We start from the raw sequence: 57,211 nt of genomic DNA on the forward strand, positions 1-57,211 counted from the left end.
CAAATAGCCATTCTTGAGCGGGATATTTCAAAGAAAATCAATGAGCTCTTAAATCCGCTAGGCCTAAATTCCAATAATTACTTCTATATAATTAAACTCGATGACAATCCCAACATCAGCCAAAAGGATTTCACTCCCCTAGTGAAATTAAACCAAAGTTCTGTTACACGCAGTATTAATAGCTTGGTCGAACAAGGCCTAGTCAAAAAAGATATCAGTATAGATAAAAGAAGTCAGCTGCTATCGTTAACCGAAGAAGGGAAGAGTATTGCAGCTGAGGTCAAAGGGAAAATCGATCAGCTGAATCAACAGCTACTCCTTGCAGCAGAAAAAGATTCCGCCTATGAGATTGTCAAAAAAATGCAAAACCTATTAGCATCCAACTGAAGCAGCAATTTTCAAAAGCCTAGTAAAGTGCTAGTTTGATTGAAAAACAATCTGAGCGTTTGGAAAATTAACTTGAAGTGCATGTTTGTATGCCTTGGCTCTTTTTGTGAGGACAATCAACACCCTCTCCAAGTTTTGAACAGTGGCAAATAGTTGATTAATAGTTACAGAAGACCACTTAAACATAGGGTGTTTCTGCTGAATAGTTTGATATTCCTCAGCAAAATTTTCTTTTCCTAGATAAGCATGGACTAGGGCTGAGCCCTGATAATCCAGCCGGTCCATCTTAGCGACAAAATATGCTTCTGTCACCTTGTCTGAAGAAATTAAGTTCATTTTTTCCGCTAATTCCATCGCAATCCACTCCTTACATACTTAAAAAATTTTCTCCTGATGAGCTGAATACAAGTTGGTCCGCTTAAATTTAGGCTCCGCCAATAATTTTTCAACAATCAGCGGGACAACTTTCTTAAAAATCCTTACCGCACACCCAATATATTTTTAAAAAGTAACTCATAGCCCAAGAAACCGTTGACCAACCCAGGATTCAACCTTAAAACTTCTAAGTAGAGCTGTTGAGTTGGCTTGCTAACAGCTCTTTTGAGAACTAGCGGATAAGCTGTTCTGGCAAAATTCAAACTCGCCCGTTCATAATAGAGCTTCTTATTCAGTAAATCGTTTTTGAAGTTTATCAGCAACTCGTGTTCTTCTACGCTGATTGCAGAATCGTTGGTGGACAAGACAGCCTCGACTTCACTTAATAAATGACGGACCACCTTTCTTGGAAAATATCTGCTAAATGGTGTATTGAAGGTTTCTTTTTTCATGATTTTTCCTCTTTTCAATTGGTGCCAGAAGGTTTCAACATAGCAATTATCAGTTTAGTAGAACAGGTTTATCTCCTTGGACATATAGAAAATTTGGTTGCAGATTCGCTTGAAACCCAACTGCAGATTGTGTGAATGAAAATTTACAGAATATTTTTTTGCGATTTTTGTTCAGAAGAAAATTCTTGTATGTTCTGCTAGACCAGTTTTTTTATCAGTTAACTTGATACGATCATTCTAGCACCGTTTTGCCAAGAAAAATCTAACATTGCAGTAAGCTTAGTCACATTGGCTAGGTTAAATATAGTGAGGTGAGACAAGTATGGTTGGCTGCTAGGGGATGTAGACCATTTCAAAATAACAGAAAAATATTACGCAGGAAACTGAAATACTTTTTAAAATTTAGGGGACATTGGCTGAGTGTTCGGTGCTTTTTATTTGGCGAGGGGAGTGAAATAAGGGAAATCTTCTGCTTTTTACAAGCTGAAAAGCCCTTAGAATTTTGATTTTTCTAAGAGCTAATGGTCGTATTGTTATGTTTGTGTTTGATAGGTTTACTTTGCGGAGATATATTTCTAATTGGGGGATTGCTTTACAACGTATCGTCGTTAAATGTCGAGAGCAGATTTTTGCTTCTTTTCAAAATTCGCTGTACCAATTGGATTAGCTAATAGTCAGCAGCTCAGCGGGTGAACTCAAAGAAAAATCAGCTTCTTTGGATAGCTTTTTGTTAAGTGTTCCCCACTCCGCCAAGGCAAATTTTGTGCCGGCAGCTTGTGCACAGGCGATATCCTGTGGCGAATCTCCAACAAAAAGGGTTTGTTCACTTTTTGAATTCAGCAGGTCCAGTGCTTTTAAAATTGGCTCCGGATGAGGCTTGTGGAAAGTTGTGTCTGTCGCAGTAATTACACAATCAAAATAAGCTGATAGTCCAAATTGATCAAACTCAGTAGCGATTCCTGCCCGCGTCTTTGAGGTGACAATCCCCAATTTAACGCCCTTATTATGCAATGCCTTGACGGCCTCAGTAATGCCTGGAAAAACAGTGATTTCCGTGAGATAATTTAAAACATTTTTACTCCATTTTTCATGTAAAGCAACTATTTCCTGCGGGTTCGTCGTAAAATTTTCTAAAGCCTGACGCCCGGGAATCCCTAAAATATACTGCAAATCCTCAAGAGAAACCTCCAGCTGCTTTTCTTTTTTCAAAATTTCTTGCAGAGACTTTCGCATCACATTAGAGGTGTCAATCAAAGTACCATCCACATCAAAAAGAATTGTTGTAATCATTTACTGTCTCCTTTGTCAGGTTTGAATTTATTTTATGCCCAATAATCAGGAATAAGCTCAGTCAAAGTAATAGTTTTCAGTGGGTTTAAACTAGTCAACACTTCCATTTGGCGATTTTGTCCGCCTAATTGCATCATAAATTCACGGCAAACACCACAGGGCATAATCACCTCAGTCCCTTTAACAGCGACTATTTTTGTGATTGTCGTTTCTCCATCAGTCAACATTGTGCCAATTGCGTTGCGTTCAGCGCAGTAGCCAATCGAGCAAGCCGTATCAATCGAAATCCCTGTATAAATTTTTCCTGCATCTGTCAGGACTGCAGCCCCAACACTACCCGCATACATAAATTCAGAGACTTGCCGTTCCCTGCAGACAGCGACAGCTTGATTGTATAACTCTTGCCAATTATTATGTTCCATTGTATATGGTCCTCCAACTAGTAGCTTGTCGATAATAAAAGCTTTTCTGAATAAGCTTAACATGGTATAAGATTTAACGTTTTTAATTAAAAATTTAGGATGTGCTGGCGATGAATTGCGCCTAATTAATCAGTGATGAAATTCATAAGCTCTTTTTATGGTTAGCCTGATAGCTATGTCTATCTTGTAAAAGTTTTTGACGGGAGTTCGTTGACTTATGCTTATGTTGTATTTAGATTGGAAAAAGTAAGTTATGGCAAGTAAGGTAGTGTGAATAATTTCATTCAAAAAATAGTAGTACCGACAAATTCCAACTCATGTGCAGAAAAATAGGAACAAGTATATTTTTACTTTTTATAAAAGCAATTGAATAAATAAAACTCAAAACTAAAACATTGATGAAAGCGCCTGTTGTAATATTTTGAATGAAATTATCCGTTCTAACCCAGATGGGAAAATGGATTAATAAAAAGAGAAGGGAGTTGAAAAAACTGCTTTAATTTTGCGTGTTTTGACTAGTAATTCATTAAGTAACCAACCTCTAAAAACTATCTCTTCAGTAATGCCTACAAAAAAGAACGTATCGATTAAATCGTATGGATTAAACAACTCGTTAAATTGTAGTTGGCCATTTTTTATCCATGAACCGATAAAAACATAACTAATCATCAGCACAATTATAAGTAGGTAAGGTCTTAAATTAAACTTATTTTTAAGGATAGTATTAAATGGCAAATACAAAGAATTGCTATACCTTTTCATTAAAAAAATGGCGGGAACTGTCCAAGTTAAAAATTTGATTATGGAGCCTGATAATTTTTGTGTTAGTGGAGACCCAAGCAAGGGTACTCCGGATAACTCAAATAAAGACCACCAAGAGAAGAAAATAATCAGATACATTACGATTACTTTATTAGATACCTGCGTTTGAGCAACTTTCATAAAAATCTCCCATCAGGTGTTAACAGTTAGTTTTTTATAGTTTATCACTACAATAGTGAGGAGAAGCCCTTGCTGTTTACCTTTTATGTTGACAGAGTCTTTTTATGCAAGGTTGTCTGAAAGAAATTCTGAAAGGTTAGGGGGTTGATTATATCTCCGAGATCCGTCTTTGTCTTTTTCTATAATGGCTTTTTCTAAATCAATATTATTAAGGGCTGCGATAGCAAATGTGTAGTGAATAACATCAACTAATTCATTTGCTAAAGAGTTATCCAACGGCTTCTTTTTTCGGCCTTGAATCTGATTTAAAACCTCCGCAACTTCGCCAATTTCTTCAACCAATTTCATAAAGAGGCTTTCTGTTATGCCCGTATCTTTGTACTTGAGGGCTAAGTAATCTTCTAATTGTTTTACAGTCAATTCCTTCATATAGAACTCCAATTTTAGTTTTATTATTATTGTAGCACGCAAAATAGCTAAGTTATCGAAAAATGCTATTTAAATGTTTGTATACAAAACAGCCTGCCAGACTAATGCTTGGCAAATGTTCGCTTGAGAAAAGGCGCATGATTCATTGGATTAAATAGTAGAATCCTGAGGAGACTGGCTTTGTAGGAAAAATAGTTAGTAAGATAAATTTAGGTTTTAAATGATTTATATCTCTTAGCTAATTTATTTACTATTTAGTTTTTATCAAACTAAATACTCTAGTTGGTTAGGATGTTGTACAATAAGTCTATTAACTTTTGTCTTGTTTTTTTCAAAGAGAACTATAAAATTTCGTGTTACTTTCTTGAGAATAATTCACATGAAAATATTTTTAGTTGAAGAACGGAGGGATTTTATTTTTACTATACGGCAGGAATTGAAATCTGATTATGATGAAGTATACAGCCTGGTGAAAGCATCTTTTGCTACAACCACCTATTCAGATGGTACAGAAGCAGATTACTTGAATGCTGAACGAACTAAAAGCACCTTTATACCGGAACTATCTTTTGTTGCTACAACTGAAACGGGTAGAATTGTTGGACAAATTTTGTTATATAAAACAAACATAACAAGTCAAACTAAACTAGTTGAATCCTTGGTATTATCCCCTATCTGTGTCCATCCAGAATATTTCCACCAAGGAATTGCAAGAAAGATGATTGAGCATGCACTTCAAAAAGCTAAAACTATGGGGTATACGTCAGTTTTTTTATGTGGAGACCCTGAAATATATCGAAAGCTAGGTTTTCGACCATCTTATGAGTTTGGCGTTTTTCACAAGAATGATTCGGATGCCGAGTGGTGCATGGCACGAGAACTATCAACGAACTCTTTATCAACTATCAGTGGAGTTATCGATATTGTGTAGCTTAATCCATTAAGTAAAAAAACTACTGAATAAACTAAAAATACTATGAAGCTATGGAAGGGGCTAATTGAAATAAAACAATCTGAATCGTTTGAGAACTTTGAAAATATGTAAATAACCAAGAGAAAGATGATTTAATAAAGCTTTCTATTGATGGGTATTGGATAAACAAACTCTTTAAACTTTTTCGACGGTTCAATATAGATGACTCTAAAACCTTAGTAAAAACAAAATAATCACTCGAACAAAGACCTCAAGGCGGCCATTACCTACAGTTTTTATCAACTCAATAAAATTTTAATCCACCGAGAATTTTTCTTCTTGGTGGATTTTTTCATTATTAGTAAGAGTTAAAACAAAAGTTTATGGGTAATGAAAAGGAGATTGAGTCATAAAAAATGATGCCTATTTTCAAATTTATAGGCCAAACTGTCATTTTTAAGCATGATTCTTGTTTAAGGAGAGTAGGTAAACATAGAGTATACTATTCCAATGAATAAACCCGTACTAATTGCTGTGATGAGGAGTAGGATTATATCGGCGAAGGTTATTTTTTCACTTTTTTTAAGAAAAGGATTCTCTTCAACAGATATTCCGTTATTGTTAACATAGCTGAGAATTGCGCCATAAGTTTGAAGCAATTTTGAGCCCTTGTACGTAATTAATTTGAATAAAGAAAAGAGATGAATGATTAAACAGCCAACTGACAGATATAATGCCCAAAGTCCGACTCTGTGATACAAAATAGCCATAGTAAAGATGGAGATAACTCCAGAAAAGAACGCAATCCAATAGCATTGTCTCAAAGGAGTCCGATAGACAATGAGCTCAATATCACCCAAGTCATCAAGCAGTAACTCAAATAATGGAATTCGAAAGGCAACACTTAATTCCTCTATTTGATGAATAGTTGGATACACATTTCCTAACTCCCAATCGGATATTTCTTTTTCCCCTACACCGATTATCTCAGAAAGTTCAGACTGTGAAAGATTATTTAGCGTTCTAAAAGTATTGATTTTATCTCCTAATTTCATAGTCTCTCCTAAAGTTTTTCCATAATGCCATCATTTTTAGTCTGTTGATAAAAAGCACTTTCTTCTCCAATTAGCTTTTTCTTGGTACAAAGTGGCCACACTAATACCATTTTTTTTAGAAACTTCTTTGGTGGTGTACTGCTTCAATAATTCCATTGCTAATTCTAGCTGGTCTTTGCTAAATTTTTGGGGTCGGCCTTCTCTGAAATTTGGATTTAACTTCGCTAGGGCCTTTCCTTCTTGCGTACGTTTCAAAATCATGTCGCGCTCAAATTCCCCAATGGCTAACATTTGAGTTAAGATTAGTCTGCCGGTTGGTGTATTTTCGATGATGCGCATTTTTAAAATATGAACCTTAACACCATTTTTAAAAAGTTCTTGAACAGTATTCAGCCCCTGAAATGTTGACGGGGAAATCTAATCGATTCGTGAACAACTAAAATATCGCCTTCAAAAAATAGTTTCTAGTAACTGCTAAAACTCTTTTTGTTCCATTTTTGTTCCAGTATATTTGTTAGTACAAATTTTATCGCAGCCGTAGTTCGTCAAAGCATTAATTTGTGTTTCTAAATCTTGGTCTCAGTTACTCAGGCAAGCATAGCCGAGCATCAAAAAAATCATCAGTTTCCATCTTGATCATGCTAAGTTTATTAACCTTGATTTTATCACATTTAAAGAAAAGCTATCAATCCTTTTAAGTTTTGATAGCTTTCGTTTTCTATTTTTTTATAGTTCTTCATTAAAAAAATGATGAATTAGAAAAATGTTTGGTATACTTGATATAATAGCGGTTATGTAAACTAGCTGTTTTTTGAATTAAATAACGAAAAGGAGTTGATAACATGGAGCGTTCAGAAGTAACAATTCATTTAAAAAATGGTGATTATGTACAGTTGAGTTGTAAAAGTGAAGATTTGGCTAAAAATTGGGTAGATCAGGTTCTTGGGTCTGAGGATAAATATTGCAAAGTGGAAAGTGTCTCAGGAGAGATACGGTATATCAATGTTTCTGAGATTTCTCAAATTGTTATTGGAGAAAAATTTGTTTCACCAGTAATAGCTAGTGAAATGGTTGCTATGAATTATCATTTGAAATTGATATACGATGTAATTGAAGGGTAGTTGGTAATAGTAGATTGGAAGGTTGCTAGTTGTTTAAAAAAGGAGTGTTCACTATGAATATAAAACAGATATTTGATTTAGGAGATGTAAAACTGGAAGGTAGATTTTATAATAAAGCTTATCCTAAAGGATCATCAGTCCATGATATTAAAGTCGTTGAGTATGAAGGTAAGATATATGTTTTTTTGACAAAAACAGGAGATGGTACTAGTGCTATGAATTGGTTGTCAGATGAGTATAAAGAGGTATCAAAGATTTTGAATTTAGATGATGCTAATATTTATTATCGTAATAATGATAATGATGTTTTTGATAATGTTTCTGATTCCTATAGAGAATAAATTGCAAAATAAATGGGGAATAGTCATGCGATTAGACGAGATAACAAAAGATTAGGATTTTTTTGCAGATTAAGATTTTTTGTGTACAGTTTTAAGTGATTCATAATTGATTAGCTAGTGTATTTTTAGAAGATCAAGATGTAAAAATACCTGCATTTTATGACTAAAATTATATGGTATACTTGCAAGGTAGAAAAGTGAAAAGATGGTGGCTAATCTCTTGAAAAAGGGGTGATTGCCTATGGTTTATAGCTTTATCCCTAGAAGGGAGTAGCGAGTGACAACGTTTGAAGCAATTCAACTGATGATCGCCTTTGCGACGTTGGTTTTGCTGATACTTGATCATAAAAAACAAAAAAATAACGGCTCTATAATTTATGGGACTGATGAATCAAAATTGATTCTTCAGCCCCATAAATTATAGAGCCAAAACAAATAATCCACCAAGAATCTTTGGTGGATTATTTGTTTTGCTTTTTATATTCAGAACGTTCGTTTCAGGGATGAATTTAAATGCACCCTAATTTTGCTTTCTAAACGATTGATTTATCAATATTCTATTTTAATAATAGCATTGTCCGAAATGATTGAGAGAGCACGAGTTAAATTATTCGCATACTGTCTTTATTTATGTATAAAATAAAAAAATATTGCAAAAGCTAAAAATAAAGTTTATAATGCCTTTATGAAAGCGCGCGCATTTATGTTGACAGTTTTAGAATGATACACGGTATTTTTTAGAATGAGTAGGTATAACTAAATATATTCGTTTAGGTTATTAAAATTATTTTTTGGGGGGGATTTAATTTGAAAAAGGCTAAAACCTTATGGTTTAAAACTACAAAAATCTGCATACTATGTTCAACTTTATTATCAGTGACGATGCTTCCTAATACGGTACACGCAAGTGGAAACAATTTTAGTGCTGAAGAGTATGCTCAAAAGGAAAAAGAAGGATTAGATGCAGGATACTCTTTAGAACAATTCGAACAAATTATGCAAATTCCTGATCTACCACATGAAGAAAAAATTTCTGATCGTGGGGTAACAACTTTTGCGGCAATGAGTTCAGATCAGACTAAAATCGTTCAAGTTGCAGAGGCCCAATTAGGGAAACCTTATGTAAGTGGAGCTCAAGGTCCAAATAGTTTCGATTGCGGTGGTCTTGTAAAGTACGTATATAAGCAGGCAGTAAACATTGAACTGCCAATGGGCACTTATAACCAAGAAAAATATGGCCGAGATGTCAGTATGAGTGCTCTACAGCCAGGAGACTTATTATTTTATGGAAATCGTGGTTCAACATATCATGTGGCAATTTATGTTGGGAATAACCAGATGATTTATGCTCCTCAACCTGGTCAAAAGGTGAAAAGAACTAGCTTAACATACTACTACCCAAGCTTTGCAAAGCGAATTCTAAAAGATGCTGCACCAGCGCCAACAGTAAATGCTTCATTGGACACAGTATCAATGAATACGTATGATTTTCTAATTGATGGCTGGATGACAACGACTGAAAATATTCAAAGTACAACACCGTTTGTTTTCTTTATGGATAGTAATACTGGAAAAGAAATTACTAGGTTAAAGATGACTAGAAAGTCTCGTACAGATGTCTCAGCAGTTTACCCTACAGTAAATGGCTCTAATGTGGGATGGACAATAAAAGGTGGTACTCCAGAAGTATTATTGGGTCGACAGTTTAAGATCCTTGTTCGTTATGCGACAGATAGCCAAGGGAATGCATGGAAACTAGATAAAACATTTCCAACCGTATACTCACTACCTGGAAAAGTAAATGATGGTAATCTAGATGTGATTCAGACAGAAGGCAATTTACGTAAAGTAATTGGGTGGCATGCAGCGTGGAATTCACCAAAAGGAACGAATAGATTTGTATTCCTGTTAGAGAATGGAAAAGAAGTAGCTAGGGCCAAAATTGATAGTTCAATCACTAGAACAGATGTAGCAAGCTATGTTGGAAAAAATGTTGCAGGGGTTCAGAATAGTGGATTTCAAGCAACTTTTGATGTTACGAAACTAAAAGGGAAAAACCTGCAAATCATGCACCGATATGCCTCTGACACATTGGGGAATCAAATTATTAATGATTTCTATTTTCCTGGGACATACAAATTCTGATAGTGCATACACCTTGTGTTGAAATTTTAAAGTGTTAAATAGACAAATAAAGACTAAAAGTAAGCCGTAGACGATTAAACTCTACGGCTTCAATTTGGTACATTTTAATGGTTCAGCTGTTTCAATTATCAGGATAATTATTGTCGGCTTCTTCAAGTAAATTGGTGAAAAAAAGGGTTGAAAGAAACAAATTTGCCTTTTTAATTAACTATTCAAATAGAAGATATCCTTTAAAGGACCAGATATGCCTTGTCTAAGAAAGATCAAATGAAGTACATTAGCTGTTAAACGAATGCAACATAATTTTGTCGTAAAGAACTATAGCAGCATTTGTATCGCCACTAAGTTGCTCGAGGTGGTAATGCTTTTTTTTATTCACCATAATAATGTGTAAAATTAGGATATACTCAAATCTTTCTACAAGCGATATTGATTTATCGCCTTTTTCTGTTTGTCTAAAAATTCCTTTTTGAAGGTAAGTTCACATAAATCACGTTATATCAAGTAAAAACTTCAAGAACAATAGGTTAAAAGTTGGCCTGTGGTACAATTGAATAAAGGAGATTTTCATGAAAAATATTAAATATTATCAATACTATCTAACTTTTGTTCTTGTCGCTTGTAGTGGAGCTATTATTTGGCAGCTATTTATTCCACAAATAGCTTTGTCTGGAACTTCATGGGGTGTTGCTTTAGGTTGGCAAAAGGAGATAGCCCTTTGGAATGTTGCCCTTGTATCGGCTATTATTTATTCTTTTATAAAAAAGGAAAAATCTTATTACAAAATACTAACGATTCAATCTACAATTCTATTTATTGTTCTTGGGTTAAATCACACATGGTCATTTTTTGAAAACTTACCGAATATATTTTTTATTCATTTAGCAGGCATATTTGAAATACTATTGCTAGGTGGAGGCTGGGGAATTTATGCATTGGTAAAATCAAAAGATTAGCCTCATAACACTATAGTTCACATAACCCTCCTTATGCAAAGTAAAAAAAATGAGTATTTATTGATATTTAGGCCACTAGAAACCTGTTATAATTGAATTAGGCTTAATTCTAGGGAGTGATTTAGTTGAATATTGAGATTGTAATATACGTAGGTTATGCTGGGTTGCTTGCGACGGGATTTTTATTGGTTTTGGCAGCTTTGATGAAAAAAACACACGGTCTTTTTTGGTCCAGAACACCTCAAGAATTTATAGAAGACGCTAATAATCCAAAATTTGACATAGAGAAATCTGTAGGAAATAAATTTATAAAAGTTGTATTTAAATACGTTCCTCCATTCTTTATTGGATTTCTTTTGATTCTATTAATAGCTCTTTTTTTCTTTTCTTAGTAATAACTCTGTTATTTAACGACTTAGTTCACATAATGCACATTAGACAAAGTAGCCCGCCAAACCAACGTTTGGCGGGTGTTTGCTTGTGAAAAAGACGCTTGATTCATTGGTCTAAATAGCAAATGCCTGGCATAACCGCTTTTCTAGATAACAATAGTTAGTGAAATAAAATTTGCGCTCGATTCTTTGGTGTAATTTAATTATCCCGAAACTACTAAAGAAAGTCTAAGTCGTGAGTAGACAAACTCAGGGTTTAGTATACTAAATTTCATAATATAAAAATTTCTAATCTCCACCATTTTTACAGATGGTGCTCTCTTGTTTTCACTTGAACAGAAACGCATTATAATTTTTTACTTGTTCAAGACAAAGGGTCTTAAAGTCAGAGAGGATGTTTTTTTATTACCAACTAATAATCCAGAGCATTCATCATGAGACGCCAAAAGAAATTGCGAGTCATGATCAAAAATAACATTGGGGATAAGTGAAAAGCGCTAATCAGAAAAAACTCTGCAAACTGCTTCACTCATCAAAAAAGTGTATATCAAGGAGCTTTTTAGTTACTAATGATAGCTCCTTTTTTTGTCTAAACTTTTGCCAAATATTTTCTTATTAGATATAATTTCCATATGGAAATTATATGGAGGTGTACTTATGAATGACTTATCATCTGCTTTAAAAAATTTGCAATGTGAATTAGTTGCAGAAAGAAATATCAGAAATCCTCAAAATATTACTTGGTTACAATACGATATTTTAAATGCTTTGAGTAATGGAAAAGAGGAACTTCCTTCTGAAATCAGTATCTTACTGGGAATTAGCAGAGCAAAATTATCTAAGGCTTTAAAAGAGTTGAAGGCGATGCACTATGTGCAGCAAAAGCCAAGCGAAAAGGACGGCAGAGAATTAGTGACCTTTCTTACTGAGGAAGGAAACCAATTACTTGTCGATATAGGTAAAGGACATTCACAGCTTGAACAAGTTGCTAATGTTGTCTTTGATGCAGAAGAAAAAGAAATATTTAAGCAGTTGGCGGAGAAATATCTTCAAGGGTTGAGATCAGAAAGGAAGCAGGAACATGACTAATTTCATTTCTATTTCAGGTGCTAGGAGTAATAATTTAAAAAATGTTTCTCTTAAGATTCCCAAATATAAAATAAACGTAGTTACTGGTATTTCAGGATCAGGTAAGTCTTCCTTAGTATTTGATACAATAGCTGCTGAATCTCAAAGATTATTAAATGAAACATACTCTAGCTATATTCAGCAGCTTCTACCCCATTTTCCGCAACCAATTGTTGATAGGATAGATAACTTACCAGTCTCTATTGTTGTCAGTCAAAAAAAGATTGGCGGAAACTCACGCTCGACTGTGGGAACGATTACAGATATTTATGCTGGATTGAGATTACTTTTTTCAAGAATTGCTATACCATTTATTGGGTACTCCATGAACTATTCTTTTAATAATCTGCAAGGGATGTGTGAGGAATGCAAAGGATTGGGTGAAACAAAACATATTGATGTGAAAAAATTGATTAATGCTGATAAATCGTTGAATGAAGGAGCTATTAATTTTCCAACTTTTCAACCCGGCGGCTGGCGATTGACTAGATATACTGAATCTGGAAATTTTGATAATAACAAAAAAATTAAAGATTATAGTGAAACAGAGTTAAATCTGCTTTTAAATGATTCTGGCAGCTCTCCCCTTAAGCCAACAGAAAAATGGCCTAAAACCGCAGGTTATATTGGAATTATTCCAAGAATCACTAAAAATTTTATTGAAAAGGATGCAAGTAAATACGTTCAGCAATTAGATTATATACTTGAAGTCACTGAATGCTCCGAATGTCATGGTACCAGAGTAAACAAACGTGTTCGTTCTGCAAAAATCAACGGAAAATCTATAGCAGATTGTGTTGAAATGACAATTCCTGAATTAATGGAATTTATTCAAGCAATTGATGCCCCAACTGCGAAGATAATTGTGACAGACTTACTAAAAAAATTAGACAGTTTAATAAATGTTGGACTGGGCTATTTATTTCTCAATCGTCCGACAAACACACTCTCTGGTGGAGAATCCCAGCGAATAAAGATGACTAAGCATTTGAATAGTGCACTGACTGATGTGGTTTATATCTTTGATGAGCCAAGTATCGGTTTGCATCCAGAAGATATCCAAGGAATTGCCAAATTGATTCAAGGCTTAAAGAATAAAGGAAATACGGTTATTTTAGTCGATCATGATCCAGATATTATAAAAATTGCCGATCATGTTGTCGAAATTGGCGAAGGTGCCGGCAATAAAGGTGGGGAAATCACGTTTGAAGGGACTTACCCAGAGCTGTTAAAGTCGGCAACTCTCACTGGAAAAATGTTATCTGAAATTGTCAGCGTAAATCTTTTGCGAAAACAATTTTCAACCTATTATTCTTTAGAAAATGTTAGCTTGCACAATGTTAAAAATGCCTCTGTTAAAATCCCTAAACATGCATTCACAGTTGTGACTGGCGTGGCAGGCTCTGGCAAAAGTACTTTAATTCGGTATCTTTTTAAGCAGAAGTATCCTGAGGCTAGTATTTTAGACCAAAGCCCAATCAGTGGTACGGTGCGCTCTAATGCTCTGACTTATCTAAATGTGTTTGACAAAGTCAGACAGATTTTTGCTGAACATTCTGGCAAAAGTATGTCGTTATTTAGCTACAATGGCCAAGGCGCTTGCCCTGTTTGTAAAGGAAAAGGTTTTTTGAAAATTGATTTAGCTTATATGGGAGACGTTCATCAAATTTGTGAAAAATGTCATGGAAAGAGATACAACGACGAGGCGCTTTCTGTAATGTGGCAAGGCTTAACTATTTACGACTTGCTTCAATTATCAGTAGCTGAAGCTAAAAATCTTTTTGTAGACTATTCTCTGCATGCTACCATGCAAGACCTTGTCAATGTTAGCCTCGGCTATATTAAATTAGGCCAGGCATTAGATACTTACTCCGGTGGTGAGCTTCAAAGATTGAAAATGGCCAAAATTATTCGCCATAGTACTTCTGATTTACTGATATTAGATGAGCCTTCCACCGGATTGCACGAAAGTGATATAAACTATTTGGTTGCCTTATGTAACAAGCTTTTGGAAAGTGGAAAAACAGTTATTGTGATGGAGCATAATCTAAAAATTATCAGTAAAGCTCAATGGATTATTGATATGGGCCTGGGTGGCGGCATCTCGGGAGGGAACGTACTGTTTGAGGGGTATCCCATTGATTTACTAAAAATAGATAACTCCTACACAGCAAAACACTTAAGAAGATATCTTGAAGGAAGCTAGCCCACTCGCGACGGATTTCATCTGCTCAAAATATTATTGTCCACTAAGAAAAATCTTAATAGTTTTTTCTTGTCCGACAGTATCAAAAATGATTGTTTATAAGTCGAGTTTTTGAAGGTTCACATAAATCATTTTCTGCAAAGGAAAAAGCAGTCAATCTCTTATTACGAATGACTGCTTTTTAAATCAATTTATCGGAATATAGATATCCGTGAAGCTCTTATCTTCAAAATTTTTAGGTGGCTCAGTCACATAGAGTTCAAAAGGAATTGCGTCTCTCGCTTGATTTCCATTTTTAAAAAGCCACTCTTGATACATGTATTGCCATGCGTCACCATATTCTTTAGCAGCTATTTCAAAATGGCCGACCATAAATTTACCTGAGATACCTGATGTACTGATATTTCCGCTTTCTATTATTTCTAAATCATTAGGAACGGTCATAGCAATACTTGTCCTTAAATGTTTATCATCTGTAATAAATGGGTTGTCGTCATACATCGTCAAAACCTTAGTAATATCAGGGATAAGTAACTTATTGTCTTCTGCAAATTTGAATAATTCATTCGATAACTTTCGACTTTGTTTTCGAAATGCTGAGTAGCTTCCCTTGAATCGAATATAAATAATTTTTACGTCATTCAATTCTTCAACAGTCATATTTTGGGGTTCAATCATTTTATTCTCCTCCTCAATCCTTTACATGCTTAAATTATGAAATAGTTTCTCAACGATTTCTTGTCAATTCTTGCTGTTTACGATAGTTGGAGGGACTAACTCCGAAAGGATGTTTGAATGTTTTAGAAAACGTGCTACTATCACAATAACCATAGTTCAAAGCTACCTCAGTCAAAGTAATAGAGCGATTCACAGAAATAAAGATTGCTGCACGTTCTTGTTTAAATCTAGTTACAAATTGATTTACTGTTTCTGACGAATATTTTTTAAATATTTTGTGAAAGTGAAAGGTAGAAAAATGTGTATGATTTGCTAGATCAGCTAAACTGATTGGCTCACTAAGGTGCTGCTCAATATAGTCTTCAGATTTATTTATTAGTCTAGTATATATTTGTTCAAATGAATCTTTGTTTTTTCAGGCATTAAAGCGTCTCCTTTAAACTAATTAATCACCCTTAAATTTTGTCAGGAAGGTTTAGTCAACATGAGCCACTAAATGAAAAGTTAATTAAGTAGCCCGCCAAACCAAAGTCTAACGGGCTTTGTAGACAAAAACTGTTAGTGGAACAAAGTCTAAATAAATTTTCGTAGTGTAATCTAATTATCCTAAAGCTTCTAAAAACAGTCTACTGACAACAGATCTCTCAGCTAGCTAAAAAAGTACGGTTAAAGACTATGATAATTCAAAGCCATATCAATGCACATTTTTAATTCATTTTCAGGAAGAGGTGAGTTGATATCTAAAATAATCCCTCGATTACCAGAAAAAGTAAGCTTATTTGAAAATAGGCCCCGCCACTTTTCTAGCAAATTAGTTTGGCAATGAACGAATAATGCAATCTCATTGTCAGAAAATTTGTCAATTCGAATTGGTGTACCATTTTTAGCAGCAATTGAAAGTTGCCCCCATTTAGGAAGTTCAGTAAGATTTATTTGTTGCTCAGTTGCTATAGACCAAATCAACTTTTGCAATTCACTAAGCTTGTCAACTATTGATTCTGAATAGTTTGGGTAAAACTCCTGGACATCTAACATAAGGCTATCCTCCTCTTTTTTAAAACAAGGATAGTATGATTAAATCGCTTTTGTCAAATTATTTTAAGGTTTAGTATTTTCCACTAACGACGGATTTCATCTACTCAAATATGCAAACAAATTTCGATCACTGCCAATTTGCTCAATCTGGTAGTGTTTTTTATTATTGCGATTAGTTCGCAAAATTGGTAAATACTGCAATTTTACTTTAGCCGGATTGGTATACCGTTTTTTCTCGTTTCAACTTTAAAATTTTAAAAAACTTGATTTATCTCATTAATTCAAAGTTTATTAATTCTTTATGGGAAAAAATGGATAAGTTATAATAAACTTAAAAGATTAAGGGAGGGATTAAAAATGATTGTCTTTTGGGGTGCAATTTTTCTGATTACCTTAGTATGTCTGGTAACATTTTCCGTAAGACCAAAACTTAGAAAAAAAAGCTTAATCATTATTTCCGCTACAGGGATGATTGGTTCGGGTTTTTTTACTGGAGCCATTTGGATCAATCAAGTAATAGATCAAAGAATTACAGAAGCTGAAAAAAAAGCTAATGAAAAAGCGGAAGCCGAGCTTAAAGAAAGTTCTGAACAGGCAGCCAAAGAAGCAGGGGAAGCAGCGGAAAAAGCGGAAAAAGCAAAGGAAGAACAGGAAGCTAAAGAAGCAGAGGAAGCTGAAGAACAAGCAAGGGCAGAACAAGAAGCGAGAGAAGCAGAAGAAAGAGCCCGTGAAGAACAAGCAGCTAAATTAGAAGCTGCAGGTGCATACTTGATTGGGAAAAGCTATGTAATAAAACCCCTTCTTTACGATGGTGAGGACGCAGAACAAGCAATGATTGAATACCGTGCACCGCAGAGCTTGTTTCATGATGGCGTTCGGACTTTAATATTTCTAGATGAATCAACTGTAAGAATTGAGCTCGCTGGAACTTATCGACCTGATTACGATACTAGTTATACTTTATCAGAGGACAGCTTACTAATTAATCAGGACACGATTCCCTATAGTTATGCTGACAATGTAATCACCTTTGGTACTTGGACTACTACAACAGAAGGACATGTCACAACCTGGACTATGTTAGCCAATTAATTTTGTAAACTATTGAAAATCAATTACCTAAAATTTCAAATAACGAATAAGCCACCAAACAATAGAAATTGGTTTAAAGATGACGATAGTCCTTATGCAGAGAATATTCGTAAGATTGCACTTGAATTAGAAGAATTACCACCACCAGAGGTAGCTGGCTGAATTGTTTTAAATATTAGGAGGGATTTCGTGAGTATAGAGAAACTAGTTCAAGAAAATGCTTTTACTTATGACGTAAAAAAAGATGCTAAAGTATTTATTTATCATTATGGAAAGCAAGTGATGATTCTTAAAGGAAAAAAATCTGCCCAATTATTGAAAAGATTAGACAAAGCAACAATTGAAGAAACTCAATTAATTTTGGCAAAAGTAACTGGAAACTTTAAAAGAGGAAATGAGAGAACTGTCAATAAATGACGGATTTAGTTGTCTAGCTTAATTTTACAATCGGCGAAATTAAAAATGTTTGTTCAGTAACAAAACTTTGAGCTTGCATGAAGGTAAAGTTAGTATAAATATAGCGTTGAAATTGATAGCAGGAGGATTATATATGAATCAACAACATCCTAATAAAAAAATTATGAGAGATTTGATCAATCTACAACGAAAAAATAACTCAATTATGGCAGCGGTTATCAATAATAATTTTGAGATAGTTTCTTTAGGAAGAACAACAGTAATTACTGATAATGACCCAACAGGTCATGCGGAGATTAATGCAATTAGGTCGGCATGTCAGATACTAAATACAGCAGTTCTTCCAAAAGGATATTGGCTGTATAGTACTTTCGAACCTTGCCCGCTCTGTAGTTCTGGAATTATATGGGCACATATTGATGGTGTTGTTTATGCAAATAATCCGCGTTATCGTGGAAAAGAAATGGATTGGTCATTTATTTCTTGTCATGAAATGTTGAAAAAAGGCAGCTATATTCATTCAGTTAAACTAATTGAAGATTTCTTAGTTGATGAAATCAAAGATTATTTTTTATAAACGAATTCATGTTTTTGCAAAAATACTTTTTACAAATTTAGTGCATGTTATCTTAGTCCACTAACGACGGATTTCATCTACTCATAAAAATTACTATCCACCAAGACAATTCTTGGTGGATTATTTGTTTATTCTTGTGTATCAAAAACGAATGTTTTTGGGAGAGAATAAAAAACTCTAATTTTCGATAAAATTTCAAGCAAAACCTCTACCAAAACTTCTCTCATTAACTACGTGCCGCAAACTACCGATTATGAAACATAATTTGCGGGAAGAATTCCCACAATTTTATTGGAAACCACCTTACCAATATCACACAATACCACATCTGAAATTATTAGGACTTATGTAGTGAATGAGCTTTTCTGCAGCTTTAATCAGTAAAGTATTCCAATTCTGTCATGATATCATTAAAGTCGCTTTACAACCTGTGTCCAAAAATTTGAAAGTAGCTGTGGCTGCTAGATTTTTAAGATATACTAATCGTATTAAAAAAAGGAGATTATACACATGGAAAACTGTCCTTTCTGCCAACTTGCCCAAACTCTGATTCTATTTGAAAATAACTCAGCTCGGGCTTTTTTTGACAAAAATCCTGTTTCGCCAGGGCACATTTTAATCATCCCCAAAAAACATAAAGCAGACTATTTTGCTTTATCGGATTCTGAAAAGCTGGATATTGACAGGTTGCTTGCAACCTGCAAGAGTTTTCTTGAGGAAACAGAAAATCCAGACGGATACAATATTGGCTTTAACTGTGGAGAAGTAGCGGGGCAATCGATATTTCATTGCCACTGCCACCTCATTCCTCGGTATAAGGGCGACACACCTGAGCCAAAAGGCGGCATTCGAGGAGCGATTCCAGACAAAATGTTTTATTAGTTATTTGTCCCAAAAAAAATTAGCTCGTCATTTTCTCAACAAAGGTAAAAAATTTTGAACTAGCATTAAAGGATCTGCGCTACTTCTTTCTCTCTCCAAAAATGGACTTTCTTCTTCCCTTACAAATTTTTCTTATGCCACTGAGCTAAAGATTTTTGTATAATCTGCCAGCTTTGGTGGTCAGCAAAAAGGTCGGCTTCCCAATCAGGCCCGTCATAAAAGTTATAGATAAAACTATGTCCGGCACGGGGATAATGAAAGTGCTGAGCATTTTGCGCTCGGCTGGCAATTTTCTGAGCCATGGTAGAGGCAGGCCAAGTCTGGTCGAGTCCACCGGAAAATAATAACATTTCACCAGAAAAATTTTCGACAGGAATTTGATACCGTTCTAATTCATGAGTTTGAGATAGTAGTTCTTCAAAAATGGCGATGCTGGGACGCTTCCGTTTAAAATAATTTTTGAAAATGAAACTTCTTGGTACTGGAACGTGGGGCAAGGCTTGGCCTTGGCAAGCCCAAGCCGCCTGCAAAGCTTGTCCGGGAAAAAAGTAGTTGCTAGGAGAAACTAAGATTAGCTGCTTGATTTCAAGATAGTAGGCAGACAAAATTAGGCACAACTCGGCCCCTCGCGAAAGGCCGAGGAGCGTGATGGGCGCATGGTGCTGTGGGCCTAAAAATTCCAGTACTTGCGAAAAAAAGCTGATTTCGACATTGTCTAAGGTTGGGGCTAAAGCAAGTCTGCCAAAATAATAAAGGGCGAATACCTCATAGCCGTTCTCGCAAATTTTTTTGGCTAAGTCTAAGCGACAGCTGCCTTCAGAACCGCCGAAAATAATGACGGTACCAATTGATATTTTTTCTTCAGGAGTCAGCTGGTAGCCGACAACTTGGTTTTGATTTATTTCGGTGATAGTTATGTTCATAGGCATGTCCTTTTTCAATAGTAAATTTAATTATAGCAGAAAGTAAGTGGAGGAAATTTTTCGTTGGGAGGTTCTCTTCGATTTGACAAATTTAGGTTAACGGTGTTATCGTTTTTTCGGTAATGTCGTTAACCTTTTTTATGGGAGGATTTTATGGAAGATTTGCGAAAAACAGATACAAAGGAAAAAATTTTACAACAGACCGGTTATCTTTTGCGAAAGAAGAGCTTTCAGGAAATTTCTTTGCGGGAAGTTGCGCAGGCTAGCGGGGTTTCAGCGGCCAATATTTATAAACATTTTGCCAACAAAGAGGATTTGTTTCAACAGGTGTTAGATGAGCTGGCGAAGGAAGTTTTGCGGGAATATCAAAAAAATTTCCCCGCTGAAAATAACGGGAAGGCTGGTTTGCGGCAGCTGTCTGGATTTTTATTTCAGAAATTAGCGAGAGAGCCTTTGCAGATGGAGTTTTTATTTTTTAGTCCCTATAGCAAGCAAGTGGCAAACGATACTCAATCACAAACACTTTATACGGTGTTTCTAAAGTATGTTGAGGAGGCCCGTGAAGAATTTAATTTGGCGGAGAGTTTGTCCTCATTGAGCGCACGACTGTGGGCATTTTTACAGGGCTACTCATTGTTAGCCAGCCGTGGTGTGCTTATCGTGCAGCCGGAAATAATTGAACGAACCTTGTCGGACTTACTGGATGGAGGAGAGAAAAATGCCTAAAAAGCTAATCGTTTATTGTCATCCTTATGCGGGCAGTTTTAATCACGCCATTTTAGAGAAAGTGTTGGGGAATTTAAAAAGTGCGGGGCAAGAATATCTGTTGATTGATTTGTATCAAGATCAATTTAATCCGAGCTATACAACTGAGGAATTGAGTCTTTTCAAAACCGGAGCGACTTGCGATCCGCTGGTCACCAAGTATCAGCAGATGATTCGGCAGGCGGATCAAATTTTATTGATTACACCGATTTGGTGGAATGATTTGCCGGCAATGTTGAAGGGCTTTTTCGACAAAGTCATGAAAATGACATTTGCTTATCAAGTCACTAAGACTGGTGTCAAAGGATTATTAGATAATATTTCCAGCTTAACAATTATCACGACGGCTACATCACCGACGTGGTATTTAAAATATGTTTGCGGCAATCCAATTAAAAAAGTTTTTTTAGGGGCGACGGTTAAACAATTGGGCATCAAAAAACGGAAATGGCTCAGCTTTGGCGGCGTGACAAAGAGCACCGCTGACCAAAGAACAGCGATGCTCAAGAAGTTGCACATAGAAAAATTATTTCCCAGTTAAGCAGACTACTCAACAGGAAAATCAAAAATTTAGAGCCAGCCATTTTCCTTGGCTTTAGCGGCAGCATCAATGCGATTTTTAGCACCTAGTTTGCTGATAATTTCTGAAATATAATTGCGAATGGTGCCATCGGATAGATAAAGCTGGCCGGCGATATCCTTAGAGGTGGCGCCTTGGGAAATCAAAGCTAAAATTTCCTGCTCCTTTTGCGACAAGGGATTTTTTTGATTGTTCATATAGCCGGTGATGAGGCTCGGCTCATAAAAAGTTTTGCCTGCCATCGCTGAGCGAATATGCTCGATTAATTCTTCACTGGGGGTATCTTTTAAGAGATAAGCGGCAACTTTAGCAGCGACGGCTTTTTCAAAATAGCCGTCCCGAGCAAAGGTGGTTAAAATGATGACCTTAATCGGACTGTCTTGTAATTCTGACGCCAAGTCCAATCCCGTTTTCTGGGGCATCTCGATGTCTGTCAGCAGGACATCCGGCTGATATTTGGCAAGCAGCAAGCTGGCTTCAACGCCATCTTTGGCGGTCCCCACAACCTCAATATCCTCCTCCAGATTTAAAATCATCGCCAAAGCGGAGGAGAGCACACCTTGGTCCTCGGCAATCAATACTTTAATCATCTTCAACCTCCCATTTTTCCGAATAATTTTATAATGCAAATTAATTTACTGTGACAGCAAGAAATGAAAAAATATTTTTAAATAAGTTGCGAACCATTATTTCCTCTAGCTTCAAACAGGAGAATGCTTCGCACATGTTGGGAAATTTTTTATGCGCCAAAAACTATTTTATTCATCCGTGCTGTCATATTCTAGCGGCAAAGAAATTCTTAATAGCATGCCATGGTCATCTTGAATGACCAGCGTGCCCTGCAAACTTTGGACTCGTTCCTGCATGCCTGTCAGCCCATTTCCAGAAATTAAGTTTTTAGCACCGATGCCGTTATCCTGAATGCTAATTTGCAGCCATTCATCTGTCTGCTGAAAAATAATTTTGCAATAGGTTGCTTTGCTGTGGCGGATAATATTGGTGACAGCTTCCCGTAAAATGCTGCTTAATTCCGTCTGCTGATGGCTGCCTAGTGACTGAGCCAGTTCTTCGTTTTCTGTGGTTAAAATAATTTTAGCTGCAGTCAACGCTTGGTTGATGTCGACCATTTCTTCTGGAATGGAGCGCCTACGCATATCGGAAACAATTTCTCGGACAGTTTTCAAAGTGGAGCGGGATAAATGCTCCACCTCCTTCAGCTCGTCTTTTGCCAAGTCAGGCTTTTTAGTGAGAATTTTTTGTGTCAAATCTAATTTAATCGTCATCACAGATAAAGATTGGCCCAAGGAATCATGAAGTTCACGGGCAATCCGGTTGCGCTCTTCACCTTTTATCAGAGACTCCATCCGTTTATTTGCTTGATAAAGCTGTTTGCGTTGCTCCTGTTGCTGATAAAATTCCTGCCCAGCCAGTGGCGCTACAGCGGTAAATAAACTAAAGGCAATGCTCATGATTAATTGATTGCCGCCGAAAGCCGGATTTTGCAACGGACCTAAAAGCATGCCGGAAAGCATCAGTGCTAGCTGACCGCCATAAAACAACCAAAATTGTTGTTTGCGTAGCGGGGAAAAGCCCAATTGCCAAGCAGGGAACATAAAAAGATAGACATAACCTAAATTCAAAGTATAAAACCAGGCAATCAGATATTGTAGTAGTAGCCAGTAATAAAAATATTTGCCGTGGAATAAAGTGTTGCGGTAGCACCAAGCAAATAGTAGTAATAAAACACCGGCAAATTGCCGTTGAAACGTATCATATGGAAATAATGACATAATTGGAATTAGGAGAAAGAGCATCCAGATAATGGAGCTAACAGTTTCGCCCTTTGGGAATAAGTGAAATTTTTGCATAGGCCATCCTTTCCAGCTGATTACTTTAATTAAAAACGAAAAGCCATTTTTTAGCAATATTATTTAAATTTTTCTCCGTTGAAAGACCACTTTGGCGATTAAAATGAAGAGAGCGATGTAAACAAAATTTCCGATAATCAGTTGACCAGTTGATAACAAGGTCATCTGAGACAAGCTGCTGTCTGCCAATTGATTGGCCAAGTTTAGCATGTTGAAGGGATCCCATTTGAGCCAAGCGGCCTGATCCAATACTAAGAATTGGACGCCTGCCAGCATAGAGGACATGAAATAAGAAATCAGCCCTAACATTCCTGCCAAAGATTCATTTTGCACGATTAATGAAATCATCAAAGATAGGCTGGCAAACAGCCACATGCCAACAAAACCAGCACCGACTGTTGTCAGTAGCGTCTGCCAGATAGCGCTTTGTTCTAACGAAACTTCTGGGAATAAAATCAGACTGACAGCCACCGTCAAAATCATTGCCAAAAAGTTTAGGTAAAGGGAATAGCCTATCAGTAGCAAAAATTTGCTGAAGAATATTTTTGAGCGGCTGCCATCTTTTTGCAGCATATTTTTGATTGTTCCAAAACGAAATTCCATCGAAAAGATTTGGCTGGCTAGATAAACCATCGAAAAGACAATCAACCAGCTACTGTTAAATAAAGTTGGGACCAAGTTTTCAGCTGTCAGCAATTCAAAATTTCCAAATTTGGTGACGAGGGCCATACCGATAATTAAAAGAGTCAATGCAAGGCTTTGTTTCATAATTAGTTGTTGCTTTGCTAGTTTAAATACTTCTTGTTTGATAGTCGTTGTCATAGTCATCCGCTCCTTAAGCTAATTTGGCTAATAAGCCTTCTTCAAAATCATTCAACAATTCTGGGTGTTCTACATTTTCGACAAGCTCGCCAGCCTTTACCAAAAGCACACGATCGACGATTTGTTCCAGCTCACTTAAAATGTGACTGGAAATCAAAAAGCTAATGCCCGCTTTGCGATAAATCAAAATGGCTTCTTTTAAAAGTTTGACTGAATAAGGATCGAGTCCATTCATCGGCTCATCTAAAATCACCAACTGCGGTTTGTTTAATAACGCTAAGGCAATTCCTAAACGTTGCTTCATGCCAAGTGAGTAATCTTTCGTTTTTTGATTGATAAATTCTGTCAGGTCCAGCAGCTGAATCAGCTGGTCAATTTCTAACTGATTACAGCTCTGATCAGAAAATAATTCCAGATGCTCAAGGCCTGTCATAAATGGATAAAGGCCAGGTTGTTCAATCAATGAAGCCATCTTTTGTTCTTGGCCTATGATACTGCCTTGACTCGCTGGCACCAGACCTAAGATGGTTTTCATCAAAGTCGTTTTGCCGGCACCATTGGGTCCAACTAGACCGACGACCTCGCCGGCGAATAGCTCGCAATCCAAATTGGCTAAGGCCTTTTTCTTTTTAAATGTCACAGACACTTGATTTAGTTTGACGATTGTTTTCATTTTCGCTCCCTCATCTCTTGTTGATAAGCTAAGTTTAGCGAAATTCTGCCGCTGAATTAAGAAGCTTTCGTCATGACTATTTATGACATTTGTCATGAAGGAGGATTTGTTGAGAAAAGTTGTTAAGGTTTAAGTTATTGTATGAGGAGGAAGAGTAAAAACCCATCAAAAAGTTAGACTGGTGGACTAACTTTTTGATGGGTTTCAGATTTTTTCTATACCTAACTTGTACGAGTAATTCTGAGAAGCTTTGCTTGTTCAACGTTAAAGATTGGTAATCTATTGCCAATTTTGATAATCGTCTACCAGATTTTGCCAAAGAAACCTTAGCCTGATAAGTCGAATTGGAGCTCATGAAAACTGATAACAGAAAAATGACAAAAATCATATATTTTAGACCTTCTAAGACTGGTTAATCACTTGTTTCCACAGCCACCATGGCATCAATTTCAACTTTAAATTTGGGATGAATCAGTCCAGCGACAATCACCAATGTCATAGCCGGCTGATGCTCACCATAAAAAGCGCTCAGTTTTTCTCTAAGGGCCGGCAGATAGCTAGCATCCGTGAGATAAACATTCATTTTGACAATCTTTTCAAGGCTCGCTTGATTTTCAGCTATAATAGCAGCGATTTTTTCAATGACAATGGTTAATTGTTCTTCAATCGAATCGGGAATCAGCTCATCTTTTTGCGGAGTTTGTCCTGAGATAATCAAGAGCGGTCCATTTGTCAGAATACTGTTTGCGTAAATTGCCATTGTTGTTCTCCTTTAATTCAGCGAGTCTTGCTGTTTTCTTAATTATATCATAGGCGACAGTAATGAAATTTAAGAAAAGCGAGGTAGCAGAAACTATCTAGGAAGTAGTGCTTTTAAATCATGACATAGAAATCTCCCAGATTGACTAAAGTGAGATTTTGCCTATCAATGTGGGTCAGAGCAACAATCTCTTCAAATAACTCAGCTTTATTAAGGGGCGATTTTAGCCGATAATAACGATTATTAATCTTTTGAACCTGTCCCAATTGCTTTAATGTTGAGCTGATTGCGGGTTGCTGTTGTGGAGTTAAATTTTTAAATCCTAAAATATAGTTCGGTTCAAATCCGGATAACAAACCACGGTCGGTGCGAATCTCTTGTTCAGCAGATTCACACGCACTGTAAGACCTTATGAAATAGTAGAAAGGAATTGCCAACAAACAAGCTGCAATATAAACAAAAATAGGTAATTTGATGGCGGCTGTAGCCAACACCCAAGACATTATAAGCGGCAGAATTGAGCAATTGGCCAGTGTGAGAAAGCGAGAACCATAATGACTATAGTAATCCAGCAGAATGGTTTCATCCTGTAGTAATCTTGTATTGGGATTTTGGGCGATGTAGTAAATCTTGTGCATTTTCTTAAAACGAATTTTTTGATTAATTATCACCGTCCAATCATCTAGTGCGATACTAGCTAATTCCTGCGGCAATAAATCAATTCCATAGGTTAGTTTTTGGGGCGGAATCTTTTTAAAGTGGTAACAAAAAGAACCTTTATTAACCAACTGCCAGCCCCGTTCTGCCTGTTCTTCAAGATAGTTGAGTTCCCTTTTCAAAACTAAATTTCTGAACGGTATAATAGTTTTTTTACCCATATTAATCCCTCCAATTTCAATCAGCTACTAGCGTATTAAAATTTTTCAGCAACATCTTCAAGCGGTGTTGTTCAGCTAATAAGATTTCTTTGCCTAAAGGAGTTGCAGTATATATTTTTTTTTGATCTATCATCTCAGCCGTTATCAGGCCATCTTCAACCATTCGATTAAGAATGCCATACAAAGTACCATTGCCGATAGTAATCTTTCCGTCTGTCATTTCTTTCACATGCTGCATTATTAAATAGCCATGTTTTTTTTTCAGCGTAATTGATAGCAAAATATAGCAAGTGGCTTCTGTCATAGGAATATATTTTTCAAACAAAGTAGTTCGCCTCCCGACATGTCGTGTCACGACATATATAAATTATAGCATAAATCCCCAAACAAAACTATGCATTAAATATTTTTGCAAAAATCATATGCTACAATTAGATAAAAATTTGGAAAATTAAAGAGGACGATATTATGGCAGATTATTTATTAGATTTAAGAAAAGAGATTGGCAGTCGGCCTCTGGTGGTGGCGGGAGCCTGTGGTATTGTTTTGAAGGATCAGCAGATGCTTTTTATTCAACGGAGCGATAATGGTTTATGGGGATTGCCGGCGGGTTCTGTCGAAATCAATGAGCATCCGAAAACGACCACTTGTCGAGAATTGCTAGAGGAAACTGGCTTAGTGGCAGAGGAAAAAGATTTGAATCTGTTGAATGTTTTTGGCGGGGCGGATTTTTTCTATACTTATCCCAATGGTGACGCCTGTTCTTTTGTGACTTCCAGCTATTTGATTGAAAAGTTTAGCGGAGAGATTTTGAAAGAAACGGATGAAAGTACCGACTGCCGTTTTTTTCCTTTGGATCAGTTGCCAAAAGAAGTGGCGTTGCATGAGCTGCGTATTATTGAAGATTTTTTAGAAAATAAATAAAAAAGCCGTCTGTTTATCAGCTAAAGTGACCCCCAAAAGTTAGATTTTAGTCAAACTTTTGGGGGTCACTTTATTGATTCGCTTTTGAACAGTGGCTCTTTTTTTATTCGACTGCTGCCTCCATCAAGGCAACCGTGTGTTGGTCACAATCAATTTCGACTTCACAGCCAAAAGGTAAGCTGACGATTGGATCGGCGTGACCGAAATTTAAATTATAGACAATTGCTAGGTTGGGTAGTTGGCATTCATCTCTGATGATTTCAAGGAGAACATCTTTATATTCTTGATAATATTCTTCATCCTGAGGCTTGCCCATCAAGATGCCGTTAAGCTGATGGAAAATTCCTTGGGCGGCTAGCCCCCGCAGAAAAATTTGCAGCCATTCAGGTGAGATTTTCATCTCAGAGGTTTCAATAAATAAAATTTTCCCCTGCCATTCAGTCGCTGATGGCCAAATTTTTGTGCCCATCATCATAAAGAAAGTTTCCAGACAGCCGCCTAAAAGGGTGCCGGAAACTTTACCACTGCCTTGTAAAAATTCATGACCATGGGTTTCTGGCTGCCAAGTTCTTGGGACCAGCTGATTCTCAGGATTGTTCCAATCGAGAATGGCACTTGTCCAAACCGGCGCGCTTTCAAGCGGCAACGGGACTTTTTTTTCGGCAACTAAATCAAAAAAATGTTGGGTGGTGTAGTCGCTGAGCTGAACATTTTCAGCCCATTGAGTGAACACAGCAGGCCCATAAATGGAGGTCACGCCAGCATGGTAAAACATAAAATGATTGATGGTGGTGTCAGAGTAGCCGACAAAAATTTTTGGCTGGGCTTTGATAACAGAAAAATCAATATACGGTAACAGGCGAATAGTGTCCGCTCCGCCGACCATGCAAAATATTGCATCAATGTCAGGATTTTTTAGAGCGGCCATTAAATCAGCTGCCCTTTTTTCTGGGTGAGCCTGCAAAAATTCTGGCGGCTGTAAAGCATTTTCGGTCAACACAACATGATAGCCCATTTTTTCAAGACGTTCTTTGGCAATTTGCCAGCGGTACGCCAGCGCCGGAATGCCGGCTAGCCCTGCTGATAAGCTAATAAAGGCGATTGTGTCGCCAATTTTTAATTGTTTTCCTTTAATCATCCAAACACCTCGCTTTTTGTCTATGATAGCAGACTGACGGCAAGGGGCAAACTTTTTTCCAACGCAGCAAAAGAAGCTGGGACATTAGTTAAAACAGAACTGATTCCTACACAATATCTGACAAGCAACATCAATCTTGAGGATTTACGACGAGGACCTACTGGACGCAGTCGTAAAAAAATTTGGGATTCCATCTGTTGACAAGACTAATACCACAGCCACTTTTAAAAAATTTAAGAAAAATTCAATTGCTTCATCCGCCAGCAGATAATGGCGTCAAAAAGCAGTTTGCCTAATAAGAAAAAGGCTAATAAAAGACTGATGTTGACAAGAAAATTATCTGTAAAAAAAGTTTCACCTGAGGCTAAGGCTCGAAAGAACGTGCCGGGGTCGCCATTGTTAATCGGAAATAAGTTTAAAAATTTGGCGACAATGCCATTTTGGATAAATTCCCTCAGCAGCTGCGGAGCAAAAAAGACACCTAAAGCAATGGCCAGAGAGTTAAAGGGATTTTTGGCGAAAATGGCAATTATGCTTGTAAAGCCAACGGTTGCCAAAAGTGCGGCGAGTTGCACGCCATAACTAATCAGTAACACTTGCACTTGATTTAGCAAAATTGGAAAATCAAACAGGCGCCAGGGAAAATTGGCTTGAATGCTGACCTGCCAACCAGATAGTCCATAAAGATAGAGAAAACTCAGAAAAATCACGACCTGCAAAAGCAAATAGACACTGATAGTGATGACGCAAGCAGTGATGATTTTGGCATAAATCATCTTGGTGGGACCAAATTTAGTAGTGGCCACCACAGGCATGGTATTGCGGGAGAATTCCATGGAAAACAAATTAGCGCAAATTAAAATCAAAAATAAAGCCAACGGTAAAAAAGCCCGGCCGACCGTTTCCAATAGTTGACTCCAAGGTAAGTTATTGCCCATTTGCACTGGTGAGGTACCATTTTTAGCACCATAGAAATTCAAATCCTCAATGGAATAATAATTAATATCTGAGAGGCTGAGGGTTTGATGTTCTTCAAAAGCGGCATCAATTTGCTGGGCAAATTCCCGCTTGTCTGAAATAAAGGTGTTTTGAATTTGATACGGAAAAGCCGCAAAAAAATTATCTCGATTGTCTTCGCCAGCCGCTATTTGCCGTTTGTTTTCTTGCGTAGATTGTAAATAGGCACTTAAAATATCGGCAATTTTTGCATCCGTTAAATCGCCGGCATAAGCGTTGGCAATTTCTGCATTTCGGTCGGCAGTTTCTTGACCGGCATAACGCTCACCTTCTGTGCCGCTAATTAAATTTGTACCATACATGGTGGCGCCAATCACGGCTAAGACAACAATCAGCATAATCAAAAAGGCGCCGCCAAAAATTTTTTCCTTAGTAATTTTTGCCATTTCAAATTTTATTAGGTCAATCATCGCTTTGCTCCTCCCTAAAATAATAGAGATAAAGGTCTTCTAAGGTTGGCTGGACTGGCTGAGCATTGGCTGCAGGCGCTTTTGTAGTGAGAACCCGTAAAATAATTGTGCCGTCCTCATTTTTTTGATTGCTGATGGGATACTTGGCGCTGAATTTTTTTAATTCAGCCGGCGTGACAACCACTTCCCAGACAAAATTTTCAACAGAGGCAACCAGCTCCGCCGCTGTGCCGTGGTTTGCAATCTGACCATCTTTTAAAATAAAAATTTCATCGGCAATGTATTCAATGTCTGAGACGATATGGGTTGATAACAAGACAATTTTTTCTTGGGAAAAAGAGCTCAGTAGCTTGCGAAACTTGACTCGTTCCTTCGGGTCCAGTCCGACCGTAGGCTCATCCAAGACGAGAACTTTTGGATCATTAATCAAAGCCTGTGCAATACCCAACCGCTGTTTCATGCCACCAGAGTATTTCTTGATTTTTTTATTTTGCATACTGCTGAGGCCCACCCATTTTAATAATTCTAGGCAGCGCTTTTTGGCTACCTTTTTATTAAGCCCTTTTAGCACTGCCAAGTAGAGCATAAATTTCAGGCCGGTAAATTCTGGATAATAATTAAAATCCTGTGGTAAAAAGCCTAACTCACTGTGAAACGCCGCCAAATTTTCCAAAATATTTTTGGAGTTGTAGAGAACTTCCCCTTGACTGGGCTTGGTTAAGCCAGTCAAAATCTGCAGCAGGGTCGTTTTTCCAGCGCCATTTTCCCCTAAAAAACCGTAGATGCCCGGAGACAAACGCATCGTGATGTCTTTTAAAACGGGCTGGTCGTCGTAGTTTTTACTGATATCGACTAATAATAATTCCATTAATTTTGCCCCCAATTCTTTTTGTGGAAATTTTGATAGAGTAGCAGCCCCAAAACCCCGGCTGTCAGCAGATACGCAATACTCCAGAACAACAGTGGCAGTTGATAAATATCCGTGCGGGAGGCGATGATTTGAAAAGCACCGATAAATAAACCGACAACCAGACATTTCCCAATAGTGAGAATTTTTTGTCGCCCTATTGTCAGCAGACTCAACAATAATAAAGATAATAAATTAAGAGGGACAAGGAGAAACAGTACGATTTGCCAAAATAGCAATGCTAAAAAGAATTCAGAAAATAAGGCAATTGCTATGGCTAACAACAAATCATAAAGGCCGAAAACGATTAGTTTCATGATTAAATGTTCCCGCAAACTGTATTTTAAAGTTTGCTCTAACGGGGCCATCCCGTGAAGAAAAGGTGTGACCAGATTGCCGAAAATCAAAATATTGCTAAAAAGAAACAGCAAGGTCAGCATGCTGATGCTGCTGTTAATTGCGGCGTAGCTGGCAACAAAGCCCGACTCAGCGCCTTGATTGTTCATCATTAATAATAGATAAGCCAGCAAGATGCCTAAAACCAACAGCTGTGCCAGCCAAAATTTCAAGGAGATAAAGCGTAAAGTGATTTTAAAGAGCTGCCAAAAGGAAAAACGTGTGGCTTGCTGTTGTGCCAGTTGTTCGCGACCGAGTTCCAGCAGCTGAGATTTTTTGGCTTCATTTATCGGTAACTCTTGAGGCTGTAATAATTCAGTTAATTTTTTATTCAAAATGAAACTCCTCTCTGTCCAGCATTTTTTTAAGTTTGCTCAGCCCTTGATTGATGCGGGACTGGGCAGTGGGAACGCTGACTTCGGTAATTTTAGCGATTTCCTTGACCTTTAGCTGATGGAAATATTTTAAAATCAAGGCTTCTCTTTGCATATCCGGCAGCTCATCTAAATAAATTTGCAGCTCTTCGGCCGTATCTGCGGCAACCAAATGCTTTAGAGCCGCCTCGTTTTCGGCTTGCTCAGCAATATTTTCATGAAGCTCAGCATAGTCAAAATTTTTCTTTTGATAATAGCTGTTGCAGGTATTGACGGCAATCGTAAAAAGATAGTTGAAAAACTTGCCAGTAAACTGAAAGTGCTCCAGATTTTTGATTAACTTCAAAAAGATTTCCTGAGTCAAATCCTCTGCTAGTTGCCGCTGTCCATAACAGCGGCGAAAACAATAGCTGTAAATTGTTCCATAATATAGATTGACTAACTCCTCCCAGGCGTCATCATCGCCGGCCCGGATGCGTCTAATTAGCAAATAATCCCGCAGTTGCGTCACATCATTCATCCCCTCAACTAAAAAAACAGTCTGTGCTGAAAAATCATTTAGCTTTTTCTAAAAAAATGGTATTGCCTTGGCGCCTTTTTCGCATATGCCCAATTCGCAAAAGCAAGATAGGGATAAAAATCCCCAGAAATAGGCGTGTCCAACCTAAATTGGCTGTGACTTCATTGCCTGTCATGGTTAGTGTATTGAATATTTCAATCGGAAGCAAATGGACAAAGAAAATAAATTGCCCAGCTTTCTTTAATGGCTTGAGGCTGTTCTTAGATGAGGCTTTTAGTAGCAAAGGAAAGCCAAAAAACAGCAGCGGCAGTAAAAAGAAGAGGAAATTCTTATCAATCCCCTGATTGGCGTAAATCAGTGGCCCCTCAATGGCCATCAGGATAAAGCTAGCTAATAAACCAATCGTCAAGACGCTTTTTTGTCGTTGGATTTTTTCAAAATGATCGGCGATGAAAAAGCCCATCAAAATAAAAATCGAACTAAAGAATACTCCATTTCTTGTGGTGAAAAAGAGGGCAAGATAGCCGTTCAAAATATTTCTTAAAAAGGGCATGGTAATAAAGGCAGAATACGTTTCGCTGGCTCCTATAATATATAGCAATAAAAGGAGCACAGCCAATTTTAAATAGCCGAACCTTCGTAAAAATTTTGGGACGATATAAAGGGAAAATAAAAGAGCCGGAAAATACCATAAATGATAATAAATTCCCGTATAAACTAAGCCAACCAGAGCTGCGGGAATCAGCAGCAGACCGCTGAGCTTGAGTTCTTGTTGGACAAATTGCAGACCTAATGGCAAATAAATCAGTGACCAGGAAAGATAAGTCTGCAAAATTTTTTTCAGCCAAATTTTGCGTTCCTCAGCATTTTTCTGTCTGAAAAAAAAGGCATTCACAACGAGGAAAAAGGGCACAGTCACCCGGCATATCATCGTTTTAATCACAAAGTGAAGTTCAGGATTTTCCGTCAGAGTCCCGCTGTGAACCACCACAATAAATAGCGAACAAATAAACTGCGTTACATACAGCAAATTGTAATTTGGCTTCGTTTGCATTTTGATACGCCCCTCTCCTTACCTAAATAAACTGGTTAGTTTGGAAAATCATTTAAGGGGAGGGGGATTTTTTTAATAAAAATTTTTAAGGAGAAAATATTATTTGGTAAAATAGGATGTTTTGGCGGTAGAATAGTCTAATGATGGTATTTTTAAAGCAATCACATCCATGCTATTCTCGAAAAAACCAAGTTTATAACTACAAATCCAAGAAAAGAGGTGCCACATGAAATCTTTTGGTAAAAGAAATCATCGCCTAGAGTATAGAAAAAGAATCGGCGCCTATGGGATTATTCAAAATGCGCAGCAAAAATTTTTGACTGTCGCCGCAGCGGATGGCTATTTGTTTTTAGTTGGCGGAGGCCTCGAAGAAAAGGAAGAGCCAATTGCTGCCCTTCAGCGGGAAATTTTAGAGGAAACAGGTTTTTCAGCTCGTGTTGGTGATTTTTTGGGACAAGCTGAAAAGCATTGGGTATCACCACAATATCCTGAGTGGTCACAGCATAATATCGGTTATTTTTATGACTGTCAGCTACTTGGAAAAATCGCTGAACCAGTTGAAAAAGAACCCATCTTTTGGGCAAGCACGGTGGATTTGGAGCAAAGATTATTCCATGAGCATCATTTGTATATGGTAAAACAATTTGAAAATGGCGAACAAGGGGCAGACTAGTTACTAGAAATTTTTCCAAAAATATTGCTAATTTTGGAAAGCTATTTTTCTTTTGGTTAGAGAGTTAAAACCCATGATTGCTGTTAAATTTTTTGAATCTAGTTACCGTGGTGTTAAAAATTAGCAAAGAGTTGGCTCGGTTTGAAGGATTTCCCTGATGATAGTCATCTGCTTTAGCTGATAAAAAATTAAAAAGTCTGCCATCTGATTCTCAAAAAATGAGGACCGAACTGGCAGACTTTTTTATTTTTTTAAATCTAAAAAAGAATAGTCTCTAACATCATAGCGGTTGCGGCTGCGGGAATATTCAAAGGGTTGGCCATTTTGTAGATAGACAATTTGGCGAATCTCTAAAACGGGGTCATGCTCGCCGCAGTTTAAATATTTTTGATCGTAGCTGCTGCTTTTGTCAGCATGAATAGTGCGATAGGCTCCGGTAATTTTAAAGCCCAACTCATTTAAAATATATTGATAGATAGAGGACTCCAAGGTTTCTTTTTTTAAATTTGGAATCAAGTGAATCGGCATATAGGTGTGCTCCAAAATAAAGGGCTCGTTTTCAACGATGCGCAAACGAACAATTTTATACACCGGCTCTTCTTCAGTGATATGCAGTCGCTCCTGGACGATATCATCAGGAAATTCAACGCTGAACTCAATGACTTGGCTGATCAGTTTGCGGCCGGCTTCGGCCATTTCCTGACTTAAGCCACCATACTCGGAAAGTGTGGATGTGTCCTTGGTTAAAAGAGGCTGATGCAAAACAGTCGTCCCCACTCCTTTTTTAGAAGTCAACAATCCCTCAAGGGTTAAAATATCTAAGGCTTTTTGGATAGTCATACGACTGACTGAAAATTCTTTGACCAGATCAATTTGTTTTGGCAATAGCGAATCAGGCGGATAGATATCACTTTTGATGCGGTTTCTAATTGTATTGGCGATTTCTTCGTATTTTGGCATTTTTTCCACCTCAAAAATATTATAGCTAAATTTGTTTGTCTAGACAATCGTGAAAAAAGCCAAAGCAAAGGGATGAGCTTTGCCTTGGCTTTTAGATTGAGACTAGATGTCACTAACTTCTTGTCGGTCTAGCATCCGCATAAACGGATACCAAAGTGCAGCGACGATGAGGAAGTCGACAACTTGCAAGGCTCCGCCTAACCAAGAATTAGTTGCTAAAATTCCGCTGGCAATAATCGGTACTGTCCATGGAACGGACACGCCGGTTGGTGGCGGTACGATGCCGGCCGCCATGACCAAATAATTTAGCGTGGTCACAACTAATGGTGCGAGGACCCAAGGAATTAGAATGGTAGCATTTAACACAATTGGCAGACCGAAGATAACCGGTTCGTTCACATTAAAAATTCCGGGGGCCAAAGCCAAGCGGCCAATGTCACGGTATTGTTTTTTCTTCAACACGAAAGCCATAATAATGACAACGGCTAAGGTCATACCAGAACCTCCCAAGCCAACGGTAAAAGTTTCCATGAAAGGCTTGGTGATGATGTGAGGCAAATCTTGCCCCGCTTTATAGGCATCCAAATTTTCCAACATTAAAGTATTCCAAATTGGATCCATTACTGAATTGACAATGATTTGTCCGTGTAAACCAAAAAACCATAAGAACTGAACTAAAAATAAAGCAATCAAAGTGGCTGGTAAACTACTGCCTAAACCTGTTAATGGTTTTTGAATCACTTCATAAACAACATCATGCAGATTTGCATTGAACACGCCAGTCATAATTGCATTAATAATCAGAAAAACAGTTAAGGTGACAACCGCCGGAATTAACGCGGCAAAAGATTTAGTAACAGCCGGTGGCACTCCATCAGGCATTTTAATCTGCCAACCTCTTTTTGTGATGCGGCAGTAAATTTCTGTAGCTAAAAAGGCAGCAATCATACCAATAAACATCCCTTTAGCTCCTAAGCGATCTAAAGATAACACGCCTGAAACTTCCTCACCATTTTCTAACACCATGAAGAAGGGGGTTAAAATTAAGAAACTAGCAAACGCAACGGCTCCGCCGAAAATTCCTTCGACATCATATGATTTTGATAAATAATAGCCGATACCAAATGTAACAAAAACCGTCATGATGCTCATGGTTGCATTTTGCCCATTACCAAAAAGTGTAGATAGCGTTCCCTTCGTGGCATCGCTGAAAAAAGGTAAATTGTTAATTACTACGACAATTGAGCCAAACATTGTCAATGGAAATGACAACATAAAGGCATCCCTTAAAACGGCTAGATAACGATTTTGCCCGAGCTTATTTGCTAGGGGCATAATTTTTTCTGATAATTTATCCATAAACCCATTCATTTTTTTCACCTCTAAATTTTTCTTGCAATCGATTACTTTCATAATTTAGCAGAATTTTTCGAGTATGTCTAGTCATAGTTTTAAAAATGATTGATTTAATTCATTTTGTTAGGTATCATATACTTAAAACATAAGAGAGGAAGAATAGGATGCAATATAAATTTCCAGAAAACTTTTGGTGGGGCTCTTCAGCAAGCGGGCCGCAGACAGAAGGACGTTTCCCGAATGATGGGAAAGGAGACAGCATTTGGGATTTTTGGTACCAGGAGGAGCCGGAAAAATTTTTTAACGGCGTAGGACCAGAAAAAACTTCGCAGGTCTATAAAAAATACAAAGAAGATATTCAGCTGATGAAAAAAATTGGTCACAATTCTTTTCGGACATCGATTCAATGGAGTCGTTTGATTCCAGAAGGTCGGGGGACTGTTAATCCTGAGGCTGTAAAATTTTATAACAGCTACATCGATGAATTGATTGCCAATGGTATTGAACCATTTTTCAATTTGTATCATTTTGATATGCCGATGACGCTGCAAAAAGAAGGCGGCTGGGTCAATCGCAAAACCGTGGACGCCTATGTCGAGTTTGCCAAGACTTGTTTTGAATTATTTGGCGATCGTGTGAAAAAATGGTTTACCCATAATGAGCCGGTAGTACCAGTTGAAGGCGGCTATCTTTATCAATTTCATTATCCAAATGAAATTGATATGCGCAAGGCAGTAATTGTTGGCTATCACGAGAATTTAGCCAGCGCTAAAGCAATTGAAGCTTATCATGCCATGAATTTACCTGGCGAAATTGGAATTATTTTGAATTTGACGCCAAGTTATCCAAGAGATGAAGCAAATCCTGAAGATGTGAAGGCCGCAAAAATTGCCGATGCTTTCTTCAACCGTTCATTCTTGGACCCAGCTGTTAAAGGCGAGTTTCCCGAAGAATTGGTGACGATTTTAAAAGAGTTGGACATGCTGCCGGAAATTCAAGCCGGCGATTTAGAAACAATTAAAAATAATACCGTCGATTTGTTGGGAATAAATTATTACCAGCCACGGCGCATCAAAGCCAAAGAAACGCCAATCGATCACAGTCATGGTCCGATGCCGGACGATTATTTTGATAATTATGATATGCCCGGCAAAAAAATGAATCCTTATCGTGGTTGGGAAATTTATGAAAAAGGCATCTACGATATTTTGACGAATACCCGGGAAAATTACGGCAACATTCCGTGTTTTATTTCCGAAAATGGCATGGGTGTTGAAGGGGAAGAAAAATACATTAATGCCGATGGCCAGATTGAAGATGATTACCGGATTGAATTTATCAGCGGCCATTTAAAATATGTCTCACAAGCGATTGCTGAAGGTACTAATTGTTTAGGTTATCATATGTGGACTTGCATGGATAACTGGTCTTGGATGAATGCCTATAAAAATCGCTACGGGTTTATTGCTGTTGACCTCGATCAAGATGGTAAACGGACAATCAAAAAATCCGGCTACTGGTTTAAAGAATTAGCTGAAACCAATCAATTTGAAGCTTAATTAATGTCGATTACTCAAAGAATCAGCGCCGTAAAGTTAGAATTTTCTTCTGACTTTGCGGCACTGATTTTTTTATTGGCTTGCATTTTTTCCAGCAAACACCATTACCTGCTGAAGATAGTGCAGTAATTTTTCGTCGATAGCTTGTTGATTTTCTATGGTTCCAGTTAAGGAATAGCGCAAATGGTCGAGAATTTTCCGTTGCGGGTTAAGCTGATGTTGGTCAATCAATTCTTCGGTAAAATGATAAATTTCGCGGGCCTCATGCCAATGGGCTAAGCCCGCCAGCTGCATGAAATAATTCAAAGATAAATTGACTAAGTAAGGAGTTTCCAAAAGTGTCTGTTCCCGCAGATATTTTTTACGGGCGGCATAATAAAAAATCTGATTTTCAGCTAAAGCATAAAGATGAAAAAAATTATTATACTGCCTAAAATCCTGACTATACCAGATGTCATTGCGCAAAAGTGTTTGGCCAGCTTGTTCTTTTATTTCTAAGTAGGTCAGCGGCGTGTCCTCTCCCGCAATGAAGAGGACATAATTAGTCAGCAGAAATAAATCAGCAAAGTCTAGATTTTTTTCGGCTAAATTGGCGAGTCGATGATTGATTTTTTTTATAGTTGCCAAATCCCCCAAGGCTTCAGCGGCGATAATTTGTCTGCGCAAGTTTTGCAGCAGCTGGTAATCAGCCGAACACAGGGCTAAAAATTCCTCCACGCTAATATTTAAGCGCCGCAATAATTCTAATACCTTGTCAAAGCTAGGAATATACAACTCATTTTCAAAATTAGAGAGGTTTGAGCGAGACATAATTCCGGTGGCTAAAGTTTCCTGACTAACCCTTTTAGCTCTGCGCACTGCTTTTAAATTTTTCCCATAATGCATAGGCTCACCTCCGAATTGTGAGTATACTGACATTTTTAAGCGCCTGTCAGCAGTTCTTTTTATACTCAGTGTATCACATGTCAGGGAGGTTTTTTTATGAAAGCAAAGCAGCGCAATAGCAAAATATTATTATCTGGCACATTGATTTCTAGAGTCTGTTACTTTATGAGTGTTCCTTATTTGGCAATTTATTTGAACCAAAAAGCCGGCTTCACTCCCGCTGAAGTGGGCTTGATTGTTGGCGTCAATCCTTTGCTGAGCGTTCTGTGTTCCTTTTTTTCTGGGAAAATAGTTGACCGCATAGCCTTAAAAAAGCTATTGATTGCAGTACCAATTGTCTGGGGTGTAATTTTTTTAGGTATCTCATTGGCAGAAAACTTTTCTCAGTTTCTCCTACTAAATGCAGCAAACGGTATCTGCTATGTTCTCTATGAGCCGGCTTGTAAAAAAGCCCTCAGTTTATCCGGCGGAAAAAAACGGCTACTGCTGTTTAATTTACGCTATGGCGCCATTAATCTTGGCGCTGTTTGTGGACCCTTGCTCAACTCCTTTTTTCATCTGGAGCAAAGCGTGCAGCCTTATCTTTTTTAAGCATGGCTTATATAGTGGTGGGAATCGAAAATCTTTTTTTAGCAGAAGATAGCTTGCAGATTCCTGCGGAGAAAAATTTTACAAAGGAAAATCCACGATCAAATTTCAAATTGAAAAAAACTTTTATTTGGCTTTTACTTGGCGTGGCCTGTTCCTATTTTGGCTATTCACAGCTCAACTCAACAATCGCACAATTTTTGGCTTGGCGCTCACCCGAAGGCGGAGAGCTATATAGCTTATTGTTATCTTTAAGTGCCATTTTAATCATTCTGCTGCAATTTCCAATTTTAAAAATCAGCAGTCAGCGCTCCTCTGCCAGCGTGCTAATCCTCAGCAATCTTTTATTTGCCGGCAGTCTGCTGACAGTTCTGCAATTTCCAAAATTATTCTGGTTGCTACTATTTATTGTTGGTTACTCACTTGCTGAATTATTCTTAGGCGCCCGCTTTGATTATGCGGTGGATCAACTAGCACAGGAGCATGAAAAAGGTGTCTACTTCAGTATTTCAGAGGTAGTCAAAATCGGTTCTACCCTCGGGCCGATTGTCGGCGGTAATTTGATTAGTCTTTGGGGCTGGCACAATTCGCTGCCGATTTTTTTACTCTTAGCCGGATTAACTGTCTGTGGTAGTTTTTTTCTGGGGCGGGTGGAAAGAAAATAAAAAAGCCTGCTAGTGACTCAGACTTTTTTCGTTTTCAAATAAAGGGCGATTTTCCAAATACTGATAATCATCAAGCTGCCTAGTGACAACCAAATCCCATAGCGCTGAATTTCAGTCCCACCGTACACAACCTCAATCTTATTTTCTCCAGCTGGGACATCGATGCCGATAACGCCATTTTGTTCGTAATAATCGGTTGGGGTGCCGTTTACTTCAATCTGGTAGCCGAGATAATAAAATTTTGGTAATTCTAAGGCTGTGGCGTCTGTAGTTGTGAGCTCGTAAGTATCTTTTTGATAACTGTGAGTGATAAGCGTGCGGTATTGGTGGAAATTATTGATTTTGGGATATGGATTTTGCAACAGATAATTAGCGGGTGTGTCTTTTTTTATATATTCTTTTCCGTGACCTAATTGACTGCTATCAAATTCAGTGTAATTTTCGTTGTCTAAAAAAGAACTTCGGTTATATTCTGAGCGGGCATAGACATTGCCATTAAAGCTGATGGTCAAAAAGCAGATTGCCCACATTGCTAAAATGAAATTGAATTTATTTTCTAAGTTGATTAAGCGGCTGACTAAAAGTGCCGCTAGGAGAGAGCCGAAAAAACTGGCAAAAATTAATAAGCGCCAAGGGAACTGGACCACGGCTAAAAAAGTATCTTTAAAAAGAGACCAGAAAAAAAGATTGGTCGAAAGCAGGATGAATACGATGGTAATGGCTAGCAGTAGTTTTTCAGTTTTTGATATTTTTTTAAAGAGAAGCAAACCAGCGATTATAGCGATTAAAATGAGAATGCCGAAATTAGGTTCCAGTCCGTCAGCTGAACGGCCGGCATTTGAGATAGTATTTTGTAATAACGTCCCCAAAGAAAAATCAAGGCCAGAGCTCCACAAACTGGTTTTAGAGAAATTAAATTCAATAGCTGAAACTTGTTCAAGGTACGGTAGCCAGAACCAAGCAGAGAATAGAAGCGTTGCTGCAGCAGCCTTTACTAGAGTGATAAAGGCCAGCTTGATAGCCGTTTTTTTGGCATTTAGAGTCCAGATGCCAAAGAAAATAATCACTGCGATGACAGTGTAAAAAGCAGTAATCAAATGGCTGGCGATTAGAAAAGTTAAGCTGGAGGCCAACAGCAGCCAGTTATTTTTCTTGGCAAATAGAATTTGCTGCAGGGCATAGAAAACCAGAGGGATAAAAGCAAAGGCAATCGTTTCTCCCAGAGCGCCGCGAACATTTTGGTCGATGAGGCGATATGTGGACAGAGTATAAAAAGCTGAAAAAAGTAAGCTGACTTTAGCAGGTTGGCCAAATTTTTTACAGCAAAGAAACGCAATGAGAGCTGTTACAAAACTCACAGTGAAATGAAATAAGTAAAAAGCTTGGCTAAAATTACAGCCAAGGAGCCGGAATAGGCCATAAGGAGTCAATAAAATAGAAGGGTAAAAAAGATCAGCTGCATAACCAAAATTATTTCCCATACTGCTAAAGATTCGCGGGAAAAAATCTAAATGCTTCAGAGCTTCAGTATAACTTTCCAAGCGATTTACATGAAAGTGAATGTCGTCTTGCCAGTAGACAAAATTTCCTAAGGCCGCTGGAAAAATGGACAGCAGAGCAATGAAAGCTAAAATCAATAAAATAATTAAATGCTGGCGCTTCAGCTTGGACAAGTATTTGTTCACAGGAGGCCTCTTTTCTATACTGGCAGAGTAATCGTAAAAAATAAACTGCTAATTATTAGTATAATATAGTTTTGTTGTTGCTGGCAGCTTTTTTCCAGTAAAGCACAACTTATTTCTATGGTATGATAAAGAAATATTATTTTGAAAGAAGGCGGAGGAAATGTTTGCAAGTATTTATCAAGACCCGCTTTTGCAGGCCCACTATCAAAAAATTGGCGAGTTTGAAGATGCGACTGGTGGCTGGGCTTATCATAATTGGGATCATGTCAACAATGTCACTAAAATGGTGGAGACCATTTTGCAGCAGCTGACGGTGCCCCAAGATTATTTGGAGGCGGCTAAAATTGCGGCAATCTTGCATGATACGGGTGCTCTTCAAGGAAAAGAAGGACATGCGAAAAGAGGCCGGGACTTTGCGAAAAAATATTTCGCAACCCATCATTTGACTCCTCCCCACCAAGAGTTAATCTTGTCGGCAATTGAAAATCACAGCAATGGATTTAATTCAACTGAATTGATGACTTTGGCTTTGATTTTCAGCGATAAGCTAGATATCACCACGTCTCGCGTGGCGCAGGCTGGCTATCAGGCTGTCGGGATGCGGCAGTTGCAATATATAAAAGAAATTGCGATAGCTATTTCTGAAGAAAAAGTGATGGTTACTTTTAAAGTTTTACCGCAAATAGATTTTGCTGAGTTAACGGATTTTTGTTTTATGAAAAAAGTTTATCGGGCCATTTTAGCTTTTGCTGAAAAAATCAATCGTAGTGGTAGCAATCGTTTTGAGATTTTGTCGTGAAGATGTTGTTAAAGTAAAAGCAAATGGTAGAACAAAACAGTCTGTAAAAAGGAGCCATATAAAGGAGTCGTTAGATGAATTTTAGACCAGCAACGCAGCAAGATGCAGAAAAACTAACCGAACTAACTTTTGCGGCTAAAAGTTATTGGCAATATTCACAGGAATATTTGGAATTATGGCGGGAAGATTTGACTATCACGCCAGAATATCTTGAAAAAAGCACTACTGTAGTAGCAGAGAATCAAAAGCAGCTATTGGGGTATTTTTCAATTGTCTTTGAGGAGGAATATCCAGCAGGAAAATTTTTTTTGGATAATCTTTTTGTCAATCCGACAGTGATTCGACAAGGAATTGGTGCAAGGCTTTTGCAAACAGCTTTTGAGTGGTGCAAAGCAAACGATGTCAGTGAATTATATGTGGTATCTGATCCCCATGCTCAAGAGTTTTACCAAGTATACGGTTTTGAATATCTTAGCGAACGGCCTACAAGTATTCCCGGGCGTACGCTGCCGTTACTAGTCTATTCATTTGAAAAGCAGCACTGAGAAGTGACAAGCAGAAGGCAAAATTGGAGGTCTTTATGAAAATAATTATTCAACCCTTTAGCAATGAAAATGCACAAGAGATTGCTCAATTTATCTGTGATATTCAACGGGAAGAGTTCGGCATTGCGATTGGCTTAGCAGAGCAGCCGGATTTATTGCAAATTCCACAGGTGTATCAGTAGCCGGTGGAAATTTTTGGCTGGCTGTTACGGAAGCAGGCCAGCTAATCGGGACGATTGCCCTGGCGAAATTTAACAATCAGCAAGGAGCATTGAAAAAAATGTTTGTGGCTCCAGAGTTTCGCAAGGCAAAGGTCGGAGCAGCTTTGCTGGAGGCGCTGCTGCAATTTGCTCAAAGAGAGCATTTTTCAGAAATTTATTTGGGTACAAATGAAGTTTTTCAAGCAGCCCAGCATTTTTACCAGCGCAATAACTTCATAGAAATAAAAAAAAATGAATTGCCGGCTGATTTTCCAGCTTTGGCAGTCGATAATCGTTTTTATAAACGGCAAGTGATGAAGACATAGAGCTTTCGTTGCTTGCCGCTTATTTTTATGCAGGTTATTTTTAAAAGTTTCGCAGAAAAAAATTTGCGGTTTGCTTGCTATATTTTGCACAAGTCAAGGCATAACAATGGTTCACGGTCGCTTCCCATGCTAAAGTAAAAAACGAGAGAAGAACTTTTAAGAAAAAATTAACAAGAAAGAGTTTTCAATACGACACCTGTCGTAATTTGTCGAAAAAGTGGGTTGCAGCAAGGCTTTGTCAGTTGAGGGATGCTGGGAATTCTGCTACATTTATTGAGCGATAGAATCGGTTGGCTTTTGGCAAAGAAACGTAAAGAGGGAAGACTAGTGAAACACGGAAAAGATGCTTTACAACATATAAAAAATACCTTTACCTTATATATTTTAGACTGGAAACGGATTTTCAAAAATCCGATTGCTACCTTATTAATAATCGCACTGATGGTCATTCCATCCCTGTATGCTTGGTTCAATATCAAAGCCCTGTGGGACCCGTATTCTAATACCGGAGAATTACCGGTGGCGGTATACAGTGAAGACCAAGATGCGACCTTCAATGACCAGACGATTAATATCGGCGATCAGGTGATTGAAGAACTCCACGACAATGACCAGCTGGGCTGGGTCTTTGTTAAATCAGAAGCGGATTTAGAAGAAGGCGTGAAATCTGGTAAATATTATGCGGGGATTGTGATTCCCAGCGATTTTTCTGAGGATCTATTGAGTTTTACGACTGGCGACATCAAAAAACCGCAAATTGAATACACCTTGAATCAAAAAATTAATGCGATTGCGCCGAAAATTACCGATAAAGGGGCGACGACGATTCAAACGATGATTTCCAGTCAATTTGTCGGCACCGCCAGTGATACTTTGGTCAAAGTTTTCAATGAAGTCGGCTATGATATTGACGCTAATTTATTAAGCATTAATAAATTAGAGAGTTTGATTTTAGATACAGATGAAAATATGGACACCATTGACGGCTATTTAAATCAAGTGCTGGAGCTAAACGATCAACTTCCAGATATTGAAAACAAATTGGATTTAGCGAATCAGTTTGTTGATTATCTGCCAGAGGTCGATGCCCTTGGGGAAAAATTAATTGATTTAAATGACAAAATGCCTCAGTTAAAACAACAGGCGAGTATTATTTTAACCCTACAGGAAAAAATCCCTGAAATTCAAAGCGCTGGTCAACAGCTGGCAGAAATCGATAGTGATTTTGATTCTGTGGCAAACACGATGACCGAAGGAATTGACGAAGCTAAACAAGGGCTGCAAATAATCCAGCAGGTGCAAACGGCTTTGCCGGAAATTGAACAACTAGGCCAACAGGCAGATGAGTTTGCGACGGCGACTAAAAATGGTGCAGAGCAGCTGCAAAATGCGCTGCCTAGCATTACTAGTAGTGTCAAGGTAGTGGTGGAATCTATCGGCAACATTGCGACTACCACGTCCTCTATTAGCGCAACGATTCAAAGTGCGATTGCCGATAATCAGCTGACTCCTGATGAAAAAGCTGCAATTAAGCAAAGTCTGCAGAATTTCTCTGATAGCTTGACGCAACAGCAAACTACTATTGATAACTTAATTAGCTTTTTAAATGATTTGCAAAATGCTGCTGGGAACACAGATTTGGCCACGATTATCAGCAGTCTGCAAAATGCCAAAACCAATCTGGCAACACTGCAAACACGGGTCAATAATTTAATTTCAGCGGTGGACTCAGATGATTTCATCAATCAAGCCAATAGTCTACTGACAGAACTGCAAACAGCGGCTGATGCCGTTGCCAATGTGGCCGCAAGCATTGACGCTGATAGTATCAGCAATACGGTTAGTACAATTTTGACTGATTTAATCACAACGATTGATACTGCGCAGGGCTTGTTGAATCAGGCGCAACAAATTGATTTTAATTCGCTGCTGACCTCGACTTCGACCACCGTCAGCAACGCCGTTACCATTTTAGAAAAATATCAAGCGCAGCTACCGGCAATTCGCCAAGAGGTCCACGATGCCAGCACGATGCTTAACGACAACATGGATACCATTGTAGCTGCGATTAATAAAGGCGCTGACTTATATAATAATACCTTGCCAACTTTGGAAACGCGGCTAAATACTGCTGCCAATTTTTTGAAAAATGATTGGCCAGGCATTGAAGCCGACATCCAAAACACACTGACGACGGTCAATGAAAAATTACCCGAATTAAAAACGGCACTAGGCTCAGCTGTGGATTTAATCAATAACGATTGGCCGAGTATTAAAACCGGCATTCAAAAAGCCGCCGGTGCGATTCGGCAAGGGGAAAGCGAATATGACTTAGGCGAAATTATCAAACTCTTAAAATCAGATGCGACTGCCGAGAGTGATTTCTTTGCCAATCCGGTTGACTTACAGGAAAATATTTTATATCCGATTGACAATAACGGCTCCGCCAGCACGCCGTTTTACACGGCGCTGTGTTTGTGGGTGGGGGCAGTTCTCTTCTCCAGTATCGCCACAACGGAGTATTTCTTAGATAAAAAAGACAAAGGTAAATTTTCTAAGCGGGAAACCTACTCTGCTCGACTGTTGACATTTTTAACAATGGGATTAGCTCAAGGAATTATTGTCGTGTTAGGAAATATTTTCTTGCTGGGGGTCGATGTGGCGCAACCAGTGTATAGCGTGATTTTTTCACTATTGATTGCCCTCGTCTTTTCAATGATGGTGTATACCCTAGTTGCGTTGTTCGGCAATGTCGGCAAGGGAATTGCGATAATTATTCTCGTGCTGTCGATTTCCGGCGGTGGCGGGAACTATCCGATTCAAGTCTCTGGGAAATTCTTCCAATTAATCAATCCGTATCTGCCATTTACCTATGCGGTTGATTTGCTGCGGGAATCCGCTGGCGGTATTTATTGGCCGAATGCTGTGACTTATATTGCGATTTTAATCGGCATTTTCATCGTCTTTGCGGTTATCGGCGTTTGGTTCTATCCATATATTGTTGACAAACTAAAAGTCTTAACGAAGAAGTCCCATGAAAGTCATATTTTCCATTAAAAATTTATTATCTAGTTTCATGGTTTCTACCAGTAATCAAGATTGAAATTTTTGAGTACTCAGGCAGTGTGGATAAAGTCCTCGTCTAAATTAGGCGGGGACTTTTTTTAGTGGTCGAAAAATCGGAAAAATATTTTTCTGATTTGTGAAATGGCTCTCTTTGTCGCTTTTTTATTTGGTATAATGGGCTGATGAAGAGGGGGCACTTGCATGAATGAACAATTATTTATAATTTGCATTATCTTAGCGGTGATTGTGCTGCTAATTGCTTTTAGTATTTGGAATAGTATTAAACTACGGCGGCAGGTTCGCTATGGTTGGGGGAAATTACCCAACTCCACCGCTTTTGATAAAGAAAAAAGTTTGAAGGAAGCCTATTTAGAAGCTAGAAAATATCATACTACCGATAGTGAAGTCGATGACATCACTTGGTATGATTTGGATTTAATCGATATTTTTGACCAAATCAATCACACCTATTCCAGTATCGGTTCTGAAGCCTTGTATCAGCGGCTGCGAAGTTTTAATTTCAGCGAAGCCGACCAAGCAGAGCTGGAGGAATTAATCACTTTTTATCAGGAAAATCCCCAGCAGCGGGAAGATGTCGAGTATGCCTTTGCTAAATTAGGCAAACGGGACAAAAACTTTGTTGTGCGCTATTTATCCCAAAGCGCAACTAATCGCCTAGGCTCGCTAGGGTTCTTTATTTTACTGGGGCTGCTGCCGTTTTTTGGTATTTTATTGCTATTCCTTAATTTAGGCATTGGGCTTTTTATTGCTTTAGGGGCAATTATTTTTAATATTGTCTACTACCAGACGAAAAAGCAAGAACTCGATATGGAATTAAGCAGCATGTCTTATCTGGTGCAGTCGATTAGCACTGCTAAGAAAATTTCTAAAGTCGCAACGCCAAAACAAGCAGAGATTAAACAATCTCTTAAACCGTTGCAGAGTATTTTAAAATTTGCCGTCTCCTTTAGAATTAAATCTAACAGCGAATCAGAAATGTTTTTTGAATACATTAATATTATGCTGATGCTGCCGTTTATTTCCTATCATTTTGTTGTTGACCGGATAGCTAAGCACAATCAAGAAGCGATTGATTTGTGGCAGGTCCTAGGCAAGTTGGAGGTAGCCGCAGCCGTCTTGAATTATCGCTCACTGTTGCCAGTCAGCTGTCCGCCGACCTTTCAAAAAGGCGGCATCGAAGGAGAAACAGTTTATCATCCCCTCGTTGAAAATGCGGTAGCCAATCCCGTTGACTGGCAGAAAAATACACTGGTGACCGGCTCCAATGCCTCAGGGAAATCAACCTATGTCAGAGCGATTGCCTTAAATTGTATTTTAGGGCAAACGATTTATACCTGTTTGGCGGAAGAATTTATTTTAGAGCGGGGCCATGTGCTGACCTCAATGGCGGTGGAGGATGATATTTTTGAAGGCGACAGTTATTTTGTCGCTGAAATTAAATCCATCAAGCGGGTTTTAGAAAAGGTGAAAACCAAAGAACGCTGCTATTGTTTTATTGACGAAATTTTAAAGGGAACCAATACAATTGAACGAATTTCCGCCTCCGCCAGCATTGTCAAATGGCTGAGCGACTACCCGTCATTAGTCTATGTGGCCACCCACGATATTGAATTAACCGAAATTTTGAAAAACTATTGTACAGATGTCCATTTTGAAGAACAGGTGACAGAAGGCCAAGGGGTCTCCTTTGATTATGTCTTGCGCCAGGGACCAGCCAGAACCCGAAATGCAATTCGCTTATTGAAGGTGCTGGATTATCCAGATGCGATTGTTAAAAAGGCTCAAGATGAAGCTGAAAGTTTTGATACCACCCGCCAGTGGCCGATTTTTGAATAGGCTTGTCGCTGAAATTTATGGTAAAAAATGCAATTTCGTTTTATGGCTAAAAAATTTCTGAGGTGAAAGATGCAGAATAAGGCAAGTGTTGAAGTGTGGCTTTATAATTCAAAAATAGCCAGTCTGCTGATTTTACAAGTAGACAATTTCGATTATACTTTTTGGCAGCCAATCACTGGCGGCATTGAGAACGGCGAGACCGCTTTAGCAGCGGCCATCAGAGAAGTCAATGAAGAGACAAGCATCCAACTGGCACCAGAAAAATTGATTTCTTTAGGCCATCAAGAAGTGTTAGTTGAAGCTGAGCAGTTGTTGATTCAAAAAGAAGTCTTTTTAGGGATTACTGAAGAAACGTCGGTAGTGATAGCAGCGGCAGAACATCAAGCATATCGTTGGCTACCTTGGCAGTCAGCAATTGAAAAACAGCTTTATTGGCCGAATAATCAAGCTAGCTTGCAATTGGCCAAAACATATATTTCTAGCTTTTTAAAAAATCAATAAAAGCAATCCTGCAAAAAAAAATAGCTGCTAAACAAGCGGAGCAATTTTGTAGTGGCCCCAAAATGTTAGATTTTTGGTCTAACTTTTGGACGTCGATACATTTATCCGGGTTTAACAGCTATTTTTGTTGTCCATTATTTTTCCGTATAGGGTCTTTCAAAGTTTTGCATCAGCAAAATTCCGGCCATAAAGCCAATCAGCAATTTTTCAAGAGCCAAATCTAAAATAATAATCCGATACCCATTTGGCCAAAGAGGATTACCTTCACTGACCGTTAAGACTTTTCGACCCGCTTGCATGACGTCAAAATTTTTGGTGAGCCAGCCGGGACTAATGCTCAAAGATTCTCCCTGAATTTGATAGCTGGTGCGAAAGGCTTCGATATCTTTTTTGATGAGCACTTGTTTGAAACCGGTCATCTTAATATAGAAACGAGGTAGGAAATTGAAGCGCCGCTGACTAATTTCTCCGATTTTTTTCTGATTTTGATACAGGTGATAGCTTTTAGGTGTTGGCAACAAACTGACTTCCTTTACTTGATAAATAGCATTGCCAAAGCTATCCATAAATTCAAAATCCCGGCTAGTATTCAAAGGTTGATCCTTCACATAAAATTCTTTCATCTTCAATTCCTCCCGTAATAATTGATCTAGGGAAAGTTGAAAGAGGTCGGCAAGTTGAATCAAGCTGGCAATATCTGGTAAATTGCGGCCGACTTCCCAACCGGATAAGGCTGAACGAGAAACATTTAAATGCTGAGCAAGCTGTTCTTGTGTCAATCCATGATGCAGGCGCTGCTCTTTAATTTTTGCCCCAATATCCATCTTTATCCCCCTGACTTTATTATGACAAGAATCTGCTAAATTACACGATGCATTGTGTGTCACCCTTATTATTCCCTTTGACACGTTGCGTGTCAAAGGGGGCAGATAAAAATGGCTGAGTCGAAATATCATTAAAGGAAAAAGCAAGCTAATTTTTGAAATACTTTCCTCCTTTCTTACTTAGCTTTTATCTTTTTTCCGCTGAAACTGCCCGGGGGTAATTCCTTCAATTTGCTTAAAAACACGGATAAAAGAGTTCACATTTTTAAATCCAACAATTTCAGAAACCTCCTGAATTAAGACATTACTAGAAGCCATAATATTTTTAGCTTTTTGGACTCTTAGATTATTCAAGTAAGTCTTAAAAGTCATATCCAGTTTTTCTTTTATTAACCGGCTTAAATAAGATTCAGTGAGACCAAACTTTTCAGAGATAGCACCTAAGTATAAATCTTCTTGATAATTTTCGTTGATGTAGTGAATAATTTCGTCGATTTTTGAAATACTCGAATTTGAAAGTTCTTGGATACTTTCAATTAAGTGACTAAAAATATTCTCTAAGGCCATATTTACTTGTTCTGGGCTTGTTCCATAACGTAATAACTCAAAGTCATTTTTGTTTTTCTTATAAAAAGTTGCTGAGTCAAGATTTTTTTCAACGATAATTCGTTTGATAGTTAAGCTGAAGGCAGTTGTAAAATCAAAAATATTTTTTAGTTCAGCATCATGCTGCAAATTATCGCCGAGAATATGCTTAAATATTTGAGTGGCGTGTCGAAAATCTTCAACCTTCAGGTAATGAATCAGTTGTTGCTCCTCTTCAACCGAATAAGAAAAACTTGTCCCAACATACTCTTGTTCAAAATGCGTCTGTTCAGATAACGATTCTGTGAAGGATTCAATTAACCAATCATAGGATTCAAGAAAAACAGATTTAAACGTTTCGATATTGCTAAAGGGCTTAGATAGAAAATAGTAGATATTCAAGTTTGCAGAATCAGCAATATTTTCCCGGAAATTATCGAGGGCAGATAAAATCTCTGATTGCCGATAACCAGTTATGATTACGGCGAAGTTGTTTTCATTAAAAGAAATTGTTTCAAAATTACTTTCGGGGACAATTTCCTGCAACAGTAATTTTCGAGCCCTACCGATTTCGGCTGTCTCAAGTGCTGCATCTTTAGCTGTGCCTTCCAAAAAGGAAAGGAAGACGATAAAACCTTTACTATTTAAATGTTCAAGATGGAAAGATGGTAACAAATTTTTTGTTTGCATAATATCATATTGGTTAAGCAGTAGATTCTTGATAAAGAGTTCCTTTATTTCTTCTGAGACTTTTCCGTGAAAAGAATTGAGGCTGGTGGAACGCTCAATAATTTCATTCATTGCTAACGATAGGTCACTATCAGACAAATTAATACTTGAATTAGATTTTACAGTGTTAAGTGCTTGGAGATACGGTTCATAGGTGCGTTTACTTAATGCAAAGAGTAAAAATGAGCCAATTATTCCCAGTAACAAGACTGGTAATAATAAAGAAGAGATTGTAGTAAGGGATACGCCGGAAAAGTTATCTTGAGACAGCAGGGCAAAGGTTAAGAATGGAAATAGATCGGATTCTTTAGTTATCCCAGCAGGTTCGAGGTTTTCGCTAGATATAGTATTGTCAGTTGAGATATTTTGCAAATTTCCTTCTGGATTAACCGCCTGGGCACTGACTATTTGTAGATTGTCTAGAGGTAAAGTAGTCATTTCATTTTTATTCCAGTATGCCAAAAAGTAAGTTGTTTCATCAGCAATAGCTTTTTTATAAATTAAAATGAATTGGTCATTTTGTGTCTCCACAACTGAGACATCGTATTCTGAATTGACAATCTCATTTAATAAAGTATCAACACTGGAATTTTTAGTTAAAAAGTTTAAGAAATCAAACTTTAAAAAATAGCCATCTGAACTAACTACAAGATTGTTCTTCAAATTCATCACAGCAACAGAATAACTAGGAGTCTTCATAAGCACATTATTGGCTTTAATTTCATCGTATACTTTTGAATACAAATCATAGTCTGTCATAGAGGTTTGGCTATATTCGACCACGGATGGTTGATCAGCCAGTGAAGTAAATGAACTCATGGCAAAATTCATTTGCTGATCCAGCTGAAATGAAATGTTTTGTAAAAGAAGTTGCGACTTCATATTCTCTTCAGCGTGGTGCTGATCAATTTCATTTTTTGCAAAAATGTAAATAACAAAAATAGAATAAATAGAAATGACTAGTAAAAAAGAAAAGAAAATTTTTCGGTAGGTTTTTGATTTCATAATATTTTACTCTTCCTTTCATGGAAACAAGCACAATATTGGTTGCGTTTTCACAATTATCTAAAAAAAGCGAGGGCTTGTCAATGAAGGTTATTTAATAAAAATACTCACTTTTTTACTTAGTCTACAAAAATGATAATATAGTCAAGAAAACGATATTTTTCGAGAAAATACGAATTTACGAAGGGAAGAAAACTGCGTTATTATAAAAGCGCTTACAGAAGGTAAGCTTGTTAAAAATTTAGATTTAGGAGGAAGAAGTAATGGTGTTTAAAAAGAAAATGGCATTTGCAACAGGTTTGTTTTGTGCATCACTAGCATTGGGTGCTTGTGGAGGGTCAGATAATTCCACAGCTGATAGCGGCAGTAGTGGAGATAGTTCAGGGAAAACCGAAGTGAAAATCACTTGGCGTAACACGGGTGATAACGATAAGATGACCAATTATTTAAACGAAACATTTATCCCTGAATTTGAAAAAGAAAATGATGATATTAAAATTGTTTTATCGCCAATCACCGCAAGTGAAGGAGATTATTTCTCAAAAGTTGCTCTATCTATGCAATCAGAAAGTACTGCCCCAGATATAGTAGCAGAAGATACTTTTATGTTAAATTCTGATGCCAATGCAGGTTACTTAACTAATCTAGATTCTTATTTAGCAGATTGGGATCAATGGAGCAATTATACAGAAGAATTAAAAACTGGTGTAACTGCTCAAGACGGCAGTGTCTATGCTGTCCCGGGTACTTCTGATTCGCGGGGAATCTGGTATAACAAAAATGTTTTTGAAGCGGCAGGCTTGCCTACAGATTGGCAACCGGAAACTTGGGAAGATATTATTTCGGCAGCTGAGGCAATCAAATCTTCTAACTCTGATGTGATTCCATTTGCAATGGGGGTTGCTAAAGCCAATGGAGAATCGGTTTCAATGCAAACCTTTGAGATGCTTTTGTACGGAACAGAAGATACTTTATTTGATTCTGAATCTAGAAAATGGATTGTTGATTCGCAAGGTATTATTGATTCCTTGAATTTTGTAAATGAAGTATATAACGAAAAGAGCTTAGGACCATCTCTTTCTATTGCGATTAATAGTAACTATGGTTCTGTAATTTTCCAAGATATGTTCCCTAATGATCAAGTCGGTATGGTCTTAGATGGATTTTGGAGTTCTGGTAACTGGACGGAAACAGGCTCTACACCAGTTGAAAATATGACAGAACGCTTTGGCTTTGCGGCAATGCCAACTCAAGATGGCGGCGAACCACCATTTACAACAATGTCTGGTGGCTGGACTTGGGCTATTCCTGAAAAAGCTAAAAACAAAGAAGCTTCTTGGCGTGTAATTCAAGCATTAGGTGGGGAAGAACAACAAGCCGCCCGTGCGATTGCAGAAGGCAACCTAACTGTTCGTGATGACTCAGCACAGCTACCTGAGTATACTGAACAACCGTTCATTGAAGAAGCAACTTCGTTTTTATCTTACGCACATTTCAGACCAGCTGATGACAAATATCCGAACGTTTCTGTCGAAATTCAAACAATGGTAGAGGCAGTTGCAACGGGTAGTAAAACTCCAGAAGAAGCTGCTGCTGAATATGCAACAAATGTTACAAGAATTGTCGGAGAAGAAAATGTTGAGTAGTTAGCAACAATCGATAAAGTCTGTGACATAACTTTTAAGTGAAATTATGCTAGGCAAAAAATGCATCAAAAGCTACATGCCAACTTATGTCACAGACTATTTATTTGGAGGTGGATCAGATGGAGAAATCGGCACAACTACCCGGCAAAAAGAAGGCATTTTCAGATAATAAGAAGGCAATATTTTTCTTAACACCTTCTTGGATTTTATTATTGATTTTCTTTGTGGGGCCAATTATTTTAACATTTATATTTTCATTTACCAATTTGGCTTTAACTGGTGCAGCGGCAAGTGAGTTGAAATTTATTGGTTTTGAGAATTTTACCCGGATGTTTGGTGATCCGGACTTTAGGACTAGTGTAGTAAAGACAATTGTCTTTGTTTTGTTTTCAGCCGTGATAGGCCAATGTTTTTTAGGCTTTTTAATTGCTTTTATGATGAAAGAAAAAAATAAAACCTTCAGACGAGTTGTCGGCTTAATTATTATCGCAGCTTGGGTGACTCCAGAGGTGGTTGTTTCCTTTTGTTGGGTGGCTTTTTTAAGTGACAATGGAACTGCCAACTGGTTAGTCGGTTTAATGGGCTTTGAGCCAATAGCCTGGTTATTTACTTTTCCAATGGCCAGTGTTGTCATTGCCAATATTTGGCGGGGAACAGCTTTTTCAATGATGGTTTTTCAGTCTGCATTAGATGATATTCCAAAAGAAGTCGAAGAAGCAGCTATTATGGATGGTGCTTCTAGATGGCAAGTCATTCGGAAAATTACTATTCCAATGGTAAAAGGGACTATTTCGACAAATCTAATGTTAGTAACTTTGCAAACATTAGGCGTCTTTACATTGATTTACACAATGACAGGTGGTGGACCGGGTAATCAAACTTCGACTTTACCAGTGTTCATGTATAAGCAAGCCTTTGTCAGTTATCAACTTGGCTACGGAACAGCAATTTCCCTAGTTCTTTTAGCATTAGGGGCGGCTGCTAGCCTAATTTACATGAAAACTCTAAAAGTGAAGGTGTAGGTGAAAGAGATGGTTAAACGCTCTGAAAAAATCGAAACGATTGTTCATTATGTATTACTTTCAGCGTTGGCACTTTTATTTTTATTACCACTATTATGGATGCTTTTTGCCTCAGTTGATACAGGTGCCATCCAGTCATTAAAAATCCCTGAATCAATTACTTTTTCAAATTTTACTTCGATTTTAACTGATCCAAGTATCGTTCGCTCTTTTGTAATTGGAATATTAATTTCAGGTTGTCAGGCATTGTTTGTCGTCATCTTATGCGTACTGGCGGCCTATCCGCTATCACGCTATCAATTAAGATACAAAAAAAGTTTTCTGATGACAGTTCTTTTTATGACCTCATTACCAATGACGGCCGTAATTGTACCAGTCTATCAGCTATTTATTTTCTTGAAATTTCAGGATTCATTGATTGCAGTCACATTTTTCCTAACCGCTTCTTCACTTCCTTATGGTATTTGGATGATGAAAAACTTTATGGATTCAGTTCCTATTGACTTAGAGGAATCTGCTTGGATTGATGGGGCATCTACTTGGCAAGGAGTGAGAAAAGTCGTTGCGCCATTGATGGTACCGGGGATTTTTACAGTCGCTATTTTTACCTTTACAGGTAGTTGGGGGAACTTTTTTGTTCCTTACATTTTAATTCAAACGCCTGATAAAATGCCGGCGTCTGTGACCATCTTCCAGTTTTTTGGGAATTTTGGCATGGTCAATTATGGCAGACTAGCAGCCTTTTCCGTTCTGTACACGATTCCGGTTGTCGTGTTATATGCTTTATCGCAAACGTATATGTCTAAAGGATTTAGTATGGGAGGAGCAACAAAAGGATGATTGAACAGTATCTAACGATAAAAAAGCTGAGGAAAAGAATTGATGAGCTTAAGAATTATCGCTATTCACAACTAATTAACTTGCAGGATTGGCAAGCTCAGGAAGATATTTCAAAAGAAGAGCTTTTCCCACCGAAAGATTTTTCTGGAAAGATTTCATTAGGCGAGCAGTGGCGCGGACGAGATTTATATTTATGGGTTCAAAAAGAGGTTGAAATCCCTGATGATGAAAATTTATGGTTCATCTTTGACTTTGGTCGAACAGGCGGAGGCTATAATGATGGCTTTGAATCTTTAATGTTTATCAATGGTGAGCCTTATCAGGGAGTCGATTCAAATCATAAGGAAGTGTATGTTGACCCAAAATATCGCAACCAAAAAATTAATGTGTCCTTGAAACTTTGGTCCGGACTTGAAGGTGGTGGCCCGGAAATTATTCAAGTACATGAATTTCGGACAGCCGAATTAGCTAAGCAAAGGCCAACTGCCGATGATTTATTTTTCCTAAGCGACATGGTTTTAAAGACTGCCCAACAATTAGCAGATGATAATCCAAATAAATATCTGCTAGTTAAGCAGCTAAATAATGCTTTTAACCTAATTGATTGGTCCTACCCTGGAAGTGCAACTTTTTATCAGTCAGTTAAAGAAAGCGATCATTTTTTAAACCAAGAAATTGATAAATTACCGAAAGACGCCAAAGTAGAAATTACGGCTATCGGACATACCCATATTGATGTTGCATGGTTGTGGCGTTTGAAACATACAGGTGAGAAGGCTGCTCGAAGTTTTTCAACAGTACTGCGCTTGATGGAACAATATCCTGAATACGAATTTTTGCAAACTCAGCCGCAAATTTACAAATATATCAAACAAGCCTATCCTGATTTGTATAAAAAGATTAAAGAACGAATTGCTGAAGGACGTTGGGAAGTCGACGGTGCAATGTGGCTTGAGGCTGACTGTAATATTCCTTCGGGAGAATCACTAACACGACAAATTTTGCATGGTAAAAAATTTGTCAAAGAAGAGTTTGATAAAGACATGCATTATTTGTGGTTGCCTGATGTTTTTGGCTATTCCTGGGCTTTACCACAAATTCTGAAAAAATCAGGAATTGAAACCTTCATGACAACGAAAATTAGTTGGAATCAATTTAACCGGATGCCCCATGATACTTTTTATTGGCGGGGGATTGATGGGACTGATATTTTAACTCATTTTATTACGACACCAGTTGTCGGCGAAAATAATGATTGGGCAGAAGAGTGGTTCTATACCTATAATGGCGAGTTGGAACCGGAGTCCGTCTTAGGGATTTATAAAGGTTATGCAGATAAGGAATTGAATAGTAATCTATTGCTTTCCTATGGACATGGCGATGGCGGCGGTGGTGTGACCCGCGATATGCTTGAAAATCGACGGAGAATGGACCGAATACCTGGCTTACCAGCAGTCAAAACAGGAAAAGTAAATGACTATTTTACTAAACTACATGAGACAATTGATTACGCAACAGATCCTGTGCATATTTGGGATGGCGAATTATACCTAGAGTATCATCGGGGGACGTATACCTCTCAAGCCTTTGTTAAAAAAATGAATCGTAAAATTGAATTGGCCTTACGAAAACTAGAAATTTTATATAGTTT

General features: G+C 37.8%; 62 protein-coding genes and 1 pseudogene (2 of these 63 only partly in view). 32 read left to right on the top strand and 31 right to left on the bottom strand.

Translation table 11 applies throughout. The features are described 5' to 3' along the window. On the top strand, positions 1–387 hold the 3' portion of the coding sequence (locus ORH16_RS14810; RefSeq protein ID WP_265459625.1) for a MarR family winged helix-turn-helix transcriptional regulator. Its footprint begins 27 nt before the window's first position; the window shows 387 of its 414 coding nt (coding positions 28–414); the start codon falls outside the window, past its left edge; its stop codon occupies positions 385–387. Between the two features lie 30 nt (positions 388–417). Here ORH16_RS14810 and ORH16_RS14815 read toward each other — a convergent pair whose 3' ends face one another. From ORH16_RS14815 to ORH16_RS14840, 6 genes and pseudogenes are all read right to left on the bottom strand, one after another. Then, positions 418–741, bottom strand: a complete 324-nt coding sequence (locus ORH16_RS14815; protein WP_265459626.1) for a hypothetical protein — start codon at positions 739–741, stop codon at positions 418–420. A 125-nt stretch (positions 742–866) separates the two neighbouring features. After that, complete coding sequence (locus tag ORH16_RS14820) at positions 867–1,214, bottom strand: hypothetical protein (RefSeq protein ID WP_265459627.1); 348 nt, start codon at positions 1,212–1,214, stop codon at positions 867–869. A 663-nt stretch (positions 1,215–1,877) separates the two neighbouring features. After that, entirely contained in the window at positions 1,878–2,504 is a 627-nt protein-coding gene (locus tag ORH16_RS14825) for an HAD family hydrolase (protein ID WP_265459628.1), read from the bottom strand. A 32-nt stretch (positions 2,505–2,536) separates the two neighbouring features. Continuing rightward, entirely contained in the window at positions 2,537–2,926 is a 390-nt protein-coding gene (locus ORH16_RS14830) for a cytidine deaminase family protein (RefSeq protein ID WP_265459629.1), read from the bottom strand. Positions 2,927–3,206: 280 nt separating this feature from the next. Continuing rightward, positions 3,207–3,868: pseudogene (locus ORH16_RS14835) on the bottom strand (lysostaphin resistance A-like protein). A 102-nt stretch (positions 3,869–3,970) separates the two neighbouring features. Then, complete coding sequence (locus ORH16_RS14840) at positions 3,971–4,297, bottom strand: MazG nucleotide pyrophosphohydrolase domain-containing protein (RefSeq protein WP_265459631.1); 327 nt, start codon at positions 4,295–4,297, stop codon at positions 3,971–3,973. Between the two features lie 379 nt (positions 4,298–4,676). Between ORH16_RS14840 and ORH16_RS14845 the strand changes: the two genes are divergently transcribed. After that, positions 4,677–5,228, top strand: coding sequence for a GNAT family N-acetyltransferase (locus ORH16_RS14845; RefSeq protein ID WP_265459632.1), 552 nt, complete (start codon positions 4,677–4,679; stop codon positions 5,226–5,228). A gap of 455 nt (positions 5,229–5,683) precedes the next feature. Here the strand turns inward: ORH16_RS14845 and ORH16_RS14850 are convergent, their stop codons facing one another. Further along, complete coding sequence (locus tag ORH16_RS14850; protein ID WP_265459633.1) at positions 5,684–6,265, bottom strand: helix-turn-helix domain-containing protein; 582 nt, start codon at positions 6,263–6,265, stop codon at positions 5,684–5,686. A gap of 36 nt (positions 6,266–6,301) precedes the next feature. Then, positions 6,302–6,682 (bottom strand): recombinase family protein, encoded by a 381-nt coding sequence (locus ORH16_RS14855; RefSeq protein WP_265459857.1) that lies wholly within the window; start codon positions 6,680–6,682, stop codon positions 6,302–6,304. A gap of 425 nt (positions 6,683–7,107) precedes the next feature. Between ORH16_RS14855 and ORH16_RS14860 the strand changes: the two genes are divergently transcribed. From ORH16_RS14860 to ORH16_RS14895, 8 genes are all read left to right on the top strand, one after another. Beyond that, positions 7,108–7,386 carry a hypothetical protein gene (locus ORH16_RS14860; protein WP_265459634.1) on the top strand — a complete coding sequence of 93 codons (279 nt, stop codon included), beginning with the start codon at positions 7,108–7,110 and terminating at the stop codon, positions 7,384–7,386. A gap of 53 nt (positions 7,387–7,439) precedes the next feature. Continuing rightward, positions 7,440–7,727 (top strand): hypothetical protein, encoded by a 288-nt coding sequence (locus tag ORH16_RS14865; protein ID WP_265459636.1) that lies wholly within the window; start codon positions 7,440–7,442, stop codon positions 7,725–7,727. Between the two features lie 277 nt (positions 7,728–8,004). Further along, positions 8,005–8,151, top strand: coding sequence for a putative holin-like toxin (locus tag ORH16_RS14870; RefSeq protein WP_265459637.1), 147 nt, complete (start codon positions 8,005–8,007; stop codon positions 8,149–8,151). A gap of 383 nt (positions 8,152–8,534) precedes the next feature. After that, positions 8,535–9,872: a C40 family peptidase gene (locus ORH16_RS14875; protein ID WP_265459638.1), complete on the top strand. Its 1,338-nt coding sequence runs from the start codon at positions 8,535–8,537 to the stop codon at positions 9,870–9,872. Positions 9,873–10,441: 569 nt separating this feature from the next. After that, positions 10,442–10,828, top strand: a complete 387-nt coding sequence (locus ORH16_RS14880; RefSeq protein ID WP_265459639.1) for a hypothetical protein — start codon at positions 10,442–10,444, stop codon at positions 10,826–10,828. Positions 10,829–10,953: 125 nt separating this feature from the next. Continuing rightward, the gene (locus ORH16_RS14885; protein WP_265459640.1) at positions 10,954–11,220 is read left to right on the top strand and encodes a hypothetical protein; all 267 of its coding nucleotides are present in this window, start codon (positions 10,954–10,956) and stop codon (positions 11,218–11,220) included. Between the two features lie 657 nt (positions 11,221–11,877). After that, positions 11,878–12,309: a MarR family winged helix-turn-helix transcriptional regulator gene (locus ORH16_RS14890; RefSeq protein WP_265459641.1), complete on the top strand. Its 432-nt coding sequence runs from the start codon at positions 11,878–11,880 to the stop codon at positions 12,307–12,309. Continuing rightward, positions 12,302–14,554 carry an excinuclease ABC subunit UvrA gene (locus ORH16_RS14895; protein WP_265459642.1) on the top strand — a complete coding sequence of 751 codons (2,253 nt, stop codon included), beginning with the start codon at positions 12,302–12,304 and terminating at the stop codon, positions 14,552–14,554. The genes ORH16_RS14890 and ORH16_RS14895 overlap by 8 nt, the downstream gene beginning before the upstream one ends. 186 nt (positions 14,555–14,740) lie before the next feature. Here ORH16_RS14895 and ORH16_RS14900 read toward each other — a convergent pair whose 3' ends face one another. From ORH16_RS14900 to ORH16_RS14910, 3 genes are all read right to left on the bottom strand, one after another. Beyond that, positions 14,741–15,232 carry an AraC family transcriptional regulator gene (locus ORH16_RS14900; protein ID WP_265459643.1) on the bottom strand — a complete coding sequence of 164 codons (492 nt, stop codon included), beginning with the start codon at positions 15,230–15,232 and terminating at the stop codon, positions 14,741–14,743. Positions 15,233–15,281: 49 nt separating this feature from the next. Continuing rightward, positions 15,282–15,623: a helix-turn-helix transcriptional regulator gene (locus ORH16_RS14905; protein ID WP_265459858.1), complete on the bottom strand. Its 342-nt coding sequence runs from the start codon at positions 15,621–15,623 to the stop codon at positions 15,282–15,284. Between the two features lie 275 nt (positions 15,624–15,898). Continuing rightward, positions 15,899–16,267 carry a DUF1801 domain-containing protein gene (locus ORH16_RS14910; protein WP_265459644.1) on the bottom strand — a complete coding sequence of 123 codons (369 nt, stop codon included), beginning with the start codon at positions 16,265–16,267 and terminating at the stop codon, positions 15,899–15,901. 357 nt (positions 16,268–16,624) lie between these two features. Between ORH16_RS14910 and ORH16_RS14915 the strand changes: the two genes are divergently transcribed. The 4 genes from ORH16_RS14915 (at position 16,625) to ORH16_RS14930 (ending at position 19,235) form a co-directional block, all read left to right on the top strand. Next, positions 16,625–17,359, top strand: coding sequence for a hypothetical protein (locus ORH16_RS14915; protein WP_265459645.1), 735 nt, complete (start codon positions 16,625–16,627; stop codon positions 17,357–17,359). A gap of 189 nt (positions 17,360–17,548) precedes the next feature. Further along, complete coding sequence (locus ORH16_RS14920; protein WP_265459646.1) at positions 17,549–17,776, top strand: hypothetical protein; 228 nt, start codon at positions 17,549–17,551, stop codon at positions 17,774–17,776. A 133-nt stretch (positions 17,777–17,909) separates the two neighbouring features. After that, on the top strand, positions 17,910–18,353 hold the full coding sequence (locus ORH16_RS14925; protein ID WP_265459647.1) for a nucleoside deaminase: 444 nt from the start codon (positions 17,910–17,912) through the stop codon (positions 18,351–18,353). Between the two features lie 510 nt (positions 18,354–18,863). After that, positions 18,864–19,235, top strand: a complete 372-nt coding sequence (locus ORH16_RS14930; protein ID WP_265459648.1) for an HIT family protein — start codon at positions 18,864–18,866, stop codon at positions 19,233–19,235. A 119-nt stretch (positions 19,236–19,354) separates the two neighbouring features. Here ORH16_RS14930 and ORH16_RS14935 read toward each other — a convergent pair whose 3' ends face one another. Then, complete coding sequence (locus ORH16_RS14935) at positions 19,355–20,158, bottom strand: acyl-CoA thioester hydrolase/BAAT C-terminal domain-containing protein (protein WP_265459649.1); 804 nt, start codon at positions 20,156–20,158, stop codon at positions 19,355–19,357. Between the two features lie 153 nt (positions 20,159–20,311). Between ORH16_RS14935 and ORH16_RS14940 the strand changes: the two genes are divergently transcribed. Together ORH16_RS14940 and ORH16_RS14945 are read left to right on the top strand one after the other, a co-directional pair. Next, complete coding sequence (locus tag ORH16_RS14940; protein ID WP_265459650.1) at positions 20,312–20,884, top strand: TetR/AcrR family transcriptional regulator; 573 nt, start codon at positions 20,312–20,314, stop codon at positions 20,882–20,884. Continuing rightward, on the top strand, positions 20,877–21,464 hold the full coding sequence (locus ORH16_RS14945; RefSeq protein WP_265459651.1) for an NAD(P)H-dependent oxidoreductase: 588 nt from the start codon (positions 20,877–20,879) through the stop codon (positions 21,462–21,464). The genes ORH16_RS14940 and ORH16_RS14945 overlap by 8 nt, the downstream gene beginning before the upstream one ends. A 29-nt stretch (positions 21,465–21,493) precedes the next feature. On the opposite strand, the gene ORH16_RS14950 is transcribed toward ORH16_RS14945, so the two are convergent. The 7 genes from ORH16_RS14950 to ORH16_RS14980 form a co-directional block, all read right to left on the bottom strand. Further along, complete coding sequence (locus ORH16_RS14950) at positions 21,494–22,093, bottom strand: response regulator transcription factor (protein ID WP_265459652.1); 600 nt, start codon at positions 22,091–22,093, stop codon at positions 21,494–21,496. Between the two features lie 168 nt (positions 22,094–22,261). After that, positions 22,262–23,371 carry a sensor histidine kinase gene (locus ORH16_RS14955; RefSeq protein WP_265459653.1) on the bottom strand — a complete coding sequence of 370 codons (1,110 nt, stop codon included), beginning with the start codon at positions 23,369–23,371 and terminating at the stop codon, positions 22,262–22,264. 63 nt (positions 23,372–23,434) lie between these two features. After that, positions 23,435–24,193, bottom strand: coding sequence for an ABC transporter permease (locus ORH16_RS14960; RefSeq protein ID WP_265459654.1), 759 nt, complete (start codon positions 24,191–24,193; stop codon positions 23,435–23,437). Between the two features lie 13 nt (positions 24,194–24,206). Continuing rightward, positions 24,207–24,866 carry an ABC transporter ATP-binding protein gene (locus ORH16_RS14965; RefSeq protein WP_265459655.1) on the bottom strand — a complete coding sequence of 220 codons (660 nt, stop codon included), beginning with the start codon at positions 24,864–24,866 and terminating at the stop codon, positions 24,207–24,209. A 412-nt stretch (positions 24,867–25,278) separates the two neighbouring features. Then, positions 25,279–25,626 carry a RidA family protein gene (locus ORH16_RS14970; protein WP_265459656.1) on the bottom strand — a complete coding sequence of 116 codons (348 nt, stop codon included), beginning with the start codon at positions 25,624–25,626 and terminating at the stop codon, positions 25,279–25,281. A gap of 113 nt (positions 25,627–25,739) precedes the next feature. After that, positions 25,740–26,504, bottom strand: a complete 765-nt coding sequence (locus tag ORH16_RS14975) for a DUF2812 domain-containing protein (protein ID WP_265459657.1) — start codon at positions 26,502–26,504, stop codon at positions 25,740–25,742. 16 nt (positions 26,505–26,520) lie between these two features. After that, positions 26,521–26,829 (bottom strand): PadR family transcriptional regulator, encoded by a 309-nt coding sequence (locus ORH16_RS14980; RefSeq protein ID WP_265459658.1) that lies wholly within the window; start codon positions 26,827–26,829, stop codon positions 26,521–26,523. Positions 26,830–26,972: 143 nt separating this feature from the next. Between ORH16_RS14980 and ORH16_RS14985 the strand changes: the two genes are divergently transcribed. Then, the gene (locus ORH16_RS14985) at positions 26,973–27,428 is read left to right on the top strand and encodes an NUDIX domain-containing protein (protein ID WP_265459659.1); all 456 of its coding nucleotides are present in this window, start codon (positions 26,973–26,975) and stop codon (positions 27,426–27,428) included. Between the two features lie 103 nt (positions 27,429–27,531). Here ORH16_RS14985 and ORH16_RS14990 read toward each other — a convergent pair whose 3' ends face one another. From ORH16_RS14990 to ORH16_RS15015, 6 genes are all read right to left on the bottom strand, one after another. Next, complete coding sequence (locus tag ORH16_RS14990; protein WP_265459660.1) at positions 27,532–28,566, bottom strand: S66 family peptidase; 1,035 nt, start codon at positions 28,564–28,566, stop codon at positions 27,532–27,534. Positions 28,567–28,799: 233 nt separating this feature from the next. Continuing rightward, positions 28,800–29,993 (bottom strand): hypothetical protein, encoded by a 1,194-nt coding sequence (locus tag ORH16_RS14995; RefSeq protein WP_265459661.1) that lies wholly within the window; start codon positions 29,991–29,993, stop codon positions 28,800–28,802. Further along, positions 29,986–30,861, bottom strand: coding sequence for an ATP-binding cassette domain-containing protein (locus tag ORH16_RS15000; protein WP_265459662.1), 876 nt, complete (start codon positions 30,859–30,861; stop codon positions 29,986–29,988). The genes ORH16_RS14995 and ORH16_RS15000 overlap by 8 nt, the downstream gene beginning before the upstream one ends. After that, complete coding sequence (locus ORH16_RS15005; protein WP_265459663.1) at positions 30,861–31,631, bottom strand: hypothetical protein; 771 nt, start codon at positions 31,629–31,631, stop codon at positions 30,861–30,863. Before ORH16_RS15005 ends, ORH16_RS15000 begins: the two co-directional genes overlap by 1 nt. Continuing rightward, a complete protein-coding gene (locus ORH16_RS15010) occupies positions 31,624–32,190 on the bottom strand; it encodes an RNA polymerase sigma factor (RefSeq protein ID WP_265459664.1) in 567 nt (188 codons plus the stop codon). Before ORH16_RS15010 ends, ORH16_RS15005 begins: the two co-directional genes overlap by 8 nt. Before the next feature lie 34 nt (positions 32,191–32,224). Next, positions 32,225–33,244: an acyltransferase family protein gene (locus tag ORH16_RS15015; RefSeq protein WP_265459665.1), complete on the bottom strand. Its 1,020-nt coding sequence runs from the start codon at positions 33,242–33,244 to the stop codon at positions 32,225–32,227. A 226-nt stretch (positions 33,245–33,470) separates the two neighbouring features. Between ORH16_RS15015 and ORH16_RS15020 the strand changes: the two genes are divergently transcribed. After that, the gene (locus tag ORH16_RS15020) at positions 33,471–33,917 is read left to right on the top strand and encodes an NUDIX domain-containing protein (protein WP_265459666.1); all 447 of its coding nucleotides are present in this window, start codon (positions 33,471–33,473) and stop codon (positions 33,915–33,917) included. A 243-nt stretch (positions 33,918–34,160) separates the two neighbouring features. Here ORH16_RS15020 and ORH16_RS15025 read toward each other — a convergent pair whose 3' ends face one another. Both ORH16_RS15025 and celB read right to left on the bottom strand, forming a co-directional pair. Beyond that, positions 34,161–34,877, bottom strand: a complete 717-nt coding sequence (locus ORH16_RS15025) for a GntR family transcriptional regulator (RefSeq protein WP_265459668.1) — start codon at positions 34,875–34,877, stop codon at positions 34,161–34,163. Between the two features lie 102 nt (positions 34,878–34,979). After that, positions 34,980–36,248, bottom strand: coding sequence for a PTS cellobiose transporter subunit IIC (celB, locus tag ORH16_RS15030; RefSeq protein ID WP_265459669.1), 1,269 nt, complete (start codon positions 36,246–36,248; stop codon positions 34,980–34,982). 149 nt (positions 36,249–36,397) lie between these two features. Here celB and ORH16_RS15035 point away from each other — a divergent pair, with 149 nt between their 5' ends. Further along, positions 36,398–37,792, top strand: coding sequence for a glycoside hydrolase family 1 protein (locus ORH16_RS15035; RefSeq protein ID WP_265459670.1), 1,395 nt, complete (start codon positions 36,398–36,400; stop codon positions 37,790–37,792). 72 nt (positions 37,793–37,864) lie between these two features. Here the strand turns inward: ORH16_RS15035 and ORH16_RS15040 are convergent, their stop codons facing one another. Continuing rightward, complete coding sequence (locus ORH16_RS15040) at positions 37,865–38,677, bottom strand: helix-turn-helix domain-containing protein (RefSeq protein ID WP_265459671.1); 813 nt, start codon at positions 38,675–38,677, stop codon at positions 37,865–37,867. Between the two features lie 96 nt (positions 38,678–38,773). On the opposite strand from ORH16_RS15040, the gene ORH16_RS15045 reads away from it, so the two are divergent. Next, complete coding sequence (locus tag ORH16_RS15045; protein ID WP_265459672.1) at positions 38,774–39,268, top strand: MFS transporter; 495 nt, start codon at positions 38,774–38,776, stop codon at positions 39,266–39,268. Between the two features lie 14 nt (positions 39,269–39,282). Then, positions 39,283–39,930, top strand: a complete 648-nt coding sequence (locus tag ORH16_RS15050) for an MFS transporter (protein WP_265459673.1) — start codon at positions 39,283–39,285, stop codon at positions 39,928–39,930. A 17-nt stretch (positions 39,931–39,947) separates the two neighbouring features. Here the strand turns inward: ORH16_RS15050 and ORH16_RS15055 are convergent, their stop codons facing one another. Beyond that, positions 39,948–41,615 (bottom strand): YfhO family protein, encoded by a 1,668-nt coding sequence (locus ORH16_RS15055; RefSeq protein ID WP_265459674.1) that lies wholly within the window; start codon positions 41,613–41,615, stop codon positions 39,948–39,950. A gap of 160 nt (positions 41,616–41,775) precedes the next feature. Between ORH16_RS15055 and ORH16_RS15060 the strand changes: the two genes are divergently transcribed. The 7 genes from ORH16_RS15060 (at position 41,776) to ORH16_RS15090 (ending at position 48,909) form a co-directional block, all read left to right on the top strand. Then, positions 41,776–42,414: an HD domain-containing protein gene (locus ORH16_RS15060; protein WP_265459675.1), complete on the top strand. Its 639-nt coding sequence runs from the start codon at positions 41,776–41,778 to the stop codon at positions 42,412–42,414. Positions 42,415–42,488: 74 nt separating this feature from the next. After that, entirely contained in the window at positions 42,489–42,959 is a 471-nt protein-coding gene (locus ORH16_RS15065) for a GNAT family N-acetyltransferase (protein ID WP_265459676.1), read from the top strand. A 35-nt stretch (positions 42,960–42,994) separates the two neighbouring features. Next, positions 42,995–43,141: a hypothetical protein gene (locus tag ORH16_RS15070; protein WP_265459677.1), complete on the top strand. Its 147-nt coding sequence runs from the start codon at positions 42,995–42,997 to the stop codon at positions 43,139–43,141. Next, positions 43,114–43,485 (top strand): GNAT family N-acetyltransferase, encoded by a 372-nt coding sequence (locus ORH16_RS15075; protein ID WP_416207873.1) that lies wholly within the window; start codon positions 43,114–43,116, stop codon positions 43,483–43,485. The genes ORH16_RS15070 and ORH16_RS15075 overlap by 28 nt, the downstream gene beginning before the upstream one ends. Positions 43,486–43,812: 327 nt before the next feature. Further along, positions 43,813–46,542, top strand: coding sequence for a YhgE/Pip domain-containing protein (locus ORH16_RS15080; RefSeq protein ID WP_265459678.1), 2,730 nt, complete (start codon positions 43,813–43,815; stop codon positions 46,540–46,542). A gap of 210 nt (positions 46,543–46,752) precedes the next feature. Beyond that, positions 46,753–48,408 carry a MutS-related protein gene (locus ORH16_RS15085; protein ID WP_265459679.1) on the top strand — a complete coding sequence of 552 codons (1,656 nt, stop codon included), beginning with the start codon at positions 46,753–46,755 and terminating at the stop codon, positions 48,406–48,408. 69 nt (positions 48,409–48,477) lie between these two features. Beyond that, positions 48,478–48,909, top strand: coding sequence for an NUDIX hydrolase (locus ORH16_RS15090; RefSeq protein ID WP_265459680.1), 432 nt, complete (start codon positions 48,478–48,480; stop codon positions 48,907–48,909). A gap of 134 nt (positions 48,910–49,043) precedes the next feature. Here ORH16_RS15090 and ORH16_RS15095 read toward each other — a convergent pair whose 3' ends face one another. Beyond that, complete coding sequence (locus tag ORH16_RS15095) at positions 49,044–49,733, bottom strand: helix-turn-helix domain-containing protein (RefSeq protein ID WP_265459681.1); 690 nt, start codon at positions 49,731–49,733, stop codon at positions 49,044–49,046. Between the two features lie 180 nt (positions 49,734–49,913). Beyond that, a complete protein-coding gene (locus tag ORH16_RS15100; protein WP_265459682.1) occupies positions 49,914–52,052 on the bottom strand; it encodes a helix-turn-helix domain-containing protein in 2,139 nt (712 codons plus the stop codon). Between the two features lie 263 nt (positions 52,053–52,315). Here ORH16_RS15100 and ORH16_RS15105 point away from each other — a divergent pair, with 263 nt between their 5' ends. From ORH16_RS15105 to ORH16_RS15120, 4 genes are all read left to right on the top strand, one after another. Then, positions 52,316–53,698, top strand: coding sequence for an extracellular solute-binding protein (locus tag ORH16_RS15105; protein WP_265459683.1), 1,383 nt, complete (start codon positions 52,316–52,318; stop codon positions 53,696–53,698). Between the two features lie 119 nt (positions 53,699–53,817). Further along, positions 53,818–54,720 (top strand): carbohydrate ABC transporter permease, encoded by a 903-nt coding sequence (locus ORH16_RS15110; protein WP_265459684.1) that lies wholly within the window; start codon positions 53,818–53,820, stop codon positions 54,718–54,720. 9 nt (positions 54,721–54,729) lie between these two features. Further along, positions 54,730–55,560, top strand: a complete 831-nt coding sequence (locus tag ORH16_RS15115; protein WP_265459685.1) for a carbohydrate ABC transporter permease — start codon at positions 54,730–54,732, stop codon at positions 55,558–55,560. Continuing rightward, a protein-coding gene (locus ORH16_RS15120) for an alpha-mannosidase (RefSeq protein ID WP_265459686.1) crosses the window boundary here: on the top strand, positions 55,557–57,211 show its 5' portion. Its footprint extends 1,438 nt past the window's final position; 1,655 of the gene's 3,093 nt are visible here — the first part of the coding sequence; it begins with the start codon at positions 55,557–55,559; the stop codon falls past the right edge of the window. The genes ORH16_RS15115 and ORH16_RS15120 overlap by 4 nt, the downstream gene beginning before the upstream one ends.

The sequence above is a fragment of the Enterococcus sp. HY326 genome (assembly GCF_026157065.1).
Lineage (GTDB): Bacteria > Bacillota > Bacilli > Lactobacillales > Enterococcaceae > HY326.

Bases quoted from the DNA above. Each gene is read 5' to 3' on its own strand.
- ORH16_RS15045 (WP_265459672.1), top strand. From the start codon at position 38,774: ATGAAAGCAAAGCAGCGCAATAGCAAAATATTATTATCTGGCACATTG.
- ORH16_RS15040 (WP_265459671.1), bottom strand. From the start codon at position 38,677: ATGCATTATGGGAAAAATTTAAAAGCAGTGCGCAGAGCTAAAAGGGTT.
- ORH16_RS14880 (WP_265459639.1), top strand. From the start codon at position 10,442: ATGAAAAATATTAAATATTATCAATACTATCTAACTTTTGTTCTTGTC.
- ORH16_RS14850 (WP_265459633.1), bottom strand. From the start codon at position 6,265: ATGAAATTAGGAGATAAAATCAATACTTTTAGAACGCTAAATAATCTT.
- ORH16_RS14990 (WP_265459660.1), bottom strand. From the start codon at position 28,566: ATGATTAAAGGAAAACAATTAAAAATTGGCGACACAATCGCCTTTATT.
- ORH16_RS14820 (WP_265459627.1), bottom strand. From the start codon at position 1,214: ATGAAAAAAGAAACCTTCAATACACCATTTAGCAGATATTTTCCAAGA.
- ORH16_RS14945 (WP_265459651.1), top strand. From the start codon at position 20,877: ATGCCTAAAAAGCTAATCGTTTATTGTCATCCTTATGCGGGCAGTTTT.
- ORH16_RS15010 (WP_265459664.1), bottom strand. From the start codon at position 32,190: ATGAATGATGTGACGCAACTGCGGGATTATTTGCTAATTAGACGCATC.
- ORH16_RS14930 (WP_265459648.1), top strand. From the start codon at position 18,864: ATGGAAAACTGTCCTTTCTGCCAACTTGCCCAAACTCTGATTCTATTT.
- ORH16_RS15065 (WP_265459676.1), top strand. From the start codon at position 42,489: ATGAATTTTAGACCAGCAACGCAGCAAGATGCAGAAAAACTAACCGAA.
- ORH16_RS15035 (WP_265459670.1), top strand. From the start codon at position 36,398: ATGCAATATAAATTTCCAGAAAACTTTTGGTGGGGCTCTTCAGCAAGC.
- ORH16_RS14895 (WP_265459642.1), top strand. From the start codon at position 12,302: ATGACTAATTTCATTTCTATTTCAGGTGCTAGGAGTAATAATTTAAAA.
- ORH16_RS14830 (WP_265459629.1), bottom strand. From the start codon at position 2,926: ATGGAACATAATAATTGGCAAGAGTTATACAATCAAGCTGTCGCTGTC.
- ORH16_RS15060 (WP_265459675.1), top strand. From the start codon at position 41,776: ATGTTTGCAAGTATTTATCAAGACCCGCTTTTGCAGGCCCACTATCAA.
- ORH16_RS15095 (WP_265459681.1), bottom strand. From the start codon at position 49,733: ATGGATATTGGGGCAAAAATTAAAGAGCAGCGCCTGCATCATGGATTG.
- ORH16_RS15000 (WP_265459662.1), bottom strand. From the start codon at position 30,861: ATGGAATTATTATTAGTCGATATCAGTAAAAACTACGACGACCAGCCC.
- ORH16_RS14860 (WP_265459634.1), top strand. From the start codon at position 7,108: ATGGAGCGTTCAGAAGTAACAATTCATTTAAAAAATGGTGATTATGTA.
- ORH16_RS14985 (WP_265459659.1), top strand. From the start codon at position 26,973: ATGGCAGATTATTTATTAGATTTAAGAAAAGAGATTGGCAGTCGGCCT.
- ORH16_RS14935 (WP_265459649.1), bottom strand. From the start codon at position 20,158: ATGAACATAACTATCACCGAAATAAATCAAAACCAAGTTGTCGGCTAC.
- ORH16_RS14840 (WP_265459631.1), bottom strand. From the start codon at position 4,297: ATGAAGGAATTGACTGTAAAACAATTAGAAGATTACTTAGCCCTCAAG.
- ORH16_RS14865 (WP_265459636.1), top strand. From the start codon at position 7,440: ATGAATATAAAACAGATATTTGATTTAGGAGATGTAAAACTGGAAGGT.
- ORH16_RS14950 (WP_265459652.1), bottom strand. From the start codon at position 22,093: ATGATTAAAGTATTGATTGCCGAGGACCAAGGTGTGCTCTCCTCCGCT.
- ORH16_RS15115 (WP_265459685.1), top strand. From the start codon at position 54,730: ATGGTTAAACGCTCTGAAAAAATCGAAACGATTGTTCATTATGTATTA.
- ORH16_RS14975 (WP_265459657.1), bottom strand. From the start codon at position 26,504: ATGGGTAAAAAAACTATTATACCGTTCAGAAATTTAGTTTTGAAAAGG.
- ORH16_RS14925 (WP_265459647.1), top strand. From the start codon at position 17,910: ATGAATCAACAACATCCTAATAAAAAAATTATGAGAGATTTGATCAAT.
- ORH16_RS15025 (WP_265459668.1), bottom strand. From the start codon at position 34,877: ATGCCAAAATACGAAGAAATCGCCAATACAATTAGAAACCGCATCAAA.
- ORH16_RS15020 (WP_265459666.1), top strand. From the start codon at position 33,471: ATGAAATCTTTTGGTAAAAGAAATCATCGCCTAGAGTATAGAAAAAGA.
- celB (WP_265459669.1), bottom strand. From the start codon at position 36,248: ATGAATGGGTTTATGGATAAATTATCAGAAAAAATTATGCCCCTAGCA.
- ORH16_RS15090 (WP_265459680.1), top strand. From the start codon at position 48,478: ATGCAGAATAAGGCAAGTGTTGAAGTGTGGCTTTATAATTCAAAAATA.
- ORH16_RS14955 (WP_265459653.1), bottom strand. From the start codon at position 23,371: ATGCAAAAATTTCACTTATTCCCAAAGGGCGAAACTGTTAGCTCCATT.
- ORH16_RS15110 (WP_265459684.1), top strand. From the start codon at position 53,818: ATGGAGAAATCGGCACAACTACCCGGCAAAAAGAAGGCATTTTCAGAT.
- ORH16_RS15105 (WP_265459683.1), top strand. From the start codon at position 52,316: ATGGTGTTTAAAAAGAAAATGGCATTTGCAACAGGTTTGTTTTGTGCA.
- ORH16_RS15100 (WP_265459682.1), bottom strand. From the start codon at position 52,052: ATGAAATCAAAAACCTACCGAAAAATTTTCTTTTCTTTTTTACTAGTC.
- ORH16_RS14825 (WP_265459628.1), bottom strand. From the start codon at position 2,504: ATGATTACAACAATTCTTTTTGATGTGGATGGTACTTTGATTGACACC.
- ORH16_RS14900 (WP_265459643.1), bottom strand. From the start codon at position 15,232: ATGATTGAACCCCAAAATATGACTGTTGAAGAATTGAATGACGTAAAA.
- ORH16_RS14815 (WP_265459626.1), bottom strand. From the start codon at position 741: ATGGAATTAGCGGAAAAAATGAACTTAATTTCTTCAGACAAGGTGACA.
- ORH16_RS14960 (WP_265459654.1), bottom strand. From the start codon at position 24,193: ATGACAACGACTATCAAACAAGAAGTATTTAAACTAGCAAAGCAACAA.
- ORH16_RS14915 (WP_265459645.1), top strand. From the start codon at position 16,625: ATGATTGTCTTTTGGGGTGCAATTTTTCTGATTACCTTAGTATGTCTG.
- ORH16_RS14910 (WP_265459644.1), bottom strand. From the start codon at position 16,267: ATGTTAGATGTCCAGGAGTTTTACCCAAACTATTCAGAATCAATAGTT.
- ORH16_RS14940 (WP_265459650.1), top strand. From the start codon at position 20,312: ATGGAAGATTTGCGAAAAACAGATACAAAGGAAAAAATTTTACAACAG.
- ORH16_RS14995 (WP_265459661.1), bottom strand. From the start codon at position 29,993: ATGATTGACCTAATAAAATTTGAAATGGCAAAAATTACTAAGGAAAAA.
- ORH16_RS15070 (WP_265459677.1), top strand. From the start codon at position 42,995: ATGAAAATAATTATTCAACCCTTTAGCAATGAAAATGCACAAGAGATT.
- ORH16_RS15085 (WP_265459679.1), top strand. From the start codon at position 46,753: ATGAATGAACAATTATTTATAATTTGCATTATCTTAGCGGTGATTGTG.
- ORH16_RS15015 (WP_265459665.1), bottom strand. From the start codon at position 33,244: ATGCAAACGAAGCCAAATTACAATTTGCTGTATGTAACGCAGTTTATT.
- ORH16_RS14970 (WP_265459656.1), bottom strand. From the start codon at position 25,626: ATGGCAATTTACGCAAACAGTATTCTGACAAATGGACCGCTCTTGATT.
- ORH16_RS14965 (WP_265459655.1), bottom strand. From the start codon at position 24,866: ATGAAAACAATCGTCAAACTAAATCAAGTGTCTGTGACATTTAAAAAG.
- ORH16_RS14890 (WP_265459641.1), top strand. From the start codon at position 11,878: ATGAATGACTTATCATCTGCTTTAAAAAATTTGCAATGTGAATTAGTT.
- ORH16_RS14845 (WP_265459632.1), top strand. From the start codon at position 4,677: ATGAAAATATTTTTAGTTGAAGAACGGAGGGATTTTATTTTTACTATA.